The 44173-nt window shown below is 62.8% G+C and carries 40 protein-coding genes, 1 tRNA gene and 1 pseudogene; 23 read left to right on the forward strand and 19 right to left on the reverse strand.

What is annotated here, in order from left to right; genetic code table 11:
• Positions 1–12: 12 nt before the first annotated feature.
• Entirely contained in the window at positions 13–948 is a 936-nt protein-coding gene (locus tag Q0K62_RS04395) for a zinc-binding dehydrogenase (protein WP_297316769.1), read from the reverse strand.
• 293 nt (positions 949–1241) lie between these two features.
• Between Q0K62_RS04395 and Q0K62_RS04400 the strand changes: the two genes are divergently transcribed.
• The 3 genes from Q0K62_RS04400 to Q0K62_RS04410 all read left to right on the forward strand — a co-directional run bounded on the left by Q0K62_RS04400 (position 1242) and on the right by Q0K62_RS04410 (position 5853).
• On the forward strand, positions 1242–3341 hold the full coding sequence (locus Q0K62_RS04400) for a DUF4037 domain-containing protein (protein ID WP_297316770.1): 2100 nt from the start codon (positions 1242–1244) through the stop codon (positions 3339–3341).
• A gap of 54 nt (positions 3342–3395) precedes the next feature.
• Positions 3396–4064, forward strand: coding sequence for a DUF4125 family protein (locus Q0K62_RS04405; RefSeq protein WP_297316771.1), 669 nt, complete (start codon positions 3396–3398; stop codon positions 4062–4064).
• Between the two features lie 172 nt (positions 4065–4236).
• On the forward strand, positions 4237–5853 hold the full coding sequence (locus tag Q0K62_RS04410; RefSeq protein ID WP_297316772.1) for an acyl-CoA thioester hydrolase/BAAT C-terminal domain-containing protein: 1617 nt from the start codon (positions 4237–4239) through the stop codon (positions 5851–5853).
• 191 nt (positions 5854–6044) lie between these two features.
• Here the strand turns inward: Q0K62_RS04410 and Q0K62_RS04415 are convergent, their stop codons facing one another.
• Both Q0K62_RS04415 and Q0K62_RS04420 read right to left on the reverse strand, forming a co-directional pair.
• Positions 6045–6731 (reverse strand): hypothetical protein, encoded by a 687-nt coding sequence (locus Q0K62_RS04415; protein WP_297316773.1) that lies wholly within the window; start codon positions 6729–6731, stop codon positions 6045–6047.
• Entirely contained in the window at positions 6724–8691 is a 1968-nt protein-coding gene (locus Q0K62_RS04420) for a PspC domain-containing protein (protein ID WP_297316774.1), read from the reverse strand. Before Q0K62_RS04420 ends, Q0K62_RS04415 begins: the two co-directional genes overlap by 8 nt.
• Positions 8692–8947: 256 nt before the next feature.
• On the opposite strand from Q0K62_RS04420, the gene Q0K62_RS04425 reads away from it, so the two are divergent.
• The 3 genes from Q0K62_RS04425 (at position 8948) to Q0K62_RS04435 (ending at position 11976) form a co-directional block, all read left to right on the forward strand.
• Positions 8948–10264 (forward strand): ATP-binding protein, encoded by a 1317-nt coding sequence (locus tag Q0K62_RS04425; RefSeq protein ID WP_297316775.1) that lies wholly within the window; start codon positions 8948–8950, stop codon positions 10262–10264.
• A 174-nt stretch (positions 10265–10438) separates the two neighbouring features.
• Positions 10439–11248, forward strand: coding sequence for a response regulator transcription factor (locus Q0K62_RS04430; protein WP_297316776.1), 810 nt, complete (start codon positions 10439–10441; stop codon positions 11246–11248).
• A gap of 38 nt (positions 11249–11286) precedes the next feature.
• Positions 11287–11976 carry a class I SAM-dependent methyltransferase gene (locus Q0K62_RS04435; protein ID WP_297316777.1) on the forward strand — a complete coding sequence of 230 codons (690 nt, stop codon included), beginning with the start codon at positions 11287–11289 and terminating at the stop codon, positions 11974–11976.
• 81 nt (positions 11977–12057) lie between these two features.
• Here Q0K62_RS04435 and Q0K62_RS04440 read toward each other — a convergent pair whose 3' ends face one another.
• The 3 genes from Q0K62_RS04440 to Q0K62_RS04450 form a co-directional block, all read right to left on the reverse strand.
• Entirely contained in the window at positions 12058–12735 is a 678-nt protein-coding gene (locus Q0K62_RS04440; RefSeq protein ID WP_297316778.1) for an HAD family hydrolase, read from the reverse strand.
• 70 nt (positions 12736–12805) lie between these two features.
• The gene (locus Q0K62_RS04445; RefSeq protein WP_297316779.1) at positions 12806–14215 is read right to left on the reverse strand and encodes a DUF2142 domain-containing protein; all 1410 of its coding nucleotides are present in this window, start codon (positions 14213–14215) and stop codon (positions 12806–12808) included.
• A gap of 136 nt (positions 14216–14351) precedes the next feature.
• Entirely contained in the window at positions 14352–15275 is a 924-nt protein-coding gene (locus Q0K62_RS04450; protein WP_297316780.1) for a WYL domain-containing protein, read from the reverse strand.
• Between the two features lie 86 nt (positions 15276–15361).
• Between Q0K62_RS04450 and Q0K62_RS04455 the strand changes: the two genes are divergently transcribed.
• Entirely contained in the window at positions 15362–15808 is a 447-nt protein-coding gene (locus tag Q0K62_RS04455) for a hypothetical protein (protein WP_297316781.1), read from the forward strand.
• A gap of 244 nt (positions 15809–16052) precedes the next feature.
• Here the strand turns inward: Q0K62_RS04455 and Q0K62_RS04460 are convergent, their stop codons facing one another.
• Complete coding sequence (locus tag Q0K62_RS04460; protein WP_297316782.1) at positions 16053–16274, reverse strand: hypothetical protein; 222 nt, start codon at positions 16272–16274, stop codon at positions 16053–16055.
• Between the two features lie 375 nt (positions 16275–16649).
• Entirely contained in the window at positions 16650–17237 is a 588-nt protein-coding gene (locus tag Q0K62_RS04465) for a YbaK/EbsC family protein (RefSeq protein ID WP_297316783.1), read from the reverse strand.
• A gap of 357 nt (positions 17238–17594) precedes the next feature.
• On the opposite strand from Q0K62_RS04465, the gene Q0K62_RS04470 reads away from it, so the two are divergent.
• From Q0K62_RS04470 to Q0K62_RS04485, 4 genes are all read left to right on the forward strand, one after another.
• On the forward strand, positions 17595–18251 hold the full coding sequence (locus Q0K62_RS04470; RefSeq protein WP_297316784.1) for an NAD(P)H-dependent oxidoreductase: 657 nt from the start codon (positions 17595–17597) through the stop codon (positions 18249–18251).
• Between the two features lie 46 nt (positions 18252–18297).
• On the forward strand, positions 18298–18948 hold the full coding sequence (locus Q0K62_RS04475) for an NAD(P)H-binding protein (protein ID WP_297316785.1): 651 nt from the start codon (positions 18298–18300) through the stop codon (positions 18946–18948).
• 542 nt (positions 18949–19490) lie between these two features.
• The gene (locus tag Q0K62_RS04480; protein WP_297316786.1) at positions 19491–19961 is read left to right on the forward strand and encodes a MarR family transcriptional regulator; all 471 of its coding nucleotides are present in this window, start codon (positions 19491–19493) and stop codon (positions 19959–19961) included.
• 18 nt (positions 19962–19979) lie between these two features.
• Positions 19980–21416 (forward strand): MDR family MFS transporter, encoded by a 1437-nt coding sequence (locus tag Q0K62_RS04485; RefSeq protein ID WP_297316787.1) that lies wholly within the window; start codon positions 19980–19982, stop codon positions 21414–21416.
• A gap of 9 nt (positions 21417–21425) precedes the next feature.
• Here Q0K62_RS04485 and Q0K62_RS04490 read toward each other — a convergent pair whose 3' ends face one another.
• The 6 genes from Q0K62_RS04490 to Q0K62_RS04515 all read right to left on the reverse strand — a co-directional run bounded on the left by Q0K62_RS04490 (position 21426) and on the right by Q0K62_RS04515 (position 26880).
• On the reverse strand, positions 21426–21908 hold the full coding sequence (locus Q0K62_RS04490) for an aldo/keto reductase (protein ID WP_297316788.1): 483 nt from the start codon (positions 21906–21908) through the stop codon (positions 21426–21428).
• A gap of 253 nt (positions 21909–22161) precedes the next feature.
• Positions 22162–22659, reverse strand: coding sequence for a hypothetical protein (locus Q0K62_RS04495; protein WP_297316789.1), 498 nt, complete (start codon positions 22657–22659; stop codon positions 22162–22164).
• A 1085-nt stretch (positions 22660–23744) separates the two neighbouring features.
• Positions 23745–23827 (reverse strand) — tRNA-Ser (locus Q0K62_RS04500).
• A gap of 98 nt (positions 23828–23925) precedes the next feature.
• Positions 23926–25212 carry a serine--tRNA ligase gene (gene serS, locus Q0K62_RS04505; RefSeq protein WP_297316790.1) on the reverse strand — a complete coding sequence of 429 codons (1287 nt, stop codon included), beginning with the start codon at positions 25210–25212 and terminating at the stop codon, positions 23926–23928.
• Positions 25213–25309: 97 nt separating this feature from the next.
• Entirely contained in the window at positions 25310–26185 is an 876-nt protein-coding gene (gene sdaAA / locus Q0K62_RS04510; RefSeq protein ID WP_297316791.1) for an L-serine ammonia-lyase, iron-sulfur-dependent, subunit alpha, read from the reverse strand.
• A gap of 11 nt (positions 26186–26196) precedes the next feature.
• A complete protein-coding gene (locus Q0K62_RS04515) occupies positions 26197–26880 on the reverse strand; it encodes a serine dehydratase beta chain (RefSeq protein WP_297316792.1) in 684 nt (227 codons plus the stop codon).
• Positions 26881–27063: 183 nt separating this feature from the next.
• On the opposite strand from Q0K62_RS04515, the gene Q0K62_RS04520 reads away from it, so the two are divergent.
• The 5 genes from Q0K62_RS04520 to Q0K62_RS04540 all read left to right on the forward strand — a co-directional run bounded on the left by Q0K62_RS04520 (position 27064) and on the right by Q0K62_RS04540 (position 32373).
• Positions 27064–28152 (forward strand): diacylglycerol kinase family protein, encoded by a 1089-nt coding sequence (locus Q0K62_RS04520; RefSeq protein ID WP_297316793.1) that lies wholly within the window; start codon positions 27064–27066, stop codon positions 28150–28152.
• Between the two features lie 60 nt (positions 28153–28212).
• Positions 28213–29886, forward strand: coding sequence for a phosphoglucomutase (alpha-D-glucose-1,6-bisphosphate-dependent) (pgm, locus tag Q0K62_RS04525; RefSeq protein ID WP_297316794.1), 1674 nt, complete (start codon positions 28213–28215; stop codon positions 29884–29886).
• Between the two features lie 105 nt (positions 29887–29991).
• Positions 29992–31017 carry a ribonuclease H gene (locus tag Q0K62_RS04530; RefSeq protein ID WP_297316807.1) on the forward strand — a complete coding sequence of 342 codons (1026 nt, stop codon included), beginning with the start codon at positions 29992–29994 and terminating at the stop codon, positions 31015–31017.
• 89 nt (positions 31018–31106) lie between these two features.
• Positions 31107–31805, forward strand: coding sequence for a ribose-5-phosphate isomerase RpiA (gene rpiA, locus Q0K62_RS04535; RefSeq protein ID WP_297316795.1), 699 nt, complete (start codon positions 31107–31109; stop codon positions 31803–31805).
• Between the two features lie 193 nt (positions 31806–31998).
• Complete coding sequence (locus Q0K62_RS04540) at positions 31999–32373, forward strand: hypothetical protein (protein ID WP_297316796.1); 375 nt, start codon at positions 31999–32001, stop codon at positions 32371–32373.
• Positions 32374–32510: 137 nt separating this feature from the next.
• On the opposite strand, the gene Q0K62_RS04545 is transcribed toward Q0K62_RS04540, so the two are convergent.
• Positions 32511–32600 (reverse strand): AURKAIP1/COX24 domain-containing protein, encoded by a 90-nt coding sequence (locus Q0K62_RS04545; RefSeq protein WP_003817716.1) that lies wholly within the window; start codon positions 32598–32600, stop codon positions 32511–32513.
• 68 nt (positions 32601–32668) lie between these two features.
• Complete coding sequence (locus tag Q0K62_RS04550) at positions 32669–33283, reverse strand: hypothetical protein (protein WP_297316797.1); 615 nt, start codon at positions 33281–33283, stop codon at positions 32669–32671.
• 131 nt (positions 33284–33414) lie between these two features.
• Between Q0K62_RS04550 and radA the strand changes: the two genes are divergently transcribed.
• The 4 genes from radA to Q0K62_RS04570 all read left to right on the forward strand — a co-directional run bounded on the left by radA (position 33415) and on the right by Q0K62_RS04570 (position 38557).
• Complete coding sequence (radA, locus tag Q0K62_RS04555; RefSeq protein WP_297316798.1) at positions 33415–34824, forward strand: DNA repair protein RadA; 1410 nt, start codon at positions 33415–33417, stop codon at positions 34822–34824.
• A gap of 554 nt (positions 34825–35378) precedes the next feature.
• Positions 35379–36656 carry an adenosylhomocysteinase gene (locus tag Q0K62_RS04560; RefSeq protein WP_366515884.1) on the forward strand — a complete coding sequence of 426 codons (1278 nt, stop codon included), beginning with the start codon at positions 35379–35381 and terminating at the stop codon, positions 36654–36656.
• Positions 36653–38041, forward strand: a complete 1389-nt coding sequence (locus Q0K62_RS04565; protein WP_297316800.1) for an amidohydrolase family protein — start codon at positions 36653–36655, stop codon at positions 38039–38041. Before Q0K62_RS04560 ends, Q0K62_RS04565 begins: the two co-directional genes overlap by 4 nt.
• A gap of 27 nt (positions 38042–38068) precedes the next feature.
• Positions 38069–38557, forward strand: coding sequence for a cupin domain-containing protein (locus Q0K62_RS04570; RefSeq protein ID WP_297316801.1), 489 nt, complete (start codon positions 38069–38071; stop codon positions 38555–38557).
• Here the strand turns inward: Q0K62_RS04570 and Q0K62_RS04575 are convergent.
• Positions 38532–39365, reverse strand: coding sequence for a 5'-methylthioadenosine/S-adenosylhomocysteine nucleosidase (locus Q0K62_RS04575; RefSeq protein ID WP_297316802.1), 834 nt, complete (start codon positions 39363–39365; stop codon positions 38532–38534). The two genes, Q0K62_RS04570 and Q0K62_RS04575, sit on opposite strands and share 26 nt — an antisense overlap.
• A gap of 274 nt (positions 39366–39639) precedes the next feature.
• Here Q0K62_RS04575 and Q0K62_RS04580 point away from each other — a divergent pair, with 274 nt between their 5' ends.
• Genes Q0K62_RS04580 through Q0K62_RS04590 form a run of 3 tightly spaced genes read left to right on the forward strand, consistent with a single transcriptional unit; the run spans position 39640 to position 42128 of the window.
• Positions 39640–40464, forward strand: a complete 825-nt coding sequence (locus Q0K62_RS04580) for an ABC transporter substrate-binding protein (RefSeq protein ID WP_297316803.1) — start codon at positions 39640–39642, stop codon at positions 40462–40464.
• A 36-nt stretch (positions 40465–40500) separates the two neighbouring features.
• Entirely contained in the window at positions 40501–41358 is an 858-nt protein-coding gene (locus Q0K62_RS04585) for an amino acid ABC transporter permease (protein ID WP_297316804.1), read from the forward strand.
• Positions 41355–42128 (forward strand): amino acid ABC transporter ATP-binding protein, encoded by a 774-nt coding sequence (locus tag Q0K62_RS04590; RefSeq protein ID WP_297316805.1) that lies wholly within the window; start codon positions 41355–41357, stop codon positions 42126–42128. Before Q0K62_RS04585 ends, Q0K62_RS04590 begins: the two co-directional genes overlap by 4 nt.
• Before the next feature lie 228 nt (positions 42129–42356).
• Here the strand turns inward: Q0K62_RS04590 and Q0K62_RS04595 are convergent, their stop codons facing one another.
• Positions 42357–43574, reverse strand: a complete 1218-nt coding sequence (locus tag Q0K62_RS04595; protein WP_297316806.1) for a riboflavin kinase — start codon at positions 43572–43574, stop codon at positions 42357–42359.
• A gap of 92 nt (positions 43575–43666) precedes the next feature.
• A pseudogene (locus Q0K62_RS04600) lies at positions 43667–44173 on the reverse strand (tRNA pseudouridine(55) synthase TruB); the annotation flags it as partial.

The following is a 44173-nucleotide window of genomic DNA, read 5'->3' on the forward strand; positions in this document are numbered from 1 at the left end:
TGATTCGATTACCTACCTGAGGGCTATCATGCGGCCGGTCACGCCACCCTTGCGCAAGGTCTCCAGACCTTCGGGAATATCGGCAAAGGTCGTCTCCACCAGCGAAGGCTTCATCTTCCCGGTTTGGAAGTACCGGTAGACCTGGGCTATATCGTCCGGAGTCCCGCCGTTGTTGCCGCGCAGGGTCACGTTTCTCGTGATCAGCGGGCGTGTATCGATGGTGGCCTGTAGCCGCCCCATGCCGACCAGGACCACCATGCCTCCGGGGCGCACGACCGAGATGGCATCATTGGTCGTTGTGCCGAAACCGGCAAAATCGACAACCAGATCCGGCTCGTCATCCTTCAGGTCCAGCACCTGCTCATGAACGTCCCGTACGCCGAGATCGCCGGCCCACTCACGAGCCTTGGGGCTGGTATCGGCCACACAGACGTGGCACCCCTCGATCAGGGCCATGTTGACCGCGAACTGTCCGAGCCCACCCGCACCGATGATGCCTACTGTCATGCCCTTCCTTGCACCGCCGACCACGAAGAGCGGATGGTAGGAGGACATACCCGCGTCGGTCGCAGCGGCGCCCTGCTCAAAGGAGACCTCATCCGGGAGGGGGATCAACTCACGGGCGGGGACGGCCATAAGATCTGCATATCCCCCGTTGCGCTGTGCCCCAACGGTCTTGCCGGTGACCTTGTCCTGCGGGGCCACCCCCACGCGGTCACCCACCTTGAATCCGGTAACCCCGGAACCCAGGGTCTTGATGATGCCTGCGTTCTCATGCCCCAGGATCACCGGTGCCGACACCAGCGGCATCCATGCGGGATCATGCATGATACCCACATCGGTACGGCAGAGACCTGCAGCCTTCACTTCAATGACCACCTCGTCCTCAGCCGGGACGGGATCGGGCAGATCCTGCCACTTCAGAGGCTCATCGGTCTTGGTAAACATCCATCCTTGCATATTTCACCATCTTTCAGTTTTCAATTCGACTGCAGTTTCAACCTATCTCTCTGTACTGACCGATCAGCCGGGGCAGACCGGGGGTTCGTGTGAAATACACCACCATCCAATCTCAAGGTCCCCACGGTAGAATCGGGTACATTCGATACGGAACCGGAACGAACCCATGTCGTTCTCCACAATCGGATACAGACATGGCGAGGCAAGGGAGCTGCATGAAGGAAGAAGAACCGTCAGAGGGCGCACAACCGCAGGTTTCCCAGCCGAATGGGCAAGCCGACGTGCCCTCAGAGCCAGGCCCCGCCTTATTAAGGCCCGACGGGAGCTTTGACAGCCAGGCCTTCCTGGATGGGCTGGATGCCATCTTCCAGGCCGGCAAGGCGCGGGATGAGGCCGAACCTTACCTCCAGCAGGCCCTGGTGGATGCCGAGAACGCCGGCGACGACGCCGGTCTCCTGACCGTGCTCAACGAGACCATGGGCTTCTACCGTTCCCAGGGACGGCACAAGGACAACATGTGGATCATCCAACGGGCCATCGAATTGTCCGCCCGGATGCAGATCGAGGGCACCGAGGCCTGGACCACCACCCTGATCAATGCGGCCACCGGTCTGCGCGCCGCCAAGCAGTATGACCAGGCCGAGGACCTATACCGACAGGCCCTGGCCTCGGCACAGAAGACCCTGAAGCCCGGCGACAGGCGACTGGCCGCCCTCCACAACAACCTCTCCATGCTCTACAGCGAGACCGAAAGGCTCGACCAGGCCGAGCAGGAGCTGCGCCAGGCCATGACCATCCTGGAAGACTCCAGCCCCGATCCCTCGACCGACCTGGATCTGGCCTCGACCAGCACCAACCTGGCCCTTCTGCTCCTCCAGGAAAGCGCGGACGGCAAGCACGAGACCAATCAGGACGAGATTGTTCAGGATGCCACCGATCAGGCCAGCAGGGCCCTGGACATCTACGAACGGGGTCACCTGGAGCAGAGTGCCCATTTCGCCTCGGCCCTGGCCGGGTACGCCCAGGTCAGGTTCTTCGCCGGGCGGTTCGACCAGGCCGTGCGGGCCTACCGTCAATCGCTGGCGATCATCGATGCCAGGTACGGCAAGGGCAGCGACTACTATGCCATCACCAGCCAGAACCTTGACCAGGCGGAGCAGGCCGCCAAGGAGGCCGGGCAGGATCCGGACGCACCGGAGGCCCGGGTTCCCACCCAGGGCAATCGGATCCCCGGTCAAGCGTCAAGGAACAACCGGAATTCCAACACCGGCTCCGCCCCGGAAACAGGAACAGGAGCCGGCTCGAGCGCAGGCAATGAATACAGCGCCGGACATGATGCATCGGCACGGCAGACTTCCACCACACCCGACATCAGCGGACTGGACCTGGCCAAGGCTTACTGGGAGCAGGTCGGTAAACCCATGGTCCAGAAGAAGTATCCCCGATACCTGGGCCGCATGGCTGTGGGTCTGATGGGGCACGGCTCGGACTGTTACGGTTTTGACGACGCGGTCTCCAGGGACCACGACTTCGGGCCCGGGTTCTGCATATGGCTGACCGATGAGGACTACCTGGCCATCGGCAAGAATCTCGAGGCCGACTACCAGGCCCTCCCCCAGTATTTCATGGGCTTCCACCCCCGTACCGACAGCGTGCGGGCCAAGGGTGCCAACAGACGGGTCGGGGTCTTTGGGATCGGCGATTTCTTCGAGTCCCTGACCGGGTACAGGCAGGCTCCTCCCGAGGACCACCCCCATGAGTGGCTCCTCCTGGACGAGCCCACCCTGGCTGCAGCCACCAACGGGAAGATCTTCGCCGACCCCCTGGGCCAGATGCTCTCCACCCGGCAAGGCTTCAAAGCCATGCCGGATGACGTGCGGTTCAGCCTGATCTCCCGCCGCCTGGGCATGATCTCCCAGGCCGGTCAGTACAACCTGCCCAGGTCCCTGGAACGAGGGGACGGGGCGGCCGCGATGCTCTCCATCAACGAATTCGTCCAGGCAACGGCCTCACTGGTCTTCCTGGTCAACAACCCCCTGACCGTCGGATACCTGCCCTACTACAAGTGGAAGTTCGCGGCCCTGCGCAGGCTGAGCAGGCTGATTGCCGCCCGCCTGGGCGAGGTGACCCAGGAACTGGAGGACATCCTCAGACTCTCCTCGGCCGCCTGCTATGGGGGTGCCGGATTCGGTGAGGGTGGAAAGGGCTCCGGTCCTGCCGCCAAGCAGATCCAGGAGCAGGTTGAACGCATCTGCGCACAAATCGTCCAGGAGCTACGGACCGAGGGGCTGACCAACAGCCGGGAGACCTTCCTGGAATGGCAACGTCCCTATATCGAGGCACACATCCACAGCGACGACCCGACCCTGCACAGTATCTGAGCAGGCTGCGCAAATGAACGGAACAGAATGGGGACCAGGAAAGGAAATATCAGTATGGCGAAGGATGACCGTGACCAGACCACGGACAGGGAGGAATCTCTGCGGGAGAGGATCGTCAGGCACGAGTGGAACCAATTCCAGGGGGTCAACAACGAGGGGGGCCCCGCCAACTGCCAGGGCAACTGGCCCGTCTTCCACCAGATGAGGCTGAGTCAGTTCCTGACCTGGCCTGACGACCTCCTGGCCAGCTACGCCGATGACCTGGACCAGGCCGACGCACAGGGCCGCAACCTCCTGACCGAGAAGTACGGAAGGATGATGGAGTCCACGGTTCCCGACCAGTACCGACGCGACATCGCCCCCTACCTGCCCAGGCTGGGCATCGAACGCCAGACCCGGCAGGAGGCCATCATCGACCAGCAGGTGGCCTGGGCCGAGGACTTCCACCAGCGTTACCCCAAACTGGGCAGCGAGATGCGGGTGCTCAGAACCAGCCAGGACACCCCCGAGACCACCTCATTCGAAACCTACCTCCGTGGCGAGTTGGGCACCTATTCGGCCGGGACGCTGGACCTCTATGAACAGATGGTCAAGAATCTGGCTGCCCAGGGGCGGAATCTGACCGAGGAAACGGTTCTGGCCACGGTCAGGCAGAGCGGATTCGACAGCTTGGACGCAGCCGAGCAGGCCCAGGTTCAGGTACGAACCCAGGCCTGGACCTAGTGGCCTGTTCGGGCCGGACCGGGCCCGGCAGGAAGACTGCGGCAAGGCGGGCGAACACGCAGGAGGATGGCCCAGACCGCAGACGAAACACCGAAAGCCGTAAGCGGACCCGGACCATGGATGGCGTGTTGCAGGGGCGACCAGGGAAGTGGCTCTGGGTAGAGTTAATCCAGTGCGAATCGGAAAACGACTTACGGCCCTGGTGGCCTCCTTCCTGGTGATTCTGGCCGCTCTGGCCCTACTGGGCTCCTCCATGACCCCCGATTGGAATGTCCGGGAGTACCACGACCACATCAGGGTGGACGAACGGAAAACCGCCATCGCCTCGGACCTGGGGCCGACCACCCCCGAGGGGACATATAAGGTCAAGGAGACCTTCCTCAAGGTCAATCTGGCACCTGGGGTCTCCGTCAATGCAATCGTGCGGCAGCCACAAGGGGCCAAGGGACCCAGGCCGGCCTGCTTGTTCATACACGGGGCCGGCACAGGCAAGGCATCCGAGGTCTATGGCGACCTGGCCTCGGCCATGGCCTCTGCCGGAATCACTACCTTGGTCGCCGACAAACGCCTGGACACCTACTCCGCCCTTCACCGCGATTATGGGGCCATGGCCAGGGACTACGACCGTTCCTTCGAGGTACTGAAGGCCTGGCCGGGCGTGGATCCCGGCAAGGTGGGCATCTACGCCGAGTCGGAGGGCACCTGGATATCCAGCATCATGACGGCCCGTCACCGGGACATCGCCTTCTCCATCATGACCTCTCCTCCGGTCTATCCCGGGCGGCAGCAGATGCCCATGGCCGCCACCTCCTACCTGGACCTGATTCATGCCCCCGCGGGCATCCGGGGGGTCATCCCCAAGCTCCTGGGCATGGACCTGTCGGTTCTGGGTCTGGAATACGCCGACTTCAAGGCCCTCCCCTACCTGGACCACCTGAGCCAGCCCACTCTGGTCAACTACGGCACCAACGACGTCTCCATGCCCGTGGAGCAGGGAGCCAGGGAGATTCTGAAGCGGACCGAAGCGGCGGGGAACCGGAACGTGACCCTTCGCTACTACCCCACCAACCATCAGATCAGGACCGGCAGCCGACTGGCCAAGGACGGATTGCCACTGGAGTCGCACTACACACACGACCTGGAGAATTGGATCAACGGGGTATCCGAGGGGACGGGAGCCGACCAGTGGTCCACCCACATGATCGCCGGCAGCCAGCCCAACCAACGCTTTACCGCACCGACCCGGACCGACCCGGGCCTCCTTCGTTCACTGCGAGCCCTCCTGATTCTCATGATCGGTGGCCCCCTCCTTCTCCTGCTCTCGCTTCTGGCGGCCGCCGGTCTGGGCCTGGGCGCCTGGATTCGGGGCCGTGGAAGACGCAGGAATCCGGTTGACCCTGAAGACCGGTCGATCGGTTTCGCCAGAGGCCTGACCCCCCGGCTCTGGGGGCTGGGGGCTGGATCCCTGGCCCTTATGGGGCTTCTGGTCTGGTACGCCGTGCGGATCGTACGTCATGCCCTTACCCTGGAACCACTCTCATCCCTGGAGATCGCCTCTTGGGGTCTGCTCAAGTTCCTGAGTGTCCTTCTGGCGCTGGACTTGGCCCTGGTGATCGTCCGATTGCTGACCGGCTCCTCCGCACGGCGAAACCACAACGATTCAAACATGTCGAGGAATCAGGTCCGACTGGCAGGCGGCTGGGGGCACTGGGTGGTCCTGACCCTGACCATCACCGGATCTCTGATGGTCCTGGGGACTTTGGCATTCTGGGGACTATTCAGCCTCTGAGCCCCAGCAGGCCATACAACCTGAGGGGCGCAGGCCGACCGCTGCGGTCAGATACGCATCATGCAGCCAAGCCCCACACGACCTGAAGGGACGTCGGCGCCGGGTGGTGAACCAGGGAAACCGTCCTGCCGTAATTCCACACGACCCCGATATGAGGCTGGCGGCCATACCACCGAACGACCCCGGAAGGGTCAGCCCTCTCGACCCGGCGAAGAGAACGCAGTATCGGTATCGACCGTTTTGACGGAAGTGCCATCTTCGGCCATCCCCTCCGATTGGTCCTGAGCATACCGCCCCGTCCAGGTGGGTGGCTTGTCGGACCCGTCAATGGACTCGCGCAATCGATTACCCGTTCTTCGGGCGGCCAATCCGTAGAGGACGGCCATGAGGAGAAAGAAGATGCCCAGGACGGCGAAGAGGATCGGGAAGACCGCGGACCAGCGGATGGACCGGGTCATAGACTCCCCATAATAGAGATATACCAAGCCCAGGGCCAGGAAGATGACGGCAAAGAGGGAGACGATGACCCCCAGAACGATGGTCGGAGTACTGGGACCTGTCGGGCGGATCTTCTCCCTGGATTCCTGCTCTGGTGCCCGATAGACCGGCGCGCTGTTGGACATGAACGGGGTTCCTCCTCCCCCTCCCTGCCATGTCGACGAAGTGTCGTTCCCCGTGGCCCCTGCCGTGGGGGCTGCCGAAAAGGAGGGGATCGAAGTGGTATCCACCTCATCGTCCTGGGAGGGCATCTCCTGGGTTGGTGGCTGTTCATCCTCCCGCGACAGATCCATGTCCTCCTGAATGCCGGTGTCGGACAGGATGGAATCATCCTCAGGGGAACCGTCGTTCAGTCCTTCCGAATTGTCGTGCTCACTCATAGTCCTCATCCTCCCGACCCTCATAGGAGTCGTTGTCGTTGTCCAGATGTCCGTGTTTCTTCCCGCTGTCGGTTCGACGCTCGGGCAGGGTGGCCGTACCCTTCTCCTCGAAACTGACCCGTCCGGAGATGGCGGGTTCGACCTGGACGCTCAACTCCGGCGAATCGGGCATGTGGACATCTCCGTCGTCCGCAGCCCAATCCTCCTCGCCCCGGGTCGAAGGACCATAGCCATAGGAAGTGCTCCACCGCATCGGGTCGCTGTTGGCGACGCTGTAGGCATAGGTGCACCCTGTGGGCAGGATGATCCGAACATCGGCATGACGGAGAGCCAGGCGGATGGTTCCCGTCGGGCAACCGGATACCCGTCTGACGGAATCGGTCATATCGACCTTGTGGGTTCCGTTGTTCTGTTCGAATTCCGAGAGGTCAATGACCGCGCGACCCTGGTCATCCGAATCGCCGATCAGGAGGAGCCCCTTCCGGTACCGCTCCATATCCCGCTTGGTGGACCCCAGCCTCTTCCCCTCGTTCTTTCCATTCACGCCGACCGATGCATAGCTGCGCAGGTTGGACCGGATTTCGAACTGCGCATTGCCGAAGGCGATGCTACAGCAGGCCAGGACCAAGACGGCGATGGCGGCGGCGATGGCCATCGGGGTGAGACCTCCCGACCTGCGGCCCAAACAACCCAGGACGATGATGACAAGACCCAGTATCAGTGCGACGGCGGCAGCCCATACCAAGGCGTACCGCAGGGCATCGAGAATCCCGCCGTGATGGATGGATGCCAGCAGCCAGACAGCCCCTCCGGAAAGCAGAATCAGCCCCAGCAGCAGGCAGACAAGACCAGGACCGGCTGGACGCCGACGCAGACGATGCGGCTTAGGGGTGGAAGGGGGCTGCAAAGGGTATCCATATACAGGCTGCCCACTGTCACCGTATTCGTAGCCATACCTGCCACTGCCGAACCCGTCGGCCGCCATGGTGGGTCCGGCGGCGGCACCTGGATCATCCGTCTCGTTCTCTCCGGACAGGCCCCCTGGAGGTCCCTGATTGAACGCCCCGCTCCCGTCCGAATCGGATGACCAGGAACCCCCTACCGCCTCAGCCTGGGACCCTATGGCGGATTCGGTCCGACCCGAGGTGGACGCGTCAGGAAGACGGGAACCGGAAGAGCCATCGCCTTGCCGGTCAGTGTCGTATGCGCCTGGATCCGTCGAACCGGCGGCATAGGGGTTTCCACCAGCAGAATCATAGGGGCTGTTACCTGCCGATCCGGTGTCAGGAGAACCGGAAACGAAAGGGGCGGGACCAGCAGGACCGTAGGGGCCCGGATCATGGGGGGCAGGTCCTGCAGGTCCGGACGGACCTGGGTTGTAGGGGCCCGAACCGGCTCCACCGACGGGACCAAAGGAACCCTGACCTGATGGACCGGAACTGAAGGAACCAGGTCCATAGGGACCGTACCCCTGCGGACCGGGACCTGGACCAGCGTAGGGACCTGGACCAGCGGGACCTGCGGCGTGGAAGTGGTTCCGGGCCTGCTGCCGACTCCACCTGATAAAGAAGTAGAGGACCAGTGCCGCGATGATGATGGAGGCGACCCCGATACCCAAGGCCCAGGCCGCAAGCAGCCAGCAGATGATGATGCCGACCATGGATCCCTGCCACCTGCCGTCAAGGATGTCCTCGGCGATGATGGCGCCACGGCTGTCCGGCAGGACGAACCAGGCGAATCCGTAGAAGGCCGCACCCGCTCCGAAGAGGAAGACACAGAGCAGCATCAGGGCACGGACCAGGGCCGTACTCCAACCCATCCGTCTGGCTATGGCGCCGCAGACACCTCCGATCCACCGGTCATCGGGACGCACCAGGTAGGATTCCCGGCACATCCGGAAGAACCTGTCGGTCCACCGGTCATCGGGACGGTCATTGTGAATATCCGTATTTCCGCTCATGTCATCATTACAGCAGACCCGACCCACGGACGGCATGGGGGAACACCCTGATTTAACCCTGAAAAACCTAATCCACCCTTCCTGATCCTCCCTGGCAGTAAATAATGGAACCATGAGATCACGGCAGAGAACACCCCAGGGAGGCCAACGGAGCGGTGGACGGATGCGGACACCGCCGCCGCAACCTGTCCCTCAGGCCGGGCAGACCTACCCACTGTGGTGGCCTGCCCCCATTCGACCGGCACGCATGCCGCTGATGAGGCCGAAACGCGGACGGATCATCTGCGGAGTATGCAAGGGCATCAGCCTGCATCTGGGCATCGGCGTGGGCTGGGTTCGTCTGGTCGCCCTGGTTCTGGCCTTCACCATCGTCGGAGCGATTCCCTATGTCTTCCTCTGGCTGGTGCTCCCCTCCGGGGACCCGGCAGCCGCCATGGCCTCCCGCCCTGTCAGCCAGACCCCCCTTGCCCGCGGCAATGGCGCTACGGAATCCAACCCGGAATCTGAGGACCGTGCAGACCCCACCCTGGGTCAGGTCCTGAAACAGACCTCTCGAGCCCGGCTGGCGGCCGGCATAGGCATCATCCTCCTCCTCATACCGCTCTTCATGCTGAACAGCGGCATGAAACCGGAAATCATCCTCCCGGGCATCATCTTCCTGTCGGGAATCGGCCTTTCCTGGGTACAGACCAGCAGCGCCAGAAGCTTCCGCATCCCCCTCTTTCTGACAAGTCTGGGCCTGATCCTCCTGGCGATTGTGATCTTCCTCTTCGCCACACTCCCCTTCAACCGGGCGGTGACCATGCTCTCCCTGGCGGGGGTGCTCCTGGTGGGCATCGCCGCCATCCTGGTGCCCTGGATCGACTCGCTGATCCACCAGCTCAGCAGCGAACGGGCCATGAAGGAACGCGAGGAGGAGCGTGCAGACATGACCGCCCACCTGCACGATGGGGTCCTGCAGACCCTGGCCCTGATCCAGCTTCATGCCGACGACCCCCAGACCGTCTTCACTCTGGCCAGATCCCAGGAACGCGACCTGCGCAATTGGCTCTACCAGGACCGCACGCCTTCGGACAGGTCGGTCAAGACCGGCATTCAAGACATCGCGGCCGAGGTGGAGGATGCATCCGGAAGGCCGATTGAGGTGGTCACGGTGGGTGACGCCCTGCCCTGCGCCCAGACCGATGCCCTTCTGGATGCCTCACGCCAGGCCCTGGTCAATGCCGTCACCCACGGAGGAGAACCCATATCCGTGTATTGTGAGGCCCGACGAAGCAAGGTCGAGATCTTCGTTCGCGACCATGGACCGGGGTTCGACATGGGCAAGGTACCGGCGGACAGACTGGGAATCCGGCAATCCATCGTGGGGCGGGTCGAACGCCGGGGCGGCAAGGTCGAGATCGTCTCGCGCCCCGATTGGGGAACCGAGGTGAGGATGCACATGCCCCTGTCGAACGCGAGCCAGGAAGCCGACAAGCACCATGAGGACGACCACCAGGCACCCGACCAGCGGTCTGATAGGCGGCAACCGGGAAAATGGCGGATGCCCGACCAGGAGCCGTTGGCTGAATAATGGCAAGCCCACGGGCCGAACGCGGGGCCGGCCCGTGAATCCCGCTGGTGATAGAATTCTGCCTGAGAAGGGTCACTCATTCCCCCATGCCGTCCCCGATTCCAGTCCGCGAGCGCCGACGCGGACATTCCCCACCGAAGATGATGACCCATGGAAGGCGGACCCGATACGCACATGAGTGAAGAGACCAACGAGCAGAAGGAAGTCGTGAACCAATCGAAAAGCATCGCAACCAAGGGGAATCACACCTCTCCAAACGTATCAGACCAACAGGTTTCCAGCTCGAATGGGGCCAACCGCAGGCCCTCCCCCGCTGAGGGGGCCGGGAGGATTCGCGTGGCCGTCGTGGATGACCATGAAATGTTCCGCACCGGTGTCATCGCCACCCTGCAACCTTATTTCAGCATTGTCGGGCAGGCCCCTGATGTGGAATCATCCATTCTCATGGTCAAGGAGACCCGACCGGATGTGGTCCTCCTGGATGTGCACGTACCGGGCGGCCAGGGCGGCGGCGGGGCCGAGATCCTGACCAGGTCCCACTCCCTCTCCCCCGGGTCCGTCTTCCTGGCCCTGTCCGTGTCGGACTCCCCCAAGGACGTGGGGTCGGTCATCAGGGCCGGCGCCCAGGGGTACGTGACCAAGACCATCTCGGCCAACGACCTGATTTCGTCAATCCGTCAGGTCCACGAGGGCTACGCTGTCTTCTCCCCCAAGCTGGCCGGGTTCGTCCTCTCGGCCTTCCAGGATGATGAGGCCCGGGATTCCGGCCTTCCGGCCCGTGACGACGAACTGGACAGCCTCTCCTCCAGGGAACAGGAGGTCATGCGCCTGATCGCCCGCGGCTACACTTACCGGGAGGTGGCCTCCGAACTCTTCATCTCCATCAAGACCGTGGAAACCCACGTATCCAACGTTCTGCGCAAGCTCCAGCTCTCCAACCGGAGCGAGCTGACCCGCTGGGCCGCCGACCGCCGCATCGTCTGAACGAATTCAGGAAATCCCGGAACGAAGGCAGGACGAACGTGAACAAGCTTGATGACAACCCTTGGCTCCATGTGGACCTGGACGATTATGAGAACCACATGCGGCTGGACACCGTCCAGCAGCTTCAGACCCTGAACCGGATCATGAAAGACCAGCTCAAGGGCAGGAAAGTGGACCGAATCATGATTTGCGGCATCGCCGGAGGAAACGGCCTGGAGTATGTTGACACTTCCATGGCGAGTCGTGTGTACGGACTGGATGTGAACCCCGATTACCTGGTCGCCTGCGAAGAACGGTTCCCCGGACTTGCCGGCGTTTTCAAGCCTGTACTGGCAGATATGACCGACACCTCCATGGACCTGCCCAAGGCTGATATGGTCATCGCCGACCTCTTTTTGGAATACGTCGGGTACCAGGCCTTCACGACGGCACTTGAACGGATTGACCCACGATTCGTCTCGTGTGTGATTCAGGTGAACCAGTCCATGGACTTCGTATCCGATTCACCCTACGCGAGGGTTTTTGATCAGCTTGATACGGTCTACCATCACATCGATGCCGATTCACTCATCCACACCATGAAAGGTCAGGGATACGATTCCGTATATTCATCCATGACGACGCTCCCCAATGGAAAAGCACTGTGCCGTTGCGATTTCGAGCGGAAGACCAATACCCACCCCGAACCGCACTCGGAACGCAAAGGCAGGAAGACCGGTCGGGAGTGAGACCACCCGAACCTCGGCCACCACACTGATGCATGGGGACAGTCCTGAAACCGGACTGACTCACCCAGCCCGGCCGGCTCCTCAGCAGGGCAGACCGAAACCGCGAAGATCCGTGCGCAGCTGTGCGGCCCCTGTGAAGAGCAGGCCCCTGATTCCGCATGTCTCGGCCGCAGCCACGTCATCCCACGAATCACCCACGAAGATGGTTCGTCCGGCGGGGATGCCGAACCTTCTCAGGGCCAACCGATAAACAAGCCCATCGGGCATGCGCAGGTGCTCCTCGGCGGAGATGAGCGTGTCCTCCAGGAGACCCAGCGGCTCCAGCAGTTCACTGGCCTGACGGGCATGCTCAGCGGTGGTGTTGGCCAGGCCCCAAAGATGGAGACCCCGGTCATGCAGGTCGGCGAGGAGGCCGGCCATGCCGGGCTGCATGCCCTTCACGGTCCGGGCGAACCCCTCCAGATACAGGCGAAACACCCAGGCCACGGCGGGACCGTGCGTACTCTCGTAGTCGGCCAGGACACGTTTCTGGTCCCATCCGAGATTCATCAGGGTCCTGAACCGCCAGATTCCCCATTCATCCTCCGGGTCGAGCACCATGTCGATCACCCCGTCGGGATACTGCCCCGCCAGGGCCGCCCGGGGGTCCCAGTCAACCAGGGTCCCCCGCAGACCGAAGATGAGGTGGCGGACGGATCCGCGCCCCCCATCATCGTCATAGCCGTCGTAACCATCTACCCGCAATTCCATGGTCCACATGGTACTTGCCCTGAACTACAAAGCCGGGGCGTCAGGCCGATCAGGCGGAGTCCGCCAGTTCGGGCACTCCTTATTTCACCCTGCGACGGTTACGGAACCAGAAGAGCAGGGTCCTCGCACTGGTAAGGGCAGCCAGGGCGCACCCCAGAGCCAGTGGGAAGAAGTAACGCAGCTGCATCCCCTGGACACCCGGCAGGCCGGGGTTGCTGTATTGGAGCCACAGGGCCAGGTAGGTCAGGGCCAGGACCCCCAGCCCCAGCAGGGTGAAGCACCAGGAAAAGACCAGGTCGGGATTCGATCCGGTCCTGGCCAAGGTGGCAAGAACCAGGATGACGACCAGCAGCGCCGTGCCCGCCCAGGCCAGGATGATGCTCCGGGAACCGCCCTGGACCATGTTGTTGCTCTGCCCATGCAGGATGGCCCAGACGATTCTGCAGATTGCGTCGCCCAGGCCGCCAGGGATGAGGAGGTCATGTCGTCTGCTCTGCATGGCCTGGTAGGAGACGAACATGGGGGCCGTGGCATACCAACCGTTACCCCTCATCCAGATTCCCATCCAGACCAGGGAGAGCACCCCGAAACCGGCTGTGGACGCCAGGTCGAGGCGATTCACCCGGTCCAGGCCCCTGACCCACTTCTGCAGGAGGGGCACCAGGAGCATGACCAGCACCAGGGGCATGTATATGAACTTGGACATGGCCACCACCAGACCGACCGCACCCAGCAGGATGCAGTACCGATGCGAGACCTTCTCGTAAACGGAGCGGAAGACCATGCAGGTAAAGAGGAAGACGACCGCCTGGGTGAAGGAGTCGGCCGAGATGGCGAAACTGCTGCGGAAGAGGAGCGGTGGCAACAGCATGGTCAGCCCCACCCCGATCCTCCAGCGGGTCAGGACCCTGACCCCCAGAAACATGCAGAGGGAGTAGACCAGCAGCATGCAGACCTCGGCCGCCCGGTATATGGCCGATACGGGCAGATGAAGAATTCCCCCGATCCCGAAGGCCAGGATCTGCGGGGCATAGGAGACCGGGGAATTCGTCGCCGTATTGTTGAAGGGGAGATCGACAAGATCACCGGGCCCGGGCTCCACGCTCTCACGGAGGGCTATCGAGGCATCATACCCGTCAAAGACACTCCAACCGTAGTCCACCCAGGCTCGGTCGACCCGACCCCCAACAGCCCCCTCACCGACGTTGTGCAGGAAGCTCCGGGAATGAACCGGATGGGCCAGCAGATCACCGTGGGTTATGCTGCTGATCCGATAGACATGTGACCAGACGTCGGGCGTATGCCCCACAGGCGTCCGGGCCAGGAAGAACCCGCCCATCAGCAGTGTGCCCAGGGCCGTCAGGAGGGGCATGAACCGGCGAAGCCATGCCAGGATGGCCCGCACACGGGAATGCCCTGCCGGGGAGGGCATCTCGGTTGCAACCGCCGAGGCATCAGCGCGCACACCGTCCCTGTGTTTGCCGTTCATTCCGACCTCGGTTCCAATACCCAACGCACCCTCCCGCTTCGAGACCCTCTGCCTGCTCCGGGGTCTTGCCTGCCGGACCAACCACCGACTTCCACCGATACTACCGAGAGACAGTACAGGCCGGGCCCGCAACCCATCACCTATCGAGCAGATGGATGAGCATACCATTGTAGCGTTCCTGGAGATCCTTGGGCTCCACTATGGTGGCCTGGTCACCGAACCCCAGCAGGTAGGTGACCAGGAACCCATACTCATCGGGCCTGATTGTTCCGGTCAGGAAAGTTCGCCCACACTCGTGCAGCAGACGCATGTTCGGATAACTGTTGCGTATGAAGTAATCCTCCCCGGGCTTCGTGAGCAGCACCCGGAATCGAATGGTGCGCCCAGCCGCCTCGGCACGATTGCAGGCCCTCTGCTCGTCCTTCAGGTCGGGCAGGGTGCCGGTTCGGGGACGGGTATCGGCAATCTCCATCCGGTCGCAGCGAAACGTCCGCCACTCCCGACTGTCGGGGTCCGAACCGATGCAGTACCAAAAACCACCGTCCAGGGTCAGCCTGATGGGGTTGAGCAGGCGGGTTTGCTTGGATCCATAGGTGAAGGCCACCGTCTGTCTTTCCATGATTGAAGTGAACAGTTCGGCCAGGTTGCTGCCGTCCGCATGCCGATACGTCCCCTGATACCGGATGGCGCTCATGGCGGCCCGGACGGCCTTCCGCCTGTCGTCGGGCAACCCCTGCATGAGTTTGTCCTTGATGTGTTGGTACGAGTACCCGAAGGGTGTGGTAGTCAGAGGTCGGAGCAGCTGGAGTGCGAGGAAGAGGGTCAGGTCCTCCCCTTCGCTGAAGACGATGGGAGGCAGGGGTACGGCAGCCTCGACAAGGTATCCCCCATAGCGGCCCCGGTAGGCGACTATACCCAGTCCTAGTTCACGCAGCTCATCCAGGTCTCGCACTGCCGTACTCCTGGAGATGCCGAACTGATTCATCAGATCGTTCAGGTGAAAGGCTCTATGCATATTGACAAAGACCAGTTCCTGATTGATCCGTTCCGCTTTGTTCATCGGAAACCACCTAAGGGTTCAGAAAATGACACCTTTCGATCATAGGGTTGTTTTCGTCCGACAAGAAACCAAAGAAAGGCAGGACCATGACCCCGGAACCACCGCAGGTAACCATCTTCCTCTCCCTGGACGGCAAGGCAAGGGAGGCCATCGCCTACTACCAGAATGTCTTGGGTGCCAGAACCCTCTTCTCCATCACCAACCGGGAGTTCAAGGAGCGATACAACCCTGATCTGGCGATTGCGCCGGGCCAGGAGGAGTACATCTCCCACTCTGTCAACCAGGTGGGTGCGGTCCAGCTGCAGATCGCGGACAACCCCGTCGACGACGCCGTTCCCATGCGGGAGAGCGGCAGGGTGTCGCTGGACATCATGGTGACGGATCCGCAACAGGCCCGGACCATATACGACAAGGCCGTCTCCCATCCGGAGACAACCGTGCTGAAGGAGCCCCAGGCGAATGAGTTCGCCGACTTCCATGCCGTCATCCAGGACCCTTTCGGCGTGCTGATGCAGATAACCTGCGAGAAGTGAAGCAGGGGACCGATGCCACGGAGCCGGAGTCCGGTGACCGGGAATCGCGACCAGGGCATCGGCCTGTCCCGATGCATCGCCGCCCGATGGATGGCGCATCCCGAAGAATCTATCCCTGGTCATTGCGATGCAGGCGGAGATTCTGGCGTTGATCAGGTCGACGAAGGAATCGACTTCCTCTGTCGAATACCGTTCGCCAAATCCCGTGAGAGGGAACCACGGCACTGTTTCCCCTGATCAACCGTTAGGCCGATATCTGCCCGGCCTCCGCCATCGCCAACTTCGTGGCCGTATCATGCAGGAACGAATCGACTTCCTTTGCCACGTTTCCACTGTAGAGGAAGGCCGGAAGAAGATCGAACGTCCTGGCTCGTATCGAATCCGGGGTGATTCCTTCCGCCTTCCCATAGGTGCCGGGTTTCACCTGAGACGACGGATCCGGATAAACCCTCACAGCATCCGACATATTGCGGGATTCCCTCGACCCGGAGCCCTGACGGGGCATCTCCCCGGAATCCGAAACCTGCTCGTGGACAGGAACAGACGCCCCCTCCCCGAAGAGTCAGCTTCCGTTGTACCGGATTGTGGTGGTTCGGCACTGGATGACTCTGCAAAGGGAATCCGCCCCTGATTCGAATCGCCGAGAATGGATTGACAACCATCCCCGTGCGTGTCCTTTCCGCTCTTCAGCATGACCGCATCCTTATTCGCATAGCGTCGCTGCCGGGACCGTCTCCTCAGTGGCTACTTCATCGTTTAACCGCCACCCAAATCTGGTGAAGCCGTCGCATCCTGAACTAGCACCTGCCGCCCGAATGAGGACGATCGAGGGCCAGCGGCATCAACATACCCATTCCAGGAAGTAGACCTGCGGACACAGCCGCCGAGCCACCCCCTCAAGGGCTGATTTCGGCAGACAGATGGATGCCCGGTGGGAGTCCGCAGGCATGGCGGTATCACCCGGTCCGGTGGCCAGGGCACGGTCCAGAACCAAGCAGGACACGGCATCCCTATGGCCGATGAGGTCGAACAGGGAGACCCTGCCCGGCTCGGAACCGAGAGTCTCTTCCAACCGTTCCGGGGAAGCCAGGTGCAGACGGCGACATCCGACCAGGCGTCGCACCTCTTTCAGGTCCGGATGGACGGCAGCCCGAACCACCAGGAGGACCAGTTTCCCGCCGGCGTCCTCCAGGAGGAGACACTTCGACAGGTCCGAGTCCTTCAGCCCCAGCAGGGCGGGAAGACCCTTGTCCAAGCCTTGCCGAACCGTCTCGATGCGGGGATGGGGGACCAACCGCCAGGGCACTCCCAGACCATCGAGCCGGTCTTCCATCTGGACCTGCAAGGATGGTGCCGTTTCGTTTTCGACCCGGATGGAATCTTCACCTGGAGCAGGTGAGGCACCGGGGCTGACATGGGCATCACTCATGCAGAAGCAGTCATCAACAGGACCGCCCGAAGAATCTTCACATAAGCCAGTGCGATGTGCCGGTTCGGCTGTTCCATCAACCATGCCCACACCCCCCTTGGGTTCAATCCCCATAAAGGCCATCTTAGGAAAGACGACCAGGCAAGGGGGCCAAGAGTCCATCTCGCTTCGAGGCCCCCCGATTGATGTAGAACCAGACGAACAGTGTGCACAGGAGGAAGAGCTCCAACATGGGGAGGATTCGATCCACGGGGACGAATCGACTGTACGACGGTCAGCTCCAGGCGGAGTGGTGACTTGTCTTCAAGCCGGGTTGAAGCAATACCATCCAATCAGAAGCAAGGAAAGGCCCATCGCATGACAAAACATCCTTTGAAGACCCTGATTACCCTGGCCGCAACCCTCCTGATAGGCCTATGCCTGGGAGCCCTGATCTGCTACGGCACCATCGGCACGGACATGCCTGTGGCCGGCCAGTCTCAGACCACTCCCCGGAAAGGAACCGCCATGCAGAATTCGGACCAGCAGGAACCCACCTTCGCCAAGCCGGGCCATACCGGCAAGGGCACCAGGAAGGTCTTTCTCAACGCCAGCCAGAACGCGCAGGGGAACACCTCATCCCTGGCCAAGGAGCTCATGGGAGGCGAGGACTACCGGCAGATCAACCTGTCCGAGTACCGGATACCCCAGGTGGGCCAGGGCGATGGCGACTTCCCCAAGGTCTGGGACCAGCTCAAGGAGGCGGATGTGATCGTGATCGGCACGCCCGTCTACTGGTCCAACATGTCGGGATACCTGAAGACCTTCATCGACCATGTCGAGGTGAACGAGGACCTCAAAGGGACCGACCTCTACCTGATCGTGCAGGGCGCGGACAGCAACCAGACCAGGGCCGTGAACGCCACCTACGGCACCATGGACCGTGTGGCGAAGCGGTTCGGCCTGAACCTGGTCGGCATCGCCCAGAACGGGGACCAGGCCAAGGATCTCCATGCCCGCATGCTGGCCGAATAGACACCACCCAGGCACAAAAGCGCAAAATCCACAGGAAGGAACCATCATGAACCTGCTCATTCTTGCAGCCAACGGGCAGATAGCCCGCATCGTCGAGGACCGGATCCTGAACGAGGAGGATTTCGCCGACGTCCACCTGACCCTGGGCCTGAGAGGGAGTGAACGTCTGGACGCCCTGAAGGGCAATCCCCGCGTGACCCTGGCCGAGGTGGACCTGGAGAACCGTGCCGCGGTCGAGAAGTCCATGAAGGACCAGGAGATGGTATTCGTGGACACCGTCGACCATGACCAGGACAACGCCAAGACCCGAAACGTGATCGCCGCCATGAAGTCCAATCATGTGGACCGCGTCATCTTCGCCAACGTGGCCGGCATATACGACGAGGTACCGGGTGCCTTCGGCAGGTGGAACAAGGAGATGGTCGGCAAGGGACTGCCCACAGCGGCCGGATCGGATCGCCTGCTCAGGGAATCGGGGCTGACCTATACCACCCTCCGTCTGTGTTGGCTGACCGATCGGGACGAAATCAGATACTCCACCACGACCAGCAAGGAACCGTTCGAGGGCGTGTCCGGTTCCAGGAAGAGCGTGGCCGACCTGGTTCTTCGTATCGTCAAGGATCCCGACCTTGGTGCCAAGGAGAGCCTGGGGATAGCGGACCCCACCACCCAGGGCGCCGATAGACCGGTGTACTAAGACATGAACACCAGCCATCCCGAGAAGCCGGGGAGGGAGGGGGGGGGGGGCTGCCGATATCAGCAATTCCCCGATTGAGGAAAGCGTCCCTCCTCTGAAACGAATCACATCAGGCTTCCTCAGCAGGGTAAGGAGCATCAAGCAGCAGTGCCCGACGACTCAGCTTCCGCCATGCGTCTTGGCATGCAGAATCGGGGCCTTCCTGTTCCCGCCCTGCTTCATATTTCCTCCTGCGTCGCGCAAGCAATGATGACATGAGACTGTGTAAGGTGTATGCCCATTTGCGGCCGGCGGACATGTGGGCATACGTTGCATCAGACCTTGGCTGCATCAGCGGGCTTGAATGAAGCCTCTTGATGGGGGCCATTCAATGGTTGCCGGTGGTCATTGCCAAACCCATCGGTGTGCATACCGTCCTTTGGCAATCATCAGGTGCTTGTGACTGTTCGCAGCCATTGCTTCGCCGTTGAGGAAGCCTCCGCGTTTGACAATCCTCCTTGTTTCTCCAATAATGTAGCAAGCTACACTTATAGGAGGCGGATATGCCTGAACATGGAATGTCGGAACATCGGCCCGAGGGTCTGATAAAAATAGCCAACACGCTCTTGGAAAGGCAGATGAACGAGCTTATATCGGACATCTTCCCCGAGCTCACCGGCCCCCAGTTCGTCATCGTTTACTACCTCCACGAGCACCGGGACCAGGACATACGCCAGAAGGACATCGCCGACCGGTTCTACCTGAGCCATCCAACGGTCAGGGGCATGGTGAAGCGGTTGACCGAATCGGGTTGGCTGGCCGGTTCCAGCAAAGCGGACGACGACCGCCGGCAGGTCCTCCTGAACCTGACGGACAAGGCCGTTCAGTGTTTGGACAGGGAGGAAGGACGAATCCTCCAGGCCCTGGACACCACCACCGGCATGGCCACCAAGGGCTTCAGCCACCAGGACCAAAAGACCTTGGTAAGCCTGCTGAGACGAATCATCACCAACATGAGTCGGACAAATCGATAGGAGGAGGAACAAGGCGGTATGGAAAAAACAGAGCCCGAGGCAGATGCAACAATCATGCCGACCACGACCAGGGACGGCAACCGCAACCGGATGATGGCCGTCCTGCTTGCCGGCGCCTTCCTGGCGCTGATGGCGGAGACCTTCCTCAACAACGCCCTCCCCACCATCATGGAGGAGTTCAGGGTGTCCCAGTCCACCGCCCAGTGGCTCAGCACGGCCTACCTCCTGGTCGTGGGGCTCATGATTCCCATCTCGGCCTGGATATTCTCCAACTTCAGATCGAGAACCACCTACATGGTCATGATGGCCACCTTCCTGGTCGGCTCCCTGGTCTGCATCTTCTCCACCGGGCACTTCGCCATCCTGCTGGCCGGCAGAATCATCCAGGCCGTCGCCGCAGGTTCCCTGATGCCCTTCATCCAGAACGTGGTGCTCCTCCTCTTCCCGCCCGAGCGACGGGGGCTGGCCCTGGGCATCGTGGGTCTGGTCGTGGCCCTGGGACCAACCGTGGGGCCGACCCTGTCGGGCTTCATCCTCCAGCACTGGTCCTGGCGCATGCTCTTCATCCTCCTGGCCGTGGGCAGCGCCCTGATTCTGCTTGCCGCCTTCTTCTGCGTCTATACGGTCAATGAACGGCAAAACACCGGGCTGGACGTCCTCTCGGTCGCCTTGTCCTGCCTGGGGTTCGGCTTCCTGCTCTACGCCCTCTCAGCCATCGGCGACACGGGGCGGGTCTCCATGCTCAACCTCTCGCTCCTGATACTCGGCCTGGTTATCGTCGGGCTCTTCTGCCACCGGCAGCTCATTATGGACCACCCACTGGTGGACCTGCACGTCTTCGCCTCCGGCACCTTCAACCTGACCACCCTCCTGAGCACCCTGAGCAACATCTCCATGGTGGGAGTGGAACTGGTCCTCCCCCTCTACCTGCAGAACACCCGGGGGTCCAGCGCCTTGGTCTCCGGCCTGGTCATGCTGCCCGGCGCCATCGTCATGGGCATCTTCAACCCGATCTCGGGTGCCCTCTACGACCGTATCGGGGTCAGGAACATCTCCCTGCTCGGATTCACGGTTCTGACGCTCGGCACCCTCCCCATGGCCTGGTTCAGCGTCGACGCCAGTCTGGTCGTGATCGCCGCCTGCTACGCCATGCGGATGGCCGGCATCTCCCTGGTCATGATGACCACCTTCACCGAGGGGATCAACGCACTTCCCCGGGGGATGACGGCCCACGGCAATGCAGCCGCCTCCACGGTCAGACAGATCGGCGGATCCCTGGGCACCGCGGCCGCCATGATGATCGTCACTCTGGGCAGCGCCCACCATACGTCGGGCGTCGACAAGGCCCTGGCACTGGGCCAGGGATACCACTGGGCCTTCCTCTCCCTGATCGTGGTGGCCCTGGTTGGACTGTGCTCCTCCTTCGCCCTGAAGCGGCGGCGGGCAGAAGCCTGAGTTGAGCCATCAGGGCAGGCCGGACAGACCTGTCAGCGACCGGGGCCACTGCATGGGGTCAGGGCGATGCCATCCTCCTGGCAGAGGGGCACCAATCTCGCGCTCCTCCTCGCGGAAGATCAGGTTGTAGTGTCCCTGCACCGAGACGAACCGGGGGTAGCCCGCCGCGCCGGCCGGGACGTTGGCCTTGCCAGCTGCCATGCGCAACAGTTCGATATGTCCACATACCTCGCCTTGCCTTGACGCACCCTGGGCCAGGCCGTCCATGATCTCCCGGACGAGTGTGCGGCTGTCCCAGACATGGCAGATATACAGGTCGACGTAATCCATGCCCAGATTCTGCAGACTGCGCTCAAGCATGGTGATGGCATGTTCCTGACCGGTGATGCCTTGCTCGATCTCCTCCTCGGAACGTGCCGGGAACCTGGTGGCCACGACCACATCATCCCGGCAGGCATAGTCCCCGAAGGGCCCTTCCCGGGAAGCATTCACTGGAGCTTCCCCGGTAGGCCAGGGCCGTGTCGAAGAAGTTGATGCCCGACTCCAGACCGTGCCGAATCACGGCCCGCGAGTCCTCCTCGCCCTATCCAGGGCACTGGCCGGCCTGGGGAGGGGGGGGGGTCTCCAAAGCCCACGCACCCCATGCGTATACGCGACATCCTCAACTCCGACTGACCGAGTCTCGTATATCTGATCAGACCCCTTGTTGCAGCCGACCTCCGCCGGGCCTATGGGCTGAGGAGGCTCAGTCTTCGCTTACCTCCGCAGCCGGCTTGAGCTCCTCCTCCTTCTTGCTGACACGCTTCTTGCCGATCCTGTAGTAGGCATTGAAGAGTCCACCAGCGGTCATCAGGACCACCAGGGCCAGAAGGAGCCAGAGGTTCTCCTCCTTGTCGAAGGCTTCCAAAACCTCATAGGAGGATTGGATCATCTTGAGCCAGCCGGCGACTGCCACGAAGTACCAGGCCGTGGCCTTGTCGATGAAGCTGAGTGCCCGGTGGCGTTCGCTCTTGCTCTTGGTGGCCTCACGGAGGATCCGATACCCACGTGTACGTTCCTTCTGGATTTTGACGATGGGGATGAACCACCACCAGGGTGACACCATCTTCCACTTCTTGCTGATTTCGTCGAAGTCCTCCAGGAGCTCCTGGTAGTCGTTCAGTTCCATCAGACCCTGGTAGAGGGGGAAGGAAAAGAGCAGCCAATCGCCGAGCAATGAAACGAAAGCAATGAAATAAGCCATAGCTCCGCACCTTTCCGTATGCAATAGAGACCATTGAAGTGTACTAAAGACGAGCGATTGCTCAGATCATGAGATACAAACAACCATCTTCTTCATTCGACCGACCGATAAGCGACAATCTTCCGAATTCCGGCCCGACTTGACGACCAGATGCAAGGACGCACACTATAATGCAGTTTACATTGTGCTCCGTGGATTGTCACCACTTTCCCAAGATATGTCGGAGCATGATACTCCGATCTTCAAGGTGATAAGAGTCACATACAAAGCAGTCTCAAATTCATCGGGGACCCAACGGAACCGAAAGATCGGCCATGATCGGAAACACGGCGAATCTGCCACGGTGAGAAGCCCGGGACGGGACTGATAGCTGAAAAGGTGGGCCGCCCCTGCCCGACCACCGGCATCCTTCCAATGATTGGTATTGCAGACTGACATGCTATGGAGAATCGCATTGGCTGGTTTCCATCCATGTTCAATATCAGGAAGCAGGGGATGGTAGGGGCCAGAAGCCATGGGACGAGCATCCACCGTCGGGGGCGTGGGAAGCCCGTAGGGGATGAGGTTGTTTCTGCGACGTTTTGAAGGAATGCCACACCTGTCACAGGTCGCTGCCGTTCTGCTTGCTTTGGCTCCGCCTATCGGACCCTGCAGCCGGCGACAGCCCTGTTTCTTCTGCCGCATCCACAGCGTCCGCGGACTCTGAAATAGCACGGTGGGGGGGGGGGGTCGATGAATCTCAGCCCCCTCCCGTAGACCAGGGTCGACAGAACCCGCCAAAGATAGATAACCCCTCAACCGCTTCTTCACAGGACAAAGCACCGACACCGGCGGCATCACCACCGGCCGGCGTTCCGACCAGCCCGATCCTGCCACCGGCAAAGGAACCGACGGGACCCTTGTCGATGCTGTCACCGTTGACGGGCGTCGGCACTCAGCCATGGGTCCCCTCGACCTTTACGATCACCTTCGATACGAACCATGTGATGCTCCTACGCCGAACACACAGACCATCAACTGGGGGGGGGGGGGGGGAAAAAAAAGAGAATCAAGAAAAAGGCCCCGGATATCACGAGGCCTTGCTGCGGACAGGGCGGGATTCGAACCCGCGGAACTTTCGTTCAACGGTTTTCAAGACCGTCTCTTTCGGCCGCTCAGACACCTGTCCATCAGCCCGATTTACCGGGCACGTCTACCATGATACGACACCCCGAAACCCGACATTCCGCCGGGGCGTCTTTCGACCCTGCCGGGTAGGCCCCTGAATCAGGCCTCCCAAGTGGTGGGCTCGATGACCTCCTTGCCCCCCATATAGGAACGCATGGCCTGGGGCACCTCGATGGAGCCGTCCGCCTGCTGGTGATTCTCCAGGATGGCGACAAGCCAGCGGGTGGTGGCCAGTGTGCCGTTCAGGGTGCTGACCGGACGGGTGGACCCATCGTCCAGACGTTCACGCTCGTTCAGACGACGGGCCTGGTACTCGGTGCAGTTCGAGGTGGAGGTCAGCTCACGGTACCTCCCCTGTGTCGGCACCCAGGCCTCGCAATCGAACTTGCGTGCGGCCGAGGAACCCAGGTCGCCGGCCGCCGTATCGATGATCCGATAAGGTACATCGACCTTGGCCAACATCTCCTGCTCCATGGCCAGGAGCTGCCGGTGCTGGTCGCGGGAATCCTCCTGCCTGCAGTAGACGAACATCTCCACCTTGTTGAACTGATGGACGCGGATGATGCCCATGGTGTCCTTTCCTGCGGCCCCGGCCTCACGCCGGTAGCAGCTGGACCAACCGCAGTAGCGCAGAGGCCCGTCCGACAGGTCCATGATCTCATCCTCGTGCATGCCGGCCAGGGCCACCTCGGAGGTGCCCACCAGGTACTGGTCGTCGGGTTCACGCAGACGGTAGATTTCATCGGCATGGGAGTTGAGGAAGCCCGTGCCCGCCATGACCTCGGGACGGACGAGGGTGGGGGTGATGGTGGGAATGAACCCGTGCTGCTGGGCCTGGTCGACGGCCATGGTCAGCATGGCGATCTCCATACGGGCCACGTCACCACGCAGGAAGTAGAAGCGGGAGCCGGAGATCTTGACGCCGCGGCGCATGTCGATGCCGGCGACGCCCACACCAAGGTCCAGGTGATTCTTGGGCTCGAACCCCTCGTCCTCGAAATCGCGGGGGGTGCCGACTTTCTTGACGACCACATAGTCGTCCTCGCCACCCTCGGGGGCCTCGGCTTCAACCAGATTGCTGAACCGCCAGAGCAGGTTCGTGTACTCCGCCGTGGCCTCCTCGGAAGCCGATTTGTTCAGCCCGACCTGCTCGGCCAGCTTCTTGGTCCTGGCAATCAGTTCAGCCTTGGAGTCACCCGAGGCCGAGGCGACCTGCCTGCCCAGGGACTTCTGCTCGGCCCTGGAGCTCTCATAGGTCTGGAGCGCGGTTCTGCGCTCGTCATCGGCCTTGAGGACCTCGTCCACCAGCTGCACGGACTCCCCACGTTTACGCTGGGATTCCTTGACGACATCGGGATGCTCACGAATGAACTGAATATCTAGCATAGTTGGATTCTACTGCCGCCAAGCGACACGGGGGCATCGGGCCAGGGCCGGGGGACCGGGCGTCTTCATCCCAGGCAACCGGTCGGTCCCGGCAGGCCTAATCGCCGAAAATTGTCTTGCGGAACTCGCTGCCGACGGGGGTGCCGGCCAGGCCACCGACCCCGGTCTCGCGCAGGGAGGCGGGCATGGCCTCGCCGATGGACTTCATGGCTTCCACCACCTGATCCGCCGGAATCTTGTTGGTGCCTCCCGATAGGGCGATGTCGGCACAGATCAGGGCATTGGCCGTCCCTATGGCGTTCCGTTTGACGCAGGGGACCTCGACCAGTCCGGCAACAGGGTCACAGACCAGGCCCAGCAGGTTGCTCATGGCCATGGCGAAGGCCTCGGCACAGGTCTGCGGATCACCACCCGCCGCCTCGACCGCGGCGGCTGCCGCCATGGCCGAAGCGCTGCCGACCTCCGCCTGGCAACCGCCCGTCGCTCCCGCGATCATGGCATTGTTGGCGGTGACCAGACCGAAGGCGCCGGCGGTGAAGAGGCACCTTACCTGGCCCTCCCTGGAGAGGTCGATCCGTTCCCGCAGGGCTGTTATGACACCCGGCAGAGTACCCGAGGATCCGGCGGTCGGCGTGGCGCAGATGACCCCCATGGCGGCGTTGACCTCGTTGGTGGCCATGGCGGCCACCAGGGCCCGAACCATGGTGTCCCCACTCAGGGTGGTCCTCTCACGTCTGTACTTATCCAGAAGGGCCGCCTCTCCCCCGCTCAATCCTGTCTTGGAAAAGACCCCCCGGCCCTCGGAACCCCTCTTGACCGCAGCCAGCATGACGTCCAGGTCACGGTCCATCCTCGACCAGACCTGGTCACGGGTCCGACCGGAACCGGCGCACTCCTCCCGGATCATCAACTCGGAGATGGGTTCCCCGGATTCCTCGGCGGCACTCACCAGATCAGCGATCGAACCGAACATGACACATTCCTTTACTCGAGATACATGATTCTCGACGAGAGGGAGCCGATCCTCTCCCGCTGTGCCGCGGAGAGGGGATGATCCAGGTCGAACCCGACCATGCGCCGGTCCTCATCATCCACCATGGGGTAGATGGTCTTTCGCACCGGTTCGCCTTCCTGCCCCAGCACCGCCTGAATCCTTGCAAGGGACGCGTCAACATCGTCCTGCCTCCCATCCTCCTCGACGAAGAGCATGGGGAGCGGACCGGACGGGCGCACGTCATAGCCACCCAGGCGGATTCTACGCACCTCAATGGTTCCTCCGCCGATGGAGCAGGCCCAGAGTGATATGGTCTCCCCGGCCCTGACCATATCAAGAACGACCGTATTGGGATGGTGGATGGGACTGTCACCATCCTCCTCGACGAATTCAATATCCACACCCACGGCGCGGGCGATGGCCATGGCATTGGGCACCTTGGGGTCATCCGGATCCAGACCCAAAAGCCCGCTGACGATGGCATAATCGGTGCCGTGACCCCTATGGGTACGGGCGAAGGACTCATAATATCGAATGATGACCCTATCGGGCATGCCCCCGGCCAGGATATGCCCGATCCGCCCAATGGAAACGGCCCCGGCGGTATGGGAGCTGGAGGGCCCGATCATGACCGGGCCGATGATATCGAACACACTGCGATATTTACCCATCATCACGTCCCATCACTGCTTCCTCCCGACACCTGAAGCCCCGTCCGGCAGCAAGCGGCCAATCTCACCAAAGCATTGTTTACACCCCGCGGGCCGAATGCGCAAGAAGCCCGGCAACGTAGAGGATTCGTTCATGTCTGACACGCCTTGACCGCCCCCTCCCACAGGGAAAGGCACAATGGAACCATGCCAACTCCAGCACTCATAATCCTGTGCATTCTGGCAGGATTGGCCATCGTCGCAACGATGGTGGTCCTCCTTTCGCGCGCCTACAGGAGGCGGGAGTTCGCCCGCAGGATGGAAGCCAGGGATGACGACCAGGTCAGCTACGCTTTCATCATCAACCCATCCAAGCCCCAGGCCGCCCAGACCCGCTGGCACATCCAGAATTACTGCAGGGCCAAGCACATCCAGGATATCCGCTTCATCGAAACACAGCTGGACAAGGACGGAAGGGCCTGTGCACGAATGGCCCTGGACCAGGGGACCGAGGTGGTCGTGGCCGTCGGCGGCGACGGCACGGTCCGCACCGTGGCGAGCGCCATGGCAGGCACGGGCCACGCCATGGGAATCATCCCCATCGGAACCGGCAACCTCTTCGCCCGGAACATGGGCATCCCCGTCGGCGATCTGGACGCAGCCCTTGCCGTGGCCACCTCCCACGGGTCCAACCTGGTGGATGTCGGGCGCATGTACCTCCTGGACGGGAAGGAGAAGGACCGCGGCCATGCCTTCCTGATCATCGCCGGCATCGGCTTCGATGCCCTGATGATCGACGACACCGATCCCAACCTGAAGAGGACCGTCAGCTGGCTGGCCTACTTCATCAGCGGGGCCAAGCATCTCTTCGCCCCCAAGTACACAGGCGACATCTCGATCACCCGCCAGGACCAGGTGACCCAGACCAACACCTCGGTGACCTTCCGCACCTTCATGGCCGGCAACTGTGGCGAAATACCAGGCTTCTCCCTGATGCCCAACGCCTCCTGGAACGACGGGCTCCTGGACTTCGAAATCATCGACACCTCGGCCGGACTGATCGGCTGGGCCAATCTCTTCGGCGATGTCATGCACCAGACCATCACCAGGAAGGCCAGCCAGTCCCCCTTCTCCACCAATTCGACCATCGTCCAGCTCCAGGGTGCCCGGGCGGAGATTCGACTGGAGGACCCTGCCCTGGCCCAGGTCGACGGCGACATCCTGGGAGAGACGCAGCATATAGCCCTTGAAGTGGAGCAGCGGGCCTTGAACGTTCGGGTCCCCCAGACCGACTGACCCCGCCTGGGGGGTAATCCCGGAAGTGGTTTCTCGCATACCGGTGGCATGATGGAAGGCATGACAGCACAGAATGCGGGTATGCCCGCCACCCCTGACGACCTGATCGATCTGGACGACCTGATCGGCAAGTATTATGACCTGGTCCCCGAACCCGGCAACGATGCCCAGAAGGTCTCCTTCGGCACCTCCGGTCACCGCGGATCGTCCCTGACCACCTCCTTCAACGAGGCCCATATCGTCGCCATCAGCCAGGCCATCGCCGAACGACGCAAGGCCGAGGGGGTGACCGGTCCCCTCTATTTGGGGCGGGATACCCATGGTCTCTCCCTGCCGGCCTGGAAGACCGCCATCGAGGTACTGACGGCCAACGGGGTCCGGGTGCGGATCGATGCAAACGACGACTACACCCCAACCCCCACCATTTCCCAGGCGATCCTGACCCATAACCGGGCGACCGACGGCACCCAGCGCTTCTCCGGCGAAGACCTGGCGGATGGCATTGTGGTCACCCCTTCGCACAACCCGCCCACCGACGGCGGGTTCAAGTACGATCCGCCCACCGGCGGCCCGGCATCGGCCGGGACCACCAACGCCATCGCCCAGCGCGCCAACGAACTCCTGGGCGACTACCGGCAGGTCAGGCGGATCCCCTTCGAGCAGGCCATCAGGTCCGACCTGGTGGAACGGTTCGACTTCCGCGAGCACTATGTGGCCGATCTGGGCAACGTCATCGACTTCGACCTGATTCGCTCCTCGGGCGTGCGCCTGGGCATCGACCCCCTGGGAGGGGCCTCGGTCAACTACTGGCCCTTGATCAACGAGAAGTACGGGTTGAGCATCGGAGTGGTGAACCCCGAGGTGGACCCGACCTGGCGGTTCATGACCATCGACCATGATGGGAAGATCCGCATGGACCCCAGCTCCCCTTACGCCATGAAAGGCCTGGTCGACAGACTCAACTCCGGGGCCTGGGGCTCATACGACCTGGTGGGCGGCACCGACCCCGACGCTGACCGACACGGCATCGTCTGCCCGGACAGCGGGGTGATGAACCCCAACCACTACATCGCCGTCTGCGTGGACTACCTCTTCTCGGGCAACAGGCCCGGGTGGCCCCGGGACGCAGGAGTCGGCAAGACCCTGGTCTCGTCCTCCCTGATCGATCGTGTGGCCGCCTCCATCGGGGCCAGGCTGATCGAGGTTCCGGTGGGCTTCAAGTGGTTCGTCGATCCCCTCTTCAAGGGCGAGGTTGCCTTCGGAGGCGAGGAGAGCTCCGGGATGAGCTTCCTGCGCCGGAACGGCCGGGTCTGGACGACCGACAAGGACGGGCTGATCCCCGATCTCCTGGCCGCCGAGATCACGGCCCGCACCGGAAAGAACCCGGCCCGGCTCCACCAGGAGCAGGTCGAGCGCTTCGGCCAGAGCTGGTACAAGAGGGTTGACACCCCCACCACCCTGGAGCAAAAGCAGAAGTTCGCCCACCTGAGCGGCGATGACGTGACCGCCTCCACCCTGGCCGGGGAGCCCATCACGGCCAAGCTGACGGAGGCCCCCGGCAACCAGGCCAGGATCGGCGGCCTCAAGGTGACCACCAAGAACAACTGGTTCGCCGCCCGCCCCTCCGGAACGGAGAACATCTATAAGGTCTACGCCGAGTCCTTCGTCTCCCCCGAGGCCCTGGACCAGGTCCTGGACGAGGCCGGGCAGGTGGTCGACAAGGCCCTGAACTGAGCACTCTCCAGGGCTGAATCGAACCCAAGCGAAACCCCGCAACCAAGGTATTCGGTTGCGGGGTTTTCTCATGCCCTGTCTAGGCTTGGATACATGAGCAACGAGATGGAACTGGTGGTTTCGACCGATGGCAGCGCGCTGGACAACCCCAACGGGCCCATGGGGTGGGCCTGGGCCGATCACAGGGGCGGGGATGCCGATGCCGGCGGCGCCAGCAATGGAACCAACCAGATCGGAGAACTGTGCGCCGTCCTCCAGGCCCTGAGGGCGCATCGTGGAAGCCGTCCACTGGTCATCGAATCGGACTCCCAATACGCGATCAACTGCTCCTCCAAGTGGGTGCACAGTTGGAAGAGGAAGGGATGGAAGAACTCCCAGGGCAAGCCGGTCAAAAACCGCCAGCTGATCATGGCCATCGATGAGGAGATCCGCCAACGCAAGGGATCGGTCAGGTTTGTCTGGATCAAGGGCCACGCAGGGGACCGGTTCAACGAGAAGGTCGACACCCTGGCACGCGGCTATGCCGCCGATGCCCGGGATGGCAGCCGCCAGGGTTCACTGCCCATCGAGGGATGGCAGTCCCTGCTGGATTCCGACTATGCGGAGGGGCTGGATGTTCCCGACCCGGTTCGTCAGGAATTGGATGGCGGCCCCACCGTCCTGGATGACCAGGGACGCAGACGGGATAGGATGAGCCCGTCCGAGCAGACCTCCCTGGCAGAGGATGCGGGCGAGTCGGGCGCAGCGGATACCGCGGAGGCGATGGACGACGTCACCACGATGAGCGAGGCCAAGGATACCAAAACGCCTGATCCGGTGGACGAGGAAGGGACCGACCAGGCCTACGACATCGACCAGGACCAGGAGACCGCCTCTGAAGGGCAGGTGGAGCCGATAACCGATACCTCCGATAAGAATCCGGATACGTCCGGGACCGGCTCCCAGGCAAGGGGACTCCAGGCCACCGGCAGGGTCCGGATCACCCCTCCCCCTTCGGGCAGCACCAGATTCGCCGGGCAGGCCTTGCACATTTCGGGTCGGATCGAGCTGGATGCGGATATAGCACCGGACGGAACGGTGATCATCGATCAGGCCCCCTTCCGGCTTCACAGCATCGAGACTCGGGACTGAAGGGGACATCCTGGAGGCCAACGCGTAGGATGGGAAGCACTTGAGTGTTGAGTTGCGCCGCCCGAACGGGAGCGCGTAAAGGAGTTCACATGGATAAGTCCGAACAGGATGCGTTGAAGAAGGCCGCCGGCATCGAGGCCGCCAAGCTGGTCGAGGAGGGCATGGTCGCCGGTCTGGGCACCGGTTCGACCGTGCGCTTCTTCGTCGACGAGTTGGGCCGCCGCGTCCAGGAGGAGGGCCTGGAGTTCACAGGGGTGACCACCTCACGCCGGACGAAAGAGCAGGCGGAGGGGTACGGCATCAAGATCGTCGATGTGGATGATGTGGACCACATCGACGTCACCATCGACGGGGCCGACGAGGTGGACAGGAACTTCGACGGCATCAAGGGCGGTGGTGCGGCCCTGCTCTGGGAGAAGATCGTCGCCACCAATTCCCGCAAGATCGTATGGATCGTCGACGAGTCCAAGGTGGTCGACACCATCGGCCGCTTCCCCCTGCCCGTGGAGGTCATCCCCTTCGGCGAGCGCCACGTGCTGGACCGCTTCAAGGAGCGCGGCTACCAGCCCGTCCTCCGTCTGGATACCCAGGGCCAGCCGGTTCTGACCGACGAACACAACCACATCATCGACCTGCACATGGAACGGATCGACCACCCCCGGGACCTGGCCGAGGACCTGATCACCACCGTGGGTGTGGTGGAGCACGGACTCTTCCTGAACATGGTCGACACGGTCATCGTCGGAGACCCCAACGGCCCCAGGATCATGACCAATTCCAACAAGTAGGCGCGGACCAGATCCGCGGAACCCCTCCGAGCATTCCATGGATTCGGAGGGGTTCGTTGTTTGTATGGGTCGTCTGACCACCGTGTTCGATTGGCTGAGCATATCCCTTTGCCGGTGGTAACATAGACATCGAGACGTGGTTTCAGCGGAGAATCCGGCCGGTGGGGGCCATGCGGATGGGGGTGGGCCAGCAATGGATGACTTCTATGCTGAAATAGGCGGCCTGGCACTGATTGTCGCATCAATTCTGATACTGATCTTGGGCACACGCATGCGCAGGGGAAGTGTTCATCGCAGCGCCATGCTGAGTGGACCGTCACGATACTATCGCACGGATTCCCTGTGGAGGCACGTGCAGAAAGCAGAATCAACCGGAATGCTGATTATGGGCACCATCTGGTTCAATTTCGGCATCGCCATCCTGATCCTCCCCAACATGGACTCCCGGTCTTTCATGATAGGCCTGGGCGCATTCAGCATCGAGACGGTGCTGGCCATCTGTGATATGAATTTCGCCGCGCGACGCACATACCGAGCATTCACCGCGGCTGGCCATGACCCGGCATGAGTCCTCACATGACGGATGACTGTGCCCAACCTCTCCTGGCGAACCCGGGTGGACCGCCGACGGGTGCCAATACACGAAGTCCCCGAATCATACCGATCCGGGGACTTCTTCAGGCCCAAAAGCCATAAGTCATAAAGCTACTTGCGCTGGTGACGAGTCTTGCGCAGCATTTTACGGTGCTTCTTCTTGCTCATCCGCTTGCGGCGCTTCTTGATGACAGAACCCATCCGAGCCTCCGATCCTTATATACCTGGAAGTGTCCAACTTGCCCAATCGTACACCGTTTGCGGGACTACTAGAGCGGGAATGCCCTGTAGAAGGCTTCCAGAGCCGCCTTGGATCCCTGTGCCTGAAAGACGACGGTATCGTTCTGCCATACGGCCTGAGCCGATTTGGCATCCCCGGCCACCTCCTTCTCCACATAGGAGCCGGTGGCACTACCCCCGGCCTTGACCTTGCCGGAGGCCAGCTCCTTACCGGTCATCCCGGTCGTCAACGAATCATAGGCCTGCCTGGCATCTTCGGCCTTGGTCCATTGGGCCAGGTGGAGGGTCACATCCTTGCCGGGCTGCCCCGTGGAATAGATCAGGGTGTACTCCTCAATGGGGGTCCTGGATCCCCACTCCGTAGCGGGATCCGCCTTGGTGCGGGCGAAGTCGGCAACGGTGTCGGGCATGGCCTTGAGCAGTTCGCTGGCATTCTGCGGCAGCGGCTGGGCGTCTATCTTCGGCTTGGGCCTGCCCTGACCCTGGCTCTGACCGGAGGTGGTGCCGGCGCTGGGTTCCTGCCCCTTCACGGCCCAGTGCGGCCAGACGAATGCGGACAGGAGGACCAGGACCACCACGGCGGCCAGGGCCATGACCAGGGTGATACGACGACGACGAACTGTTGATGATGGAGTAGTGGACATGGCTCCATTCTCTCATAGGCCGGGTGATGTCAATGCGAAGAGTCGATGCAGCCGCTTCGCTTTCAGGTGAACCACGGGGCCGGTAACGAACAGGTCTGGCCCTTGTCGCTCAAATTGGATAGCGTGCAGGTATGGCCAAGACTGCGATGCAATACGTCTGCACGGACTGCGGATGGACCGGAGGCAAGTGGTTCGGACGCTGCCCGCAGTGCGGGCAGTGGGGTACCGTTGAAGAGTTCCGCGAAGCCCGGTTCGGCAGCGCCGAGGGACCGGGGGCCACGGCAGGCGGAAGCCACACACGCCCGGTCGCGCCCGGCTCGCTCCAGGCGAGGCCCATCACCCGTGTGGGGCCGGGCCGTCTGACCCGTGTGCCGACCGGATTCGCCGAGTTCGACAGGGTCCTGGGCGGGGGAATCGTCCCCGGATCGGTGATCCTGGTGGCCGGGGAACCAGGCATCGGCAAGTCCACACTCCTCCTGGAAGCGGCAGGGAAGGTGGCCGGAAGTGATGGGGCCGGAGCCAAGGTCCTCTATGTCTCCGGCGAGGAATCCCAGGCCCAGGTAAGGATGAGGGCAACCAGGGTCGGAGCCGTCAAGGAATCCCTCCTCCTCGCATCAACCACCGACCTGGCCACGGTCCTGGGGCTGATCGAGCAGGAAAAACCCGACCTGGTCATCGTCGATTCGGCCCAGACCGTCGTCTCCGACAAGGTGGATGGAATCTCAGGGGGCTCCACCCAGGTACGGGAGGTGGCCATATCGCTGATCGACATGGCCAAGACCTATGGCATCCCCGTTCTTCTTGTCGGGCATGTGACCAAGGACGGGTCCATAGCAGGTCCACGCACCCTGGAACACCTGGTCGACGTGGTCTGCCAGTTCGAGGGAGACCCCCAGACCGCCCTGCGCATGTTGCGGGCCGTCAAGAACAGGTTCGGACCGACCGACGAGGTCGGCTGCTTCGACATGGGCGAGCAGGGCATCGAAGAGGTGAACGACCCCACCGGGCTTTTCCTCTCCACCTCCCAGGACCAGGTGGACGGGACCTGCGTCACCTTCACCCTGGACGGTCACCGGAGCCTGCCCATTGAGATTCAGGCCCTGGTGACCGGGTCCGTCCTGCCCACGCCCAGACGCAACACCAACGGTATCGACCCCAACCGCCTGGCCATGCTGGCGGCCGTCCTCTACCGGCACGGGCATGTCAACCTGCTCACCAAGGACCTCTATGTATCGACGATCGCCGGTGGCCTGGCCAAGGAACCCGGGTGCGACCTGGCCATCGTCTCCGCCCTGACCAGCGCAGCCAGGTCCAAGCCCATCGAAAAGACCACCTGTGCCATCGGCGAGATCTCCCTGACCGGCCAGGTCCGGCCCGTACCCCAGTTGAATCATCGACTGAGTGAGGCCGCACGGCTGGGCTTCACGAAGGCACTGGTACCGGTGACCAGGGGGAAGCGGGCCACCAAACCCGTTCCCGGTCTGGAAACGATCGAAGTCGCCACCCTGGCCGATGCCCTGGAGGCCCTGGAGGTTCGTTGAACACCGACCACGGCCGGTCGCCTGCCGCAGTCCACCACCCAGGCAGGTAGCGTTCCGGCGCTTTGGGGAATACCGGCGCAAAGAGATAACGCCCCGCCCCCGCCCATGCGGGTGGCGCCGGTGCCGACACACTATAAGATGGCAGCAAACCCGGACCGTCAGGAGACAGTATGGCCAAGAATCAGATGCCCGAAGAGGATATGGACTTCCCCATCTGGGCGGCAACCATGTCGCAGTCCAGCAACCGTTCCCTGGCCGGGGCCAGGCTGGTTCCCCCCCTCGACGCCTTACATGGCCGGGAGCTGAGCGAAAGGGTGATCAGCCAAGCCGGGCAATGGGGGATGATCATCGCGGACGCCGATGGGACCGAACACCCGGATGTCACGCATGCCAAGGCGAACCAAGGGGTGTCAGCCGAATCCGGATGCCCTGGACCGGCACGGCCCTGCGATGAGGAGGGCAGGGGCGTCACCGGCCCGGATCCTGACGGTTCCCTGCATCCCGGAACCAAGCCGGCAGGAAGCCCACAGGCCACCACCGCCGGTGATTTCGACATGACATTCGGTTCCGTCGAGACGATGAACGACATGCGCCGGGTCAGCGGGGCCGAAGCCATTGCCTGGGCCCAATCCCGAATGCCCGTCCTGAGGGGGCTCCTGGAGGAGCTCCGGACCGAAGTGGATTTCGGGTCGGCACGAATCGCGGCCTGCCTGATCCTTGAACCCAAGACGGCCGTCCTGCTCAGGGAGTTGAAGCGGGCGGGGGCGCAGGTGGGCGTCTACTGCGAACCCGGAGCCGTGGATCAGAGGGTGGCCGAACAGCTCAAGAGGGAAGGAATCACCGTCTGCGCCGATTCCTCCTGGGATGATGATGAGGCCAGGCAGGGGGCCCTGGACCTGATGGACAGGATTCAACCCAACCTGATCATCGACGACGGTGCCTCCTTCGCCCGCCTGGCCCTCCGCGACCGCCCGGAACTGGCGGCCAACCTGATGGGTGTGGCGGAGGAGACCACATCCGGGGTCAGGGCCTTCGCCGCCATGGAGGAGGATGCCGCCCTGACCTTCCCGGTCATAGCCGTCAACGACAGCCGGATGAAGACCGATTTCGACAATGCCCATGGCACCGGCGAGACCTGCCTGACCACCATGCAGGACCTCCTTGGGGCCCAGTGCTTCCAGGACCAAAGGGTCCTGGTCATCGGCTACGGACCGGTGGGGCGCGGCTTCGCCCTGGGCGCCCGGGCCCTGGGTGCCCGGGTGAGCGTCAGCGACATCGACCCCCGGGCCGCTCTGCGGGCCGTCTTTGACGGATTCCCCGCCCTGGACACCCCACAGGCGCTCCCCCGGGCCGACATGGTCATCTCGGCCACAGGGGTCGTCCATACCGTGGACCTGGACGACATGCGGGCCATGAGACCCGGGGCCGTCCTGGCCGTCATAGGCGGTATCGCCAATGAGATAGCCCTGGACCGCCTTCCCGGGCGGGACTTGTCCCAGGAGGACCAGGTCTCGACCATCGAGGTTCCGAACGGACCGGAGCTGACCCTGCTCAGCCATGGGGACGGGGTCAACTACACGGCCGGGGGAGGCAACCCGATCGAGATCATGGACCTGAGCTTCGCCGTTCAGGTCTCGGCCCTGGCCCACCTGCTCCGGCAGGGACGGAACCTTGCCCACCGGGTCCACAGGCTCCCCGACCAGGTCGACAGACGCATCGCCTCCCTGGCGCTGAAGGTCCGTGGCCACCAGGCCCGAAGGCAGGCATGTCCCTCCGCGCAGGACTGGAGAACCACCCGATTCGATGCCCGAAGGGGGTCGAGAGAGGCATGAGCACCACATCATCGACACTGGGCAACCTGGGTCTGGGCGAGGACAGCCTGGCCAATGTGACCGTCTACTCGGCCAGGATGGTCATACCCGTCACCGCACCGGTCATCCTCGATGGAGCCGTCGCCGTCAGCGGTGACCGGGTCATCCACGTGGGCACGCGCGCATGGGTCATGCAGGAACTCAAGGGGGAAGCCCCCCGGGGCAGGGTGACTGAACGGCACTGGGACGGGATCATCATGCCCGGGCTGGTCAACGCCCACACCCATCTCCAGTACACCGGCATGGCCGAGGTCGGCCAGGGCCAGTACGAGGACTTCCACGCCTGGGAGGAGGCCTTCAACCGAATCTACGATGACGAGACCCGGCCACACGCCTGGCGGTCCTGGGCCATGGAGGGTGCCAGGCAGTGCGTCGAATCCGGAACCACGGCGGCTGCCGACATCGTGACCGACCTGGATGCGGCGGCGGGTATGGTCTCCCAGGGCATGCACGGCATCACCTATTGGGAGGTCATGGGCTGGGGAAACCGGGAATGGGATGACCGGGGCAAGTACCGTCTGAACCTCCAGCTGCGGCGGCTGGAGGAGGAACACGTCCGCCACCTCGGCATCAGCCCCCACGCCCCCTACACACTGGAGGCGGAGCCCTTCGTGGATCTGCCCGACATCGCCCGCCGTCTGAACATGCGCCTGCACATCCACCTGGCCGAGACACCCCTGGAGGCCGGATTGGAGGCCGACGGGTCAAGGCCCGCCAGGTCGACCGCCCTCCTGGGCGACATGACCTGGTCCAGTTACAGGGAACTCAAGAGGGAGGGGCAGGGACTCTCGGCCATCCAGTTCGTGGACCAGTTGGGTTCACTGGGGCCCGATGTCCACATCGCCCACGGTGTCTGGGCCGACGAGGAGGACCGGCGCACCCTCCGTCAGCGTCAGGTCTCGGTGGCCCTGTGCCCCCGATCCAACCGGATCACCAACACCGGCAGGGACGCACCCGTCAGCCGGTACCTGAAGGAAGGCAACGCCCTCTGCCTGGGAACCGACTCCCTCTCCAGCTCCCCCAGCCTCGACCTGATGGATGAAAGCGCGGCACTGTACCGGTTGGCACGCCAGCAAGGCTATGGGGGACGCGACCTTCCCCGCCGCCTGATTCACATGATGACCCTGAACGGGGCCGCCGCCATGGGTCAGCACCTGGCCGCCAACCGAATCGGGCAGATCAACGCCGGAGCCCTGGCCGACCTGGCCTTCATGGACATACCCGTCCAGGCGGCAAACGCCGAGGCCATCGACCGGACACTGGAGGAACTGGTGGCCTCGGGCGGAGGTCACAACAGGGCCACCCTCATTTCCGGGCAGGTGGCTTACAATGCCGGTATCTTCTGACCGTACCGGAAGGATGGAGAGACCCTTATGAGCATCGCACTGCAGGATATGAGCGCCTACGCACGATCCCTGGTGGACCGCCTGGGCCTGACCCCCCACCCGGAAGGCGGCTGGTACACCAGCGACTGGCGGAGCCTCCACGAGGACGCCGCCAGCGGCCGACCACTGGCCTCCCTGATCTACTTCCTCCTGGCCGAGGGGGATGCCAGTGCCTGGCACAAGGTGGATGCCGACGAGATCTGGCTCTGGCACGGTCCGGCTCCGGTCCACCTCCAGCTGGGCGGGTACGGGGACTTCCCCTCCCAGGATTCCGCAGAGCTGACGGACATCACCCTTGGGGCGCAGCTGACCGGGGTGGGCGACATCGGTCCCGGCACCGACCCCTGCGGACACCACCTGGTCCCGGAGGGGTGCTGGCAGCGCACCCTCCCCGGCCGGGGCGACGCCTTGGTCTCCTGCGTGGTCAGTCCCGGCTTCACCTTTGAGGGATTCACCCTTCAGGATTCAGCAGACTGATCATCTTCAGGACCGTCCGTGCGGCTGTATCGGCTGCCCTGCCCATGTTCGCCTCACTCTTGTTCAGGTCGTCATAGGCCTGGCCGCAGGGGTTGCTGATGCCTCGCAGACAGAGGAAGGGCACCCCGCATTTTCCGCTGATCTGAGCGGCGGCGGCCTCCTCCATGGCCTCGCCATCCGCTTGGAACCTGGTGACCAGGTCATCAAGCACCTCAGGGTCGGTGTTGAAGCGATCGCTGGTCGAGATGTTCCCGACCACGAAGTGGCCCCCTTGGCCCCCCGCCCCGGGGTCAGACTCCGGGGCGACCTCCGCGGCCGGTGCCGGCAGGGCGATGCGTCCCCTCCACCGACCCGACCCGACCAGGTCGCCCACGGAATCCGCCCGTCCGTACCCCAGGGCCTCGGCCGCCCGAATGGCGACCTTGAGGAGGTCGGGGTCGGCGGGGAAATACTCCAGATAGGGCGGGCATTCGGCAATGATGGCCGTATTGGACTCGGCATAGTGCTGCTCCGCCCCTATCAGCAGGTCACCGATGGTCAGGGAGGGGTTGATGGAACCCGCGATGCCACTGAATATGAGGGCCTGCGGGTTGAACCTGTCAATCAGGAACTGGGTGCAGGAGGCCGAATTCGCCACCCCCATCCCTCCGACGCAGACCACCAGATCCATGCCTGCGCAGGTCCCGATCGAGAGCCGATAGCCCATCAGGGTGAGCTCGCGGGCATGGTCCAGGGCGGCCAGGATCGGGGCTGCCTCCCTGTCCAGGGCGCACTGCACCGCAAGTGTGGTGACATTGTTCCTATCCATGGTTCGATGGTCCCCGACAAGGCCGACAAATGCGCGGCATTCATGAAACCTTGAAGCCGTTATAAGAAAAACCGAAGTGTCATCATCGGCCGTCCCGCCAAAACGGGTATCACCCGGTAGGGCTCTGCCGGTAGTATGGTTCAGTCCGAACGGTTGAGAAGTTGATTGCCGAGACCGGTTGTTGACCGGGATCGACCCAGTAACCGCCACCGTCATTGTCACTAAGGAGCAATCCACCATGACCCTCTTCAGCAGAAAGACGACGACCAGGTTGATGGTCGCGACCCTCACCTTCGCGACCCTGATGTCGGGGGCGGCCTGTGGTTCCGGCTCCTCGGGGGAGTCATCAGCCAAGTCCGGATCGATCACCGAGGAGACCATCAACCCGGGCACCCTGACCATCGCCACCGGAGATCCCGCATACACCCCCTATGTGCAGGACAACAAGCCGGAGTCCGGCAAGGGGTATGAAGCCGCCGTGGCCTACGCCGTGGCCGAGAAGATGGGATTCGGCAAGGACAAGGTGAAGTGGATCCGCACCTCCTTCGATGCCGCCATCGCGCCGGGAACCAAGGACTTCGACATGAACATCCAGCAATTCTCGATTACCTCGGAACGCAGGAACGCCGTGGACTTCACACCCAGCTACTACAACTCCACCCAGGCCCTGGTCATCCACAAGGGTTCCAGATTCGCCTCGGCCAAGTCCATCGACCAGCTCAAGGACGCCAAGATCGGCGCCATGGTCGGTTCCACCTCCTACACGGTGGCCCAGGACAAGATCAAGAAGGACATCCAAACCTTCAACGACAACGCCACACTGGCCCAGGCCCTGGATACCAACCAGATCGACGCCCTGGTCATCGATACCCCATCGGCCTACAACATCGTGGAATCCAAGCAGGTCAAGGAGGGTTCGGTCCTGGGCCAGATCAAGGGCTCCGAGGACCCCGAGGGCATGGGCATCGTCCTGCCCAAGGACTCCAAACTGACCAAGGCGGCCTCCAAGGCGGTGACCGACCTGGACAAGGACGGCACCCTGAAGAAACTCCAACAGCAATGGCTGCACGAGTACACCTCCACCCCCACCCTGGGCTGACCCAAGCAGGGCCAATCGAATCGGAATCGGTCAGGTATGTCATCAACCGCTCAAGTACACATCAGTGATGTCCAGAGGGAACGGGAGCAGTACGACCGTCGCCAGAACCTCCAATCCGTGGCCACCAGCATCGTCAGCACCCTGGTGCTGGCCTTCCTGGTGGCCCTGGGCCTGCATTACGCGCCTGGTTGGCCCAAGGTCAAGGAGTCGTTCTTCTCCGGCAAGTACTTCGCCCAGGCCTTCCCCAAGGTACTGCAAGGGCTCTGGCTGAACCTTCAGGTCCTCTTTTTCGCCGTCATCGGCGTGGCCATCCTGGGCACCCTCCTGGCCATGATCCGGACAAGCCGCTCACCCTTCCTCTTCCCGCTCAGGGCCCTGGCCCAGATCTACACGACCATCATGCGCGGCATCCCGATGATCGTGGTCCTCTACCTGATCGGGTTCGGCATCCCCGGACTGGCCATCTTCGGCCGCATCCCGGTGGCCCTTCTGGGAACCGTGGCCGTCATCCTCTCCTACTCCGCCTATGTGGCCGAGGTGCTCAGGGCCGGGTTCGAGGACGTGAGCCCTTCACAGCGGGCCTCGGCACGCTCCCTGGGGCTGACCTCCGGACAGACCCTGCGGATCGTGGTCATTCCCCAGGCCCTCCGCAAGGTGGCACCGGCCCTGATGAACGATTTCATCTCCATGCAGAAGGACGTGGGCCTGATCTCGGTCCTGGGTGCCGTCGACGCGGTCCGGGCCGCGCAGATCCTGGTTGCCACCAGCTACAACTTCACCCCCTATGTGGTGGCCTCGGTACTCTTCATCGCCACCTCGGTGCCTTTCATCCTTCTCAACGACTGGTACTCCAACCGGCTACGCAAGCGCGAACAGAGCGGAGGGATGGTATGAGCATTACGACCAGCACCCCTGAAACCGGACCGGAGGCCCCGGTCCTGCGCCTGGACCAGGTGCGGAAGTCCTATGGCGGCAATGAGGTCCTCAAGGGCATCTCCTTCGATATCAGACCCCATGAGACCGTGGCCCTGCTGGGTCCATCCGGGTCGGGCAAGTCCACCCTGATGAAGTGCATCAACCTGCTTGAGCGCGTCAATGACGGGCAGATCTGGCTGGGCGACACCGACATCACCGACCCCCGGGTCGACCGGGACCGGTGCCGGTCACGGATCGGGGTGGTCTTCCAGCAGTTCAACCTCTTCCCCCACATGAACGTCCTGAAGAACGTGACCCTGGGTGCGATCAAGGTCCATGGGGTTCCCAAAGACCAGGCCAGGGAGCGCGCACTGGAGCTCCTGGACAGGATCGGCATGCGGCAGAAGGCCAATGCCTACCCCGACCAGCTCTCCGGCGGGCAGCAGCAGCGTGTGGCCATCGTCCGGTCCCTGATGACCGACCCCGAACTCCTTCTCCTGGACGAGATCACCTCGGCCCTGGACCCCATGCTGGTCGGCGAGGTCCTGGAGATGGTTTCGGAGCTGACCGACAAGGGGACCACGATTCTCATGGCCACCCACGAGATGGGTTTCGCCCACCACGCGGCCGACAGGATCGTCCTCCTCCTGAACGGGGTCATCGCCGAGAACGGATCACCCCGCCAGGTCATGGACGAGTCGGAGAACCCCCGGACCAAGGAGTTTTTCAGCCACTTCCGTAGCCTCTAGGCGCACCTGCAGGCAAGGGCCCCACCAGTGGTTGACCTCTGGTGGATCCTGCATGTTCGCTTGCGCATGCAGGGTGCCGGTTCCGCTTGAACCGGCACCCTGCCTCCACCAGGTCAGCCCACCTCCCATCTGCCAGACTCCCAGGCCGACCCGGACCGAGTGTCCTTTCGACCTGGTCGGGCCATATGAACCGGACCAACCGGACCAATGTGAGTCTGGCCACTCGAATCAGGCCGCCTGAATCCCCTTCGCCGCCTGGTCGGTCAAGGCCTTGGCCCGACCGGCATCAAGGGCCAGCTGGGTCTTGAGTTCCTCCGCACCGGCATACCGCTCCTGGGGGCGCAGGAAGTCCAGGAATTCGATACGAACCCGGTGCCCGTACAGCTCCAACCAGTCAGCGGTGATGACGTTGGCCTCCAACACCCGTTCCGCTCGTCCTCCCTCGGGCAGGAAGGTCTCCTTGGTACCGATTGAGATGGCCACGGGCATCCGCCAGGGCGATCCAGGGGCCAGGCGGACATGAAGGTCGAGCCCCATAGACGAGTCCCGGGGCGGAACAGCCTTCCCATCCCCGCCTCCGGCAGCCCGGTACGGGCCCATGTCGACCAGCCAGCCGGCGTAGACCCCATCCATCGGCATATAACCGCTGTGCTCCCGGCTCAGGTTGGCTGTGGGGAAGCCGAGCTCGCGTCCCCGCTGCTCACCATGGACCACCTCCCCCTCAACCGAATGGGGACGGCCCAGTATCACACCCGCCTCCCGCACACGGCCCCGGGCCAGGAGGTGCCGCAGGTTGGATGTACTCCAGGCCCTGATCTTCCTATGACCGGCGGGGGTGGATTCTCCCCTCTCCCCGCTACCACCTCGGGCCGGACCTGATGCCTGCCCATCCAGGGAGACGTACCCGGGGCCCCTGTCATCCACCAGGTCCAAACGGAACATACCCGTTTCCTCGGCCAGGTTCCCTATGGCCGTGACATCGCCGGCCCGTCCCGACCCCATCCGGGCATCCCTGCCCAGGACCAGGGTCTGCATGCCCAGCTTGTCGACCAGCTGCCTGATGAAGAACCGATATGATTTGGCGGCGAAGGCCAGGGTGTAGTGAACGACCAGGGCCCGGTCCAGTCCCAGGTCCTCCATCAGGCGGATGCGCTCATCTACCCCCATGACCTCTTCCGGGTCATAGCCCAGCAGGCCATCGGGCAGGTCGGCCATGACATGGTCGGCCGCGTAGAGATGGACCCGCTTGGGACTGGGATCGAACATGATGGCCACCGAGGTGGAATCGGATTCCGCCGCCAGGTCGACCACGCGTTTCAGCAGGGCCTGATGCCCCCGGTGCACCCCATCGAACTCGCCCACGGTCAGCACGGAACCCCTGGTCGTACTCAACATCGGCCATTCCACTATCCCGGCCGGATTTGGTTTCAACCTGCTGACTTTCATCTGCTTCCCGTCGACTGTGGTGGCCCTCCCGGTATGGAAGAGGCCCGGTCAATTAGCACTTTAACCCAGGCCGGGAGCCCAGGCAATACACTTCACCATTGGGAATCGCGGTGGAAGACCACGTCCGGCTTGGCCAAGGAATCCTTATAAGGAACCAGGACCGCCGCCAGGTACGGGCCCTCGCCATCCCGGGCCACGGCAGCCGTCGGCCCATTGACCTGCGCCTTCAGGAAGCGCCCGTTGGCCAACATGGCCGCCTCCTCCCGGTCCACCTCGACTGTGGACATGATCAGGTTGGCTGCGTCGACCAGACTGATCGAGTCCCGCAGAATCTCCTCCGCGGGCTGTGCCAGGTCCACCCGGTTCCTGGTCTCCTCCTGGCCCTGGCGGTTCCTGTAGGTCCGGGAGGAGACCTGACCGGTGACGATCCTGCCTTGAAGGGCCGGGTCTCCTATATCGAACCGGCCCACCCGGGTTCGGCGCAGGCTGGTCAGGTGACCACCCGTGCCCAACAGGCCGCCCAGGTCCCTGGCCAGGGCACGTATATAAGTACCACTGGAGCAGGTCACCGCCACATCCAGATCGACCACTTCCGTATC

Origin of the sequence: uncultured Bifidobacterium sp. (genome assembly GCF_945269915.1) — a bacterium.
Taxonomy (GTDB): Bacteria; Actinomycetota; Actinomycetes; order Actinomycetales; family Bifidobacteriaceae; genus Bombiscardovia; species Bombiscardovia indica.

Excerpts from the sequence above, each read along its gene's own strand:
- Q0K62_RS04395 (WP_297316769.1), bottom strand. The coding sequence starts at position 948 with ATGTTTACCAAGACCGATGAGCCTCTGAAGTGGCAGGATCTGCCCGAT.
- Q0K62_RS04405 (WP_297316771.1), top strand. The coding sequence starts at position 3,396 with ATGGCGAAGGATGACCGTGACCAGACCACGGACAGGGAGGAATCTCTG.
- Q0K62_RS04415 (WP_297316773.1), bottom strand. The coding sequence starts at position 6,731 with ATGAGTGAGCACGACAATTCGGAAGGACTGAACGACGGTTCCCCTGAG.
- Q0K62_RS04420 (WP_297316774.1), bottom strand. The coding sequence starts at position 8,691 with ATGAGCGGAAATACGGATATTCACAATGACCGTCCCGATGACCGGTGG.
- Q0K62_RS04425 (WP_297316775.1), top strand. The coding sequence starts at position 8,948 with ATGAGGCCGAAACGCGGACGGATCATCTGCGGAGTATGCAAGGGCATC.
- Q0K62_RS04430 (WP_297316776.1), top strand. The coding sequence starts at position 10,439 with ATGAGTGAAGAGACCAACGAGCAGAAGGAAGTCGTGAACCAATCGAAA.
- Q0K62_RS04440 (WP_297316778.1), bottom strand. The coding sequence starts at position 12,735 with ATGTGGACCATGGAATTGCGGGTAGATGGTTACGACGGCTATGACGAT.
- Q0K62_RS04445 (WP_297316779.1), bottom strand. The coding sequence starts at position 14,215 with ATGAACGGCAAACACAGGGACGGTGTGCGCGCTGATGCCTCGGCGGTT.
- Q0K62_RS04450 (WP_297316780.1), bottom strand. The coding sequence starts at position 15,275 with ATGAACAAAGCGGAACGGATCAATCAGGAACTGGTCTTTGTCAATATG.
- Q0K62_RS04455 (WP_297316781.1), top strand. The coding sequence starts at position 15,362 with ATGACCCCGGAACCACCGCAGGTAACCATCTTCCTCTCCCTGGACGGC.
- Q0K62_RS04460 (WP_297316782.1), bottom strand. The coding sequence starts at position 16,274 with ATGTCGGATGCTGTGAGGGTTTATCCGGATCCGTCGTCTCAGGTGAAA.
- Q0K62_RS04465 (WP_297316783.1), bottom strand. The coding sequence starts at position 17,237 with ATGAGTGATGCCCATGTCAGCCCCGGTGCCTCACCTGCTCCAGGTGAA.
- Q0K62_RS04470 (WP_297316784.1), top strand. The coding sequence starts at position 17,595 with ATGACAAAACATCCTTTGAAGACCCTGATTACCCTGGCCGCAACCCTC.
- Q0K62_RS04475 (WP_297316785.1), top strand. The coding sequence starts at position 18,298 with ATGAACCTGCTCATTCTTGCAGCCAACGGGCAGATAGCCCGCATCGTC.
- Q0K62_RS04480 (WP_297316786.1), top strand. The coding sequence starts at position 19,491 with ATGCCTGAACATGGAATGTCGGAACATCGGCCCGAGGGTCTGATAAAA.
- Q0K62_RS04485 (WP_297316787.1), top strand. The coding sequence starts at position 19,980 with ATGGAAAAAACAGAGCCCGAGGCAGATGCAACAATCATGCCGACCACG.
- Q0K62_RS04495 (WP_297316789.1), bottom strand. The coding sequence starts at position 22,659 with ATGGCTTATTTCATTGCTTTCGTTTCATTGCTCGGCGATTGGCTGCTC.
- serS (WP_297316790.1), bottom strand. The coding sequence starts at position 25,212 with ATGCTAGATATTCAGTTCATTCGTGAGCATCCCGATGTCGTCAAGGAA.
- sdaAA (WP_297316791.1), bottom strand. The coding sequence starts at position 26,185 with ATGTTCGGTTCGATCGCTGATCTGGTGAGTGCCGCCGAGGAATCCGGG.
- Q0K62_RS04515 (WP_297316792.1), bottom strand. The coding sequence starts at position 26,880 with ATGATGGGTAAATATCGCAGTGTGTTCGATATCATCGGCCCGGTCATG.
- Q0K62_RS04520 (WP_297316793.1), top strand. The coding sequence starts at position 27,064 with ATGCCAACTCCAGCACTCATAATCCTGTGCATTCTGGCAGGATTGGCC.
- pgm (WP_297316794.1), top strand. The coding sequence starts at position 28,213 with ATGACAGCACAGAATGCGGGTATGCCCGCCACCCCTGACGACCTGATC.
- Q0K62_RS04530 (WP_297316807.1), top strand. The coding sequence starts at position 29,992 with ATGGAACTGGTGGTTTCGACCGATGGCAGCGCGCTGGACAACCCCAAC.
- rpiA (WP_297316795.1), top strand. The coding sequence starts at position 31,107 with ATGGATAAGTCCGAACAGGATGCGTTGAAGAAGGCCGCCGGCATCGAG.
- Q0K62_RS04540 (WP_297316796.1), top strand. The coding sequence starts at position 31,999 with ATGGATGACTTCTATGCTGAAATAGGCGGCCTGGCACTGATTGTCGCA.
- Q0K62_RS04545 (WP_003817716.1), bottom strand. The coding sequence starts at position 32,600 with ATGGGTTCTGTCATCAAGAAGCGCCGCAAGCGGATGAGCAAGAAGAAG.
- Q0K62_RS04550 (WP_297316797.1), bottom strand. The coding sequence starts at position 33,283 with ATGTCCACTACTCCATCATCAACAGTTCGTCGTCGTCGTATCACCCTG.
- radA (WP_297316798.1), top strand. The coding sequence starts at position 33,415 with ATGGCCAAGACTGCGATGCAATACGTCTGCACGGACTGCGGATGGACC.
- Q0K62_RS04560 (WP_366515884.1), top strand. The coding sequence starts at position 35,379 with ATGACATTCGGTTCCGTCGAGACGATGAACGACATGCGCCGGGTCAGC.
- Q0K62_RS04565 (WP_297316800.1), top strand. The coding sequence starts at position 36,653 with ATGAGCACCACATCATCGACACTGGGCAACCTGGGTCTGGGCGAGGAC.
- Q0K62_RS04570 (WP_297316801.1), top strand. The coding sequence starts at position 38,069 with ATGAGCATCGCACTGCAGGATATGAGCGCCTACGCACGATCCCTGGTG.
- Q0K62_RS04575 (WP_297316802.1), bottom strand. The coding sequence starts at position 39,365 with ATGGATAGGAACAATGTCACCACACTTGCGGTGCAGTGCGCCCTGGAC.
- Q0K62_RS04580 (WP_297316803.1), top strand. The coding sequence starts at position 39,640 with ATGGTCGCGACCCTCACCTTCGCGACCCTGATGTCGGGGGCGGCCTGT.
- Q0K62_RS04585 (WP_297316804.1), top strand. The coding sequence starts at position 40,501 with ATGTCATCAACCGCTCAAGTACACATCAGTGATGTCCAGAGGGAACGG.
- Q0K62_RS04590 (WP_297316805.1), top strand. The coding sequence starts at position 41,355 with ATGAGCATTACGACCAGCACCCCTGAAACCGGACCGGAGGCCCCGGTC.
- Q0K62_RS04595 (WP_297316806.1), bottom strand. The coding sequence starts at position 43,574 with ATGAAAGTCAGCAGGTTGAAACCAAATCCGGCCGGGATAGTGGAATGG.